At 60.1% G+C, this 56885-nt stretch carries 55 protein-coding genes (2 of these 55 cut by a window edge); 19 read left to right on the top strand and 36 right to left on the bottom strand.

The genetic code is table 11. The annotated features are described in order from the left end of the window. Positions 1–97: the final stretch of a PLP-dependent aminotransferase family protein gene (locus OQ460_RS24610; protein WP_410019849.1), read on the top strand. 1454 nt of this gene lie to the left of the window's left edge; 97 of the gene's 1551 nt are visible here — the last part of the coding sequence; its start codon lies off the left edge, out of view; the stop codon is at positions 95–97. A gap of 46 nt (positions 98–143) precedes the next feature. Here the strand turns inward: OQ460_RS24610 and OQ460_RS24605 are convergent, their stop codons facing one another. The 28 genes from OQ460_RS24605 to aspA all read right to left on the bottom strand — a co-directional run bounded on the left by OQ460_RS24605 (position 144) and on the right by aspA (position 31420). Further along, a complete protein-coding gene (locus OQ460_RS24605; protein ID WP_410019848.1) occupies positions 144–1280 on the bottom strand; it encodes a hypothetical protein in 1137 nt (378 codons plus the stop codon). A gap of 68 nt (positions 1281–1348) precedes the next feature. Next, positions 1349–2524 carry an integrase core domain-containing protein gene (locus OQ460_RS24600; protein WP_410017906.1) on the bottom strand — a complete coding sequence of 392 codons (1176 nt, stop codon included), beginning with the start codon at positions 2522–2524 and terminating at the stop codon, positions 1349–1351. A 45-nt stretch (positions 2525–2569) separates the two neighbouring features. After that, positions 2570–5989, bottom strand: coding sequence for a dermonecrotic toxin domain-containing protein (locus tag OQ460_RS24595; protein WP_410019847.1), 3420 nt, complete (start codon positions 5987–5989; stop codon positions 2570–2572). Positions 5990–6128: 139 nt separating this feature from the next. Continuing rightward, positions 6129–7220, bottom strand: a complete 1092-nt coding sequence (locus tag OQ460_RS24590) for a polyamine ABC transporter substrate-binding protein (RefSeq protein WP_410019846.1) — start codon at positions 7218–7220, stop codon at positions 6129–6131. Beyond that, positions 7217–8254, bottom strand: coding sequence for a histone deacetylase family protein (locus OQ460_RS24585; protein WP_410019845.1), 1038 nt, complete (start codon positions 8252–8254; stop codon positions 7217–7219). The genes OQ460_RS24590 and OQ460_RS24585 overlap by 4 nt, the downstream gene beginning before the upstream one ends. Positions 8255–8421: 167 nt before the next feature. Further along, positions 8422–9414: an AraC family transcriptional regulator gene (locus OQ460_RS24580; protein ID WP_410019844.1), complete on the bottom strand. Its 993-nt coding sequence runs from the start codon at positions 9412–9414 to the stop codon at positions 8422–8424. Between the two features lie 50 nt (positions 9415–9464). Further along, a complete protein-coding gene (locus OQ460_RS24575; protein ID WP_410019843.1) occupies positions 9465–10451 on the bottom strand; it encodes an asparaginase in 987 nt (328 codons plus the stop codon). Between the two features lie 73 nt (positions 10452–10524). After that, the gene (locus OQ460_RS24570; RefSeq protein ID WP_410019842.1) at positions 10525–11976 is read right to left on the bottom strand and encodes an alanine/glycine:cation symporter family protein; all 1452 of its coding nucleotides are present in this window, start codon (positions 11974–11976) and stop codon (positions 10525–10527) included. A gap of 283 nt (positions 11977–12259) precedes the next feature. Continuing rightward, positions 12260–13489: a hypothetical protein gene (locus OQ460_RS24565; protein WP_410019841.1), complete on the bottom strand. Its 1230-nt coding sequence runs from the start codon at positions 13487–13489 to the stop codon at positions 12260–12262. A 400-nt stretch (positions 13490–13889) separates the two neighbouring features. Next, positions 13890–14843 carry a PDR/VanB family oxidoreductase gene (locus tag OQ460_RS24560; protein WP_410019840.1) on the bottom strand — a complete coding sequence of 318 codons (954 nt, stop codon included), beginning with the start codon at positions 14841–14843 and terminating at the stop codon, positions 13890–13892. Beyond that, complete coding sequence (locus tag OQ460_RS24555) at positions 14836–15267, bottom strand: RidA family protein (RefSeq protein ID WP_410019839.1); 432 nt, start codon at positions 15265–15267, stop codon at positions 14836–14838. The genes OQ460_RS24560 and OQ460_RS24555 overlap by 8 nt, the downstream gene beginning before the upstream one ends. Beyond that, entirely contained in the window at positions 15264–16298 is a 1035-nt protein-coding gene (locus OQ460_RS24550; RefSeq protein ID WP_410019838.1) for a Rieske 2Fe-2S domain-containing protein, read from the bottom strand. Before OQ460_RS24550 ends, OQ460_RS24555 begins: the two co-directional genes overlap by 4 nt. Before the next feature lie 21 nt (positions 16299–16319). Continuing rightward, positions 16320–16547, bottom strand: coding sequence for a recombinase-like helix-turn-helix domain-containing protein (locus OQ460_RS24545; protein ID WP_084378295.1), 228 nt, complete (start codon positions 16545–16547; stop codon positions 16320–16322). Between the two features lies 1 nt (position 16548). Beyond that, positions 16549–16866, bottom strand: a complete 318-nt coding sequence (locus OQ460_RS24540; RefSeq protein ID WP_410019837.1) for a hypothetical protein — start codon at positions 16864–16866, stop codon at positions 16549–16551. 2 nt (positions 16867–16868) lie between these two features. Beyond that, a complete protein-coding gene (locus OQ460_RS24535; protein WP_410019836.1) occupies positions 16869–18011 on the bottom strand; it encodes an FAD-dependent monooxygenase in 1143 nt (380 codons plus the stop codon). 13 nt (positions 18012–18024) lie between these two features. Next, on the bottom strand, positions 18025–18990 hold the full coding sequence (locus OQ460_RS24530; RefSeq protein WP_410019835.1) for a VOC family protein: 966 nt from the start codon (positions 18988–18990) through the stop codon (positions 18025–18027). Further along, positions 18987–20483, bottom strand: a complete 1497-nt coding sequence (locus tag OQ460_RS24525) for an aldehyde dehydrogenase (protein ID WP_410019834.1) — start codon at positions 20481–20483, stop codon at positions 18987–18989. Before OQ460_RS24525 ends, OQ460_RS24530 begins: the two co-directional genes overlap by 4 nt. 107 nt (positions 20484–20590) lie before the next feature. Further along, complete coding sequence (locus tag OQ460_RS24520; RefSeq protein WP_410019833.1) at positions 20591–21394, bottom strand: aspartate dehydrogenase; 804 nt, start codon at positions 21392–21394, stop codon at positions 20591–20593. Between the two features lie 10 nt (positions 21395–21404). After that, a complete protein-coding gene (locus OQ460_RS24515; RefSeq protein ID WP_410019832.1) occupies positions 21405–23087 on the bottom strand; it encodes a thiamine pyrophosphate-binding protein in 1683 nt (560 codons plus the stop codon). Then, positions 23080–23877 (bottom strand): SDR family oxidoreductase, encoded by a 798-nt coding sequence (locus OQ460_RS24510; protein WP_410019831.1) that lies wholly within the window; start codon positions 23875–23877, stop codon positions 23080–23082. Before OQ460_RS24510 ends, OQ460_RS24515 begins: the two co-directional genes overlap by 8 nt. A 1-nt stretch (position 23878) precedes the next feature. Then, positions 23879–24712, bottom strand: coding sequence for an IclR family transcriptional regulator (locus tag OQ460_RS24505; protein WP_410019830.1), 834 nt, complete (start codon positions 24710–24712; stop codon positions 23879–23881). Beyond that, on the bottom strand, positions 24709–25587 hold the full coding sequence (locus tag OQ460_RS24500; RefSeq protein WP_410019829.1) for an alpha/beta fold hydrolase: 879 nt from the start codon (positions 25585–25587) through the stop codon (positions 24709–24711). Before OQ460_RS24500 ends, OQ460_RS24505 begins: the two co-directional genes overlap by 4 nt. Before the next feature lie 4 nt (positions 25588–25591). After that, a complete protein-coding gene (locus OQ460_RS24495) occupies positions 25592–26131 on the bottom strand; it encodes a cupin domain-containing protein (protein ID WP_410019828.1) in 540 nt (179 codons plus the stop codon). A 13-nt stretch (positions 26132–26144) separates the two neighbouring features. Next, entirely contained in the window at positions 26145–26912 is a 768-nt protein-coding gene (locus tag OQ460_RS24490; RefSeq protein ID WP_410019827.1) for an SDR family oxidoreductase, read from the bottom strand. Beyond that, positions 26909–27685 carry an ABC transporter permease gene (locus OQ460_RS24485; protein ID WP_410019826.1) on the bottom strand — a complete coding sequence of 259 codons (777 nt, stop codon included), beginning with the start codon at positions 27683–27685 and terminating at the stop codon, positions 26909–26911. Before OQ460_RS24485 ends, OQ460_RS24490 begins: the two co-directional genes overlap by 4 nt. Positions 27686–27713: 28 nt before the next feature. Next, positions 27714–28706, bottom strand: a complete 993-nt coding sequence (locus tag OQ460_RS24480) for an ABC transporter substrate-binding protein (protein ID WP_410019825.1) — start codon at positions 28704–28706, stop codon at positions 27714–27716. A gap of 39 nt (positions 28707–28745) precedes the next feature. Next, entirely contained in the window at positions 28746–29582 is an 837-nt protein-coding gene (locus OQ460_RS24475; protein WP_410022098.1) for an ABC transporter ATP-binding protein, read from the bottom strand. A gap of 413 nt (positions 29583–29995) precedes the next feature. Then, positions 29996–31420, bottom strand: a complete 1425-nt coding sequence (gene aspA / locus OQ460_RS24470) for an aspartate ammonia-lyase (protein ID WP_028618519.1) — start codon at positions 31418–31420, stop codon at positions 29996–29998. A 181-nt stretch (positions 31421–31601) separates the two neighbouring features. Here aspA and OQ460_RS24465 point away from each other — a divergent pair, with 181 nt between their 5' ends. From OQ460_RS24465 to OQ460_RS24445, 5 genes are all read left to right on the top strand, one after another. Further along, positions 31602–32510 carry a LysR substrate-binding domain-containing protein gene (locus OQ460_RS24465; RefSeq protein ID WP_410019824.1) on the top strand — a complete coding sequence of 303 codons (909 nt, stop codon included), beginning with the start codon at positions 31602–31604 and terminating at the stop codon, positions 32508–32510. Between the two features lie 331 nt (positions 32511–32841). Beyond that, complete coding sequence (purE, locus tag OQ460_RS24460; RefSeq protein ID WP_084378277.1) at positions 32842–33333, top strand: 5-(carboxyamino)imidazole ribonucleotide mutase; 492 nt, start codon at positions 32842–32844, stop codon at positions 33331–33333. Between the two features lie 12 nt (positions 33334–33345). Beyond that, on the top strand, positions 33346–34431 hold the full coding sequence (locus OQ460_RS24455; RefSeq protein WP_410019823.1) for a 5-(carboxyamino)imidazole ribonucleotide synthase: 1086 nt from the start codon (positions 33346–33348) through the stop codon (positions 34429–34431). Between the two features lie 106 nt (positions 34432–34537). Next, positions 34538–34783: a GlsB/YeaQ/YmgE family stress response membrane protein gene (locus tag OQ460_RS24450; protein ID WP_410019822.1), complete on the top strand. Its 246-nt coding sequence runs from the start codon at positions 34538–34540 to the stop codon at positions 34781–34783. Between the two features lie 76 nt (positions 34784–34859). Beyond that, positions 34860–35396 carry a DUF3299 domain-containing protein gene (locus tag OQ460_RS24445; protein ID WP_410019821.1) on the top strand — a complete coding sequence of 179 codons (537 nt, stop codon included), beginning with the start codon at positions 34860–34862 and terminating at the stop codon, positions 35394–35396. A gap of 116 nt (positions 35397–35512) precedes the next feature. On the opposite strand, the gene OQ460_RS24440 is transcribed toward OQ460_RS24445, so the two are convergent. Next, the gene (locus tag OQ460_RS24440) at positions 35513–36400 is read right to left on the bottom strand and encodes a D-hexose-6-phosphate mutarotase (protein ID WP_410019820.1); all 888 of its coding nucleotides are present in this window, start codon (positions 36398–36400) and stop codon (positions 35513–35515) included. 56 nt (positions 36401–36456) lie between these two features. Beyond that, positions 36457–36861 (bottom strand): acyl-CoA thioesterase, encoded by a 405-nt coding sequence (locus tag OQ460_RS24435; RefSeq protein WP_003176975.1) that lies wholly within the window; start codon positions 36859–36861, stop codon positions 36457–36459. A 581-nt stretch (positions 36862–37442) separates the two neighbouring features. Here OQ460_RS24435 and OQ460_RS24430 point away from each other — a divergent pair. From OQ460_RS24430 to OQ460_RS24395, 8 genes are all read left to right on the top strand, one after another. Continuing rightward, positions 37443–38723 carry an MFS transporter gene (locus OQ460_RS24430; RefSeq protein WP_410022097.1) on the top strand — a complete coding sequence of 427 codons (1281 nt, stop codon included), beginning with the start codon at positions 37443–37445 and terminating at the stop codon, positions 38721–38723. Between the two features lie 248 nt (positions 38724–38971). Continuing rightward, a complete protein-coding gene (locus OQ460_RS24425; RefSeq protein ID WP_410019819.1) occupies positions 38972–39958 on the top strand; it encodes a phosphate ABC transporter substrate-binding protein PstS in 987 nt (328 codons plus the stop codon). Between the two features lie 481 nt (positions 39959–40439). Further along, a complete protein-coding gene (locus OQ460_RS24420) occupies positions 40440–42473 on the top strand; it encodes an ABC transporter permease subunit (RefSeq protein WP_410022096.1) in 2034 nt (677 codons plus the stop codon). 15 nt (positions 42474–42488) lie between these two features. Further along, positions 42489–44159, top strand: coding sequence for a phosphate ABC transporter permease PstA (gene pstA, locus OQ460_RS24415; protein WP_410019818.1), 1671 nt, complete (start codon positions 42489–42491; stop codon positions 44157–44159). Between the two features lie 98 nt (positions 44160–44257). Beyond that, positions 44258–45091 carry a phosphate ABC transporter ATP-binding protein PstB gene (gene pstB, locus OQ460_RS24410; RefSeq protein ID WP_410019817.1) on the top strand — a complete coding sequence of 278 codons (834 nt, stop codon included), beginning with the start codon at positions 44258–44260 and terminating at the stop codon, positions 45089–45091. Positions 45092–45204: 113 nt separating this feature from the next. Further along, positions 45205–45966, top strand: coding sequence for a phosphate signaling complex protein PhoU (gene phoU / locus OQ460_RS24405; protein WP_410019816.1), 762 nt, complete (start codon positions 45205–45207; stop codon positions 45964–45966). Between the two features lie 167 nt (positions 45967–46133). Beyond that, positions 46134–47033 (top strand): response regulator, encoded by a 900-nt coding sequence (locus OQ460_RS24400; RefSeq protein ID WP_410019815.1) that lies wholly within the window; start codon positions 46134–46136, stop codon positions 47031–47033. A 137-nt stretch (positions 47034–47170) separates the two neighbouring features. Beyond that, positions 47171–47851, top strand: a complete 681-nt coding sequence (locus OQ460_RS24395) for a peptidoglycan DD-metalloendopeptidase family protein (protein WP_410019814.1) — start codon at positions 47171–47173, stop codon at positions 47849–47851. Between the two features lie 4 nt (positions 47852–47855). Here the strand turns inward: OQ460_RS24395 and OQ460_RS24390 are convergent, their stop codons facing one another. From OQ460_RS24390 to phoB, 3 genes are all read right to left on the bottom strand, one after another. Further along, a complete protein-coding gene (locus OQ460_RS24390) occupies positions 47856–49196 on the bottom strand; it encodes a hemolysin family protein (RefSeq protein ID WP_410019813.1) in 1341 nt (446 codons plus the stop codon). Positions 49197–49319: 123 nt separating this feature from the next. Further along, positions 49320–50606, bottom strand: coding sequence for a phosphate regulon sensor histidine kinase PhoR (gene phoR, locus OQ460_RS24385; RefSeq protein ID WP_410022095.1), 1287 nt, complete (start codon positions 50604–50606; stop codon positions 49320–49322). A gap of 141 nt (positions 50607–50747) precedes the next feature. After that, on the bottom strand, positions 50748–51437 hold the full coding sequence (phoB, locus tag OQ460_RS24380) for a phosphate regulon transcriptional regulator PhoB (protein ID WP_003231714.1): 690 nt from the start codon (positions 51435–51437) through the stop codon (positions 50748–50750). Between the two features lie 152 nt (positions 51438–51589). Between phoB and OQ460_RS24375 the strand changes: the two genes are divergently transcribed. Further along, positions 51590–51967 carry a hypothetical protein gene (locus tag OQ460_RS24375; RefSeq protein WP_410019812.1) on the top strand — a complete coding sequence of 126 codons (378 nt, stop codon included), beginning with the start codon at positions 51590–51592 and terminating at the stop codon, positions 51965–51967. Between the two features lie 75 nt (positions 51968–52042). Here OQ460_RS24375 and ubiA read toward each other — a convergent pair whose 3' ends face one another. Next, a complete protein-coding gene (gene ubiA, locus OQ460_RS24370) occupies positions 52043–52933 on the bottom strand; it encodes a 4-hydroxybenzoate octaprenyltransferase (protein WP_410019811.1) in 891 nt (296 codons plus the stop codon). Then, entirely contained in the window at positions 52933–53496 is a 564-nt protein-coding gene (locus OQ460_RS24365; RefSeq protein WP_410019810.1) for a chorismate--pyruvate lyase family protein, read from the bottom strand. Before OQ460_RS24365 ends, ubiA begins: the two co-directional genes overlap by 1 nt. 196 nt (positions 53497–53692) lie before the next feature. On the opposite strand from OQ460_RS24365, the gene OQ460_RS24360 reads away from it, so the two are divergent. The 4 genes from OQ460_RS24360 to OQ460_RS24345 all read left to right on the top strand — a co-directional run bounded on the left by OQ460_RS24360 (position 53693) and on the right by OQ460_RS24345 (position 56792). Then, complete coding sequence (locus tag OQ460_RS24360) at positions 53693–53860, top strand: rubredoxin (RefSeq protein ID WP_032856748.1); 168 nt, start codon at positions 53693–53695, stop codon at positions 53858–53860. Positions 53861–53909: 49 nt separating this feature from the next. After that, positions 53910–55058 carry an NAD(P)/FAD-dependent oxidoreductase gene (locus tag OQ460_RS24355; protein WP_410019809.1) on the top strand — a complete coding sequence of 383 codons (1149 nt, stop codon included), beginning with the start codon at positions 53910–53912 and terminating at the stop codon, positions 55056–55058. Positions 55059–55249: 191 nt separating this feature from the next. Then, on the top strand, positions 55250–55525 hold the full coding sequence (locus OQ460_RS24350; protein WP_003213368.1) for an HU family DNA-binding protein: 276 nt from the start codon (positions 55250–55252) through the stop codon (positions 55523–55525). Positions 55526–56411: 886 nt separating this feature from the next. Continuing rightward, on the top strand, positions 56412–56792 hold the full coding sequence (locus OQ460_RS24345) for a helicase (RefSeq protein WP_410019808.1): 381 nt from the start codon (positions 56412–56414) through the stop codon (positions 56790–56792). A 12-nt stretch (positions 56793–56804) separates the two neighbouring features. Here OQ460_RS24345 and OQ460_RS24340 read toward each other — a convergent pair whose 3' ends face one another. After that, positions 56805–56885, bottom strand: partial view of an HDOD domain-containing protein gene (locus OQ460_RS24340; RefSeq protein ID WP_410019807.1) — the 3' end only. It continues 1320 nt past the right edge of the window; only the last 81 of its 1401 coding nucleotides appear in the window; its start codon lies off the right edge, out of view — the gene reads right to left on this strand; its stop codon occupies positions 56805–56807.

Raw genomic sequence — 56885 nt, 5'->3', positions numbered from 1 at the left:
TCAGCGTGCTGGCCTGGTGCTGGGGTTTGCCGCAGTGCCCGAGGTGACTATTGCCCAGGCTTTGGCACGATTGCGCATGGCCTGGCTCGCTGAATAACTTCCCTATGCAAAGTGTGGCGAATCTTGAGTACAGGCGGCAGGATTCAGCGCGCGGACGGTTCCAGTTTCAAAAATTCTGCTTGCAGTACGGGATCGCTGAGTATGCGCAGGTAATTATCCCAGGGGGAGCGGCTGGACAATGCTTGAGCAATTTCGGGTGAAAGCTGCCGCAGGCGTTGATCGGCGATTTTAAGGTGCGCTGCGGTAAATCGTGAGGCCGGGGTGTTGAGGGCCGGATAGTGAAAGTGCGCTACCCACAGGGGTTGATCCAGGTTGGCCGTGTCGAGGATCTGGTATTCCTGAAAATAATCCTTGTACTGCCGGGTTTTGATTCTGCCGGCGTTATTGCGCACCACGCGCACATGGGCATGGTCGAGCAACCATTGGAAGTCGGACTGGCGGGGCTTGCGAGTCTTGAGCATTTTCGCTCGGGTCGCGATGCCTTCGCGGCGCATTCTGGTGGCTCCTTCGCGCAAGTCGAATGGCAGTCGCGATACAGGTAGCATCTCCCCGGTGTTTTTGAGCGCCTTGACGTTCATCTTTTTGATGATGTCGGCGGCTTGCTCCAGTCGTACGGCTTTTTGATCGAAAATATCCTGCATATCCGCCGGGAGCCGTTTGGGCCGGAGGGCATCTTTTTGCGTGCGCTGGATAAAGTCGTCGATGTCCAGATCCAAATCCAACGCGTCGATGACTGCTTGTGTGTAGTCCTTGGTTTGTATCGCAGGGCGGGGGGCTTTGGGCTGGATAATCGGCAAGGGTTCCGGTTTGGGGGCGTCGGTAGATTTGCCGGGTAAGTCGCGGGGGCGGGTTTTACTGATAGTGGCCTTGGGACGTGGTCGGGAGGGGCCGGCAGTCGGCGGCTTTTGAGTGGCGGTTTGGCTTTGGTTGATGCGAGGAAGCAGGCTATCGAGTTTTTCCTGCGCCAACTGTTGAAACTCGCCCACCAGGGTTTTCAGGCGCTGCAGGGGGACGGGCTCCACCAGTTCCGGATAGTCCACAGGCAGCTCGTCGATACGCTGGCTGACGCTGATGTACTCATCGACGATATTGAGCAGGCGCTCGCTACGCTCCTCAGGCTGCGCGTGTTCTGTGGCATTGCGCATCATTTCCGCAATTTCTTTGCCGGCCAGTGCGGCACGTTTCACCACCATGCTGACGGCCCACCGTGCGTCTTCCATGTTCGAGGCCGCTTGTTCGCGCAGGCACAGTTGTACGGAACAACCACATGGGTTACAAAAAAGTGCATTCACATAGGTGACACTTTGATTGAAACATAGCCGTTTTTTGCGTCCCGGGCATTGACGTGACCGAGGATCACCGGACCGAAGATAACATTCCATACCCCGTCTTTGATCATCTCCATTCCAATGGTTTGATGCCTGAGCAGGTTCCCCACATATATCCGCAGACCATCTCGATTAATGATTCCGCTACCATCGGCCAGGTAACACTCAACATGGCTCGCATACCCCATTTCCGGTAGTTTCTCCGGGTAAGCTCGGGTTGATGGGGTATAGCAGGACGCCGGGGTTTTCTGGCCGAGTGCCTCGTGTCCCCGTTCGTGATTGTAGTGCTGCATAAATCGATCAAAGTGTTTTTGCTGAGCCTCCCAGGCAATGGCCGGCGGTTTGGGAAACGTACTCTTCAATGTCCGGTGCATACGCTCATGACGTCCATTTTGATCTGGTCGACCGGGCTCAATTCGCTCAGGAATAATCCCAAGGCGTAGCCACCAGATCGATAACTGCGACAACCCCGCACGCCCCGTGCTCGCAAACGGCACGCCATTATCGGTTCGGATGCGCTCAGGCATCCCATACTCCCGAAAGACGCGCTCGAAGGTTTGCTGGGTCTCCTTGAGATTGGTGTTAGCCATGCTCTCGCAGGCAAGCAAGAAGCGACTGGCATGGTCCATGATCGTCAGCGGATAACACCAGACACCCGCTCCGGTGAGAAATTGGCCTTTGTAATCTGCGCTGAAGAGTTGATTAGGCGATTCTGCCCTACGCAAAGGCTTGGGATAGACAGCGACACGCTGGCGCAACGGTCGAGACGTGATCAGGTCCGCTGCCTTAAGGATGTTGTAGATGGTCGTTTTAGAAGGCGGATCCTGTCCGGGAAAGCGTTTCATCAGATCGTTCTGAATCTTTTTAGGACCCGGAACCGTTTCGCCAGTAGAGCGAAACTCAATGATTGCCTGCCTCACAACCAGCGGCACCACATAGGTCTGGTTGTGCCGGCGCCGACTACGCTCATCGAGCCCACTGGGCCCCTCTAGCTGATAGCGTTCGACCCACTTATAGCCAGTCTTTCGGCTGATCTGATAGTCCTGACACAGCTGGCTAAAGCTGTGCTCTTCAGACAGATACGCCGCGATGAACATCACTTTGAGGTCCATAGGTTTCAGCTCTTTCCAGGGCATGGTCAGATCCTCGCGAAATCGACCATGCCAGTTAATAACTGTTACCTATGTGCTTGAACTGATTTGTAACCCATGTGGGTGAGTCATACCCAGTTCGTAAATTGTCGAGATTTCATTGGTTTTGAAATCCCACTGGGTAAAAGGGGGCGCCAACGCTTTTAATCGCTCGGCCGCTATGATGCCTGTGGCTCCCACACTGGGCAGAAGCTCCAGCGACGAGTTCAGAAGCTTCAGCTTGGCCGTCATCGCGATGCCTCGTTGCGTCATTTGCGTAATGTTATCCACCAATGCTTGTTGAGGGCTCAGGTCGTCGCTTAGGCTTTGCTGAACCTCCTCCATGGCCTTTACGTAACGACGCTGTTCCAGTGCAAGCCACAGGCTGATGCGCTTGTGGCATTCGGTGCTCAGCCTGAATAACTCCTGCGTATAGCCCGCTGTTCCGCCTGTCTCTCGCCACGTCTGCAGTTTGGCGAGTGCATCTTGATAATGCGCAATAAGTTCATTGGTTTTGTCCAGGTAGTTCTGCCGTGACGGTGACTCGGTTTCAGGCGTGAATTTTTTGCGCAGGCTGTCTAGTTCATTTTTTTTGGTGGTTTCTTTTTCTTTCAGTGTTTTTAACTGTTGCTCCAATTCCTCCCGGCGTTTTGTCTTGGCCAGCCGGGTGGCTCTGAGCTGGACTTTCAAGCTTTTGCCGCTGCCCAGCAAACGCAGGCTCGTATTGATGCGCCAAGGCCCTTGGTGATCATGGACAAGGCATGGGCCGGTGCGCGAGGTTTGTTGCGGGTTGATAATCAGGATGGTTTCATCGGCATTTTCAGTCACTTCGAACCAGCGTTGGTCGACGTTGGCGAAGTTTTTTTCATGCAGTTGATAGAGCGGTGGGACGCCCGCAAAAGTGGTGATCGTGATGTCTGGATCTTTCAGGTCTGGAGCTTCCACCTTGAGGCTATCGAGGAAGGTGTTCAGTTGTTCGGGAGTTCGTCGTGGTATCGAGCCGTCGACGGCAATTGTCGCGAACTCGCTGTGTGGCAACCGGCCTTCTTTGGCGGTGATGGTGGGTTGAACCGTCAGCACTGGCTTGGTCACTGGCGCCACCGGCCTCGCCTGGCGGGGGCTCTCGGGGCCGACGCCGGTTTGGCGCCGCTGGTTGGCCTGATGGATCAAGATGATGGACAGCGCCATCAGTACATCGCCCAGACGGGTCCACTCAACCAGGCTGTTGCCTTGCTGGCGGGCATCCAACGCTTGTTGAATGTCATTGATGATTTGCCAGGCCCACACCGCCGCGCCAGCATACCCGTTCAGGAAGCCGGACACGGCGTTGAACACGGCCCAACCACTGTCTTTGAGCAACGCCCAGCGCCTTTCGGCGTTGGATTGTGATTGCCGGTCTGCCAGTTCGACCATGGCTTTGGCATTGGCGTCAAAGAATGCCGCAAATACGTCACCGGTAAGCTCTGTGGTCGAAAGCCCTACCGTCCCGGTCCACTCCAGCAGGCTCAGGGGTTCGGACACTGATTGCAGGGTCAACCAGGGAGAGGGCAGCCCGACGGGAAACATGTATTGCGAGTAGTTGAAGCTCAACGCTCGATTGGGCAGCCAGGCAAGGACCGAGTCGCGCAACTCTCCCGGTTGATGCAGGGCATATACCAGATTTTGCAACGATGGGAACTGCAGCAGCGGTTTGTCCATCAGCGGCCGATAAAGCAGGTAGGGGGCATCCTGCGGGCCGCGTGGACCGATGATGAACATATTGAGGACTTCATCATTGGTGCCACCGACTCGGTTGTGGGGGTACAAAGACAATGGGCGCACAACAATCGGCGGTCGACGGTGGAAAGTAGGAGCTACCAGTTCATTGATATAGCCGTAGCCCTGCTCGTCGACATTGCCTTGTTGCCGTACTTTGCATTCCAGCGCCAGCAACGGCAGCAATGACCGCAGTTGGCGTTGATACATCTGCTTTTGCCGGGGGGCTTCATTCGGGTCATCGATCAATTTGCTTTTGATCAATTGCGGATAAACCTTACCAATGTCCACCTGTTGCGCGAGGGTGCTCAGGTACTTGGGGGTCAGCCATTCGGGCACGGTTTGGCCTTGCTTGAAACTGATGCTCGCCAGGTAGGGCGGCGAATTGTTCAGGGCATATTCGCCAAGGGTCTGGATATGACGCCCCAAGGGGTTGGGCAGCACAAACACACCCACCGTGAAGCTTTCGGTGCTGGTTATCTGCAGGGTGTCGAGTGGCAGCTTATCGGCACCCTTCACGGTTTTGTCGGCGATGATCGCCTCGCGCATTTTTTGTTGGGCAAAGGTCTGGATGGAAGGGATTTCAAACAGATCGTTCGGCTTCTGGTCGCGCAACTGGCTCAGGTCGATTAAGTGTTGGCTGTAGGCGTTCAGGTCCTGCGAAGAGGCGTTGCGCAGCCAGTCGGGTATTGCCCCTTGAAGCTGGTCCAAGCGGGCCTGGTCCGTTTTGCTGGGCTGGTCCGTGAGCGGGGTGTCGAGGCTGAAAGGCGCTGGCGTCTCCTTGACAAGGTCGAGTGCCTCGATGCTCTGGGCTTGGCTATCGATCAGAGCCCAGATCATATGGTCGAAAAAGTTGCCTTCGGGTTCAACCAGGCGCCAGGTCAGTTTGTTTGAAGCCGTGGTCGGGCTTAGTCGAGTGAGTATCGCGTCTCCCAAGGCCTGTACCGTATCGAAGGCTTCATATCCGTACTCGACGGTATACATCAACAGGATGTCGCGAGCTTCATAGCGCCCGCTCAGCACCGCCGCGCCAATCGACAAGAGGTGCTCGTGGCTATCGCCGTTTGAGGCATCGACATCGATCAGGCATACCTGAATATCAGCCGTTTCGGGTCGGTTGACGATACGCGCGGCTTTATCGGGATAGGCCGAGACAGCCCGGGCAAGGGCGCAGTGATCAGCGTCCCAGCCCGCGACCGTCTCGACATTGAGAGCCTCTTTCATTTCATCGGAGAGTACCTGCCAACGCGGGAGCTGATTCTCGGTTTCATTCCAGAAAGCCAATTGCCGTTCTTTGAATGCGACTAAGAAAACCGCCGCAAGGTCATTGAGCAAATGGGCAATTTTCTCAATGTCGACCTCCAGATGCGTCGGGGTTGGAGACAGCGGCTCGTAGGTCAGAAAGTGTTCACCTTCTACATAGTTGGCCAGGGTTTTCTCAAAGCTGTGGTGCAGAAGGGTGTTGGTCAACGACTCGTATGCCATTTCCCGGCAAGACAAGTCGTCATCGATAAGTTCCCAAAGAGGAGTCACGACCAGCGTGGTATCGGGATTGATATGCAGCTTGGGATACAGCGTCTTCAGCTCTTTGGTCAGTATGTCTGCGGCGACCTCTTGGATGCTCGGCCCCTGGCTGCTTAAACGTTTGATACGTGCATTTTGTTGTAGCGCAGGGTTGAGTGAGTCTGTGTCGGGTTGCGAGGGGCGGATGCTCATGATCTTCCTATTGTTGTTCGGCGCCGTGGGTGGCGCCGTTGCAATACAAAAGATATGAGAGGGGCAATGCTGCGGGTGGTTATTAGATAGCGCGGGGCCCTGTGTGAGGTTGCATGCGCCCGCGCGGGGCGACGGTGGATCAGGTCCCGGACTTGATTCTGGTCCAGGCCCGGGTGCGGGCACGCTCGGCCTTGGCGTCCAAGGGTTTCAAGGTATACAGCGTGGCCATCGCCGCCTCGGTGGGATACAGGTTGGGGTTGTTGCGGATGGCTGGATCGACCTGCGCGGTAGCATCTTTGTTCGGGTTGGGATAACCGACGAAATCACTGACCGGCGCGATAACACTCGGTTGCAGCAGGTAGTTGATGAACGTGTAGGCGGCCTGTGGGTTTTTTGCCCCCTTGGGAATGGCGAGCATGTCGAACCAGATCGGCGCGCCCTCCTTGGGCAGGCGCATGTCCACGGTCACGCCGTTCCCGGCTTCCCTGGCGCGATTGGCGGCTTGGGAGAAGCTGCCGGAATAACCGACAGCCACGCAGATGTCACCGTTGGCGATATCGGCCATGTACTTGGAGGAGTGGAAGTACGTGATATTCGGACGAATCTCAAGCATCAATGCCTGCGCCTTGACGTAGTCCTGGGGGGTGCTGCTGTTCGGGTCCAGGCCCAGGTGTTGCAGGGCCAGTGGCAGGATTTCCGACGGTGAGTCCAGCAAGGCGACCCCGCATTGCTTGAGCTTGCTGATGTTCTCTGGCTTGAAGATCAGGTCCCAGCTGTCCACCGGCGCATCGGCGCCCAGCGCGGCCTTGACCTTGTCCGGGTTGAAGCCGATGAGAATCGTGCCGTACATGTACGGCACGGCGAATTTATTGCCCGGGTCGTTGGCTTCGATCAGCTTCATCAGCTTGGGGTCCAGATGGTTCCAGTTCGGCAACTGGTTGCGGTCCAGGGGCTGGAACACGCCGGCCTCGATCTGCTTGGCCAGGAACACATTCGACGGCACTACCACGTCATAGCCGGAGTTGCCCGTCAGCAGCTTGGCTTCCAGGGCTTCGTTGGTGTCGAAAATGTCATAGACCAGTTTGATCGCGGGGTTCTGCGCCTTGAAGTCATCCAGCGCCTTGGGCGTGATGTAGTCGAACCAGTTGTAGACCCGCAGCGTGCTCTCTTGCGCGTGTGCGGTGCCTGTCACGAGCGCGGCGCACAGGGCCAGTGATTTGAGCTTGTTCATTGGCCTGACTCCTGTTCAAAACCTTCGAGTACGTTGACGGCGTTGATGCCGATTTCTTCCACCGCGTAACCGCCCTCCATGACGAACAGCGTGGGCTTGCCCAACTGTGCGATGCGTCGGCCCATCGCCAGGTAATCCAGGCTTTCGAGCTTGAACTGCGAGATCGGATCATCCTTGAACGTATCCACTCCCAGAGACACCACGATGATGTCGGCGTTGTAGCGTTCGATCTCGTTGCAGGCGTCTTCCAGCGCTGCGCTCCAACGGCTCCAGTCGGCACCGGCCGCCAGTGGGTAATTGAAGTTGAAACCTTCTCCCGCGCCTTCGCCACGCTCATCGGCATACCCCAGGAAGAATGGAAACTCCGCCTCCGGATGCCCATGAATCGAGGTAAACAGCACGTCGCTGCGCTCATAGAAGATCGACTGCGTGCCGTTGCCGTGGTGGTAGTCGACGTCCAGGATCGCGACCTTTTTGTGGCCCTGGTCGAGAAAAGCCTGGGCGGCGATGGCGGCGTTGTTGAGGTAGCAGTAACCGCCCATCAAGTCGCTGGCGGCGTGATGCCCCGGCGGTCGGCACAACGCGAAGGCACTTTTTGCGCCCTGTTGGATCGCCTTTTGTGCAGTCAGCGCGACCTGGGCGGCGCTGTAGGCGGCTTGCCAGGTTCCGGCGGTAATGGGTGCGCCGCCGTCGAAACTGTAATAACCCAATTGACCATGCAGGCTGGTGGGCAACACCTGGCGCAGTGTCCGGGCCGGCCAGGTGTAGGGCAGCAGGTCGCCGTCCTGATTGAAGGCGGTCCAGCGTTGCCAGGCACCTTTGAAAAACTCCAGGTAATCGCGGCTGTGGATACGTTGCAGCGGGGCCAGGCCAAAGTCTTGCGGCGCCTGTACCGGGCCCAGTTCGCGGGCTTGCACGCGCTGCAGCACATGGTCGGCGCGCGAAGGCATTTCGAAGCAGGGCATCAGTTGCCCGTCCATCAGTTCGCAACGGCCATGATGCAGGTGGTGATCGTGCGAGTAGATCGTCAGCATTTGTTGTTCTCCGCAGGCTGTATCGGTTATGTGCAGTCTTGCGGTGGACGCACATTATGAGAACGGCAGGAGCGGCCAAAAGGGGATAAATGCGGCCAAATTATTTGTCCCTAATTCGCCCCATTCGGGAGCGGGCTGGCTTGTGACAGCTTCAGCGCGGTGCAGGCTCAAGCACGAAAGGCGCTCGGCGCGACACCGCTCCAGCGTACAAAGGCGTGGCGGAAACTGGCGGTTTCGCTGAAGCCCAGTTGCTCGGCGATACGGTGGATCGGCAGCTGATCCTCCCCCAGCATCTGCTTGGCGCGTTCAAAGCGCAGCTCGTCGAGCAGTTCCTGATAGCTGCAACCCAGGTCATGCAGGTGTCGGCGCAAGGTGCGGGCCGAACAGTTCATCTGCAAGGCCAGGCCTTCAATGCCAGGGGCGGCGCTGAGTTGGGCCGCCAGCAACTGGCGGATTCTGCCCAGCCAGGCCTGACGCCCGGTGAACTCCAGGTTCTGTTTGCGGCAGCGTTCGGCCATGGTCTGGTGGGTAATGGCGTCGGCCAGGGGCAGTGGCTGGTCCAGCCAGCTTTTATCGAAGGCGAAAGCATTGCTGCAGGCCGCAAAATGCAATGGACAGGCGAAGCGCTGCGCATAGCGTGCTCGATAATCCGGCGCCGGGTGTTCAAAGCGCGCGCCCAGCAGCGGCATGGGCTGGCCGAGCAGGTCGTCGCAGATGACTTTCAGCGAGACCAGGCACAGTTCGACGTTGAAGGTCTCCATCGTCGGTATTTCCCGGTAGTCGCTGGCGGTGAACCAGATGTGATTGCCGTCTTCACGCAGGCTCAATTCAAAAAGTGTTCCCAGCAGCGCCGGATAGCGCAACGCCAGGCGCAAAGCGTCACCAAAGGTGGCACTGGTGAGCAGGGCATAGCCGAGCATGCCGTAGGACGAAACATGCATCTGATGACCCAGGTCCAGGCCGATATCCCGGCGCAGGGCCACGGCATTGGCGCAGACGCGCATTTCCTGATTGGTGGTGATCCGCGTGTCGGGTCGGTTCAAGTCCGCTGCGCAGATACCGCTGCCGGCGAGCAGTTCTTCAGGCGACGGGCCTTCGCCCTTGAAGGTTTCGAGCACCAGGGACACGGCGTTGAGGGTGGTGAGATGGGAGTGCAGCATGGAATCTTCCAGCCAGGGGATGGCTGGAAGAACAGCAAGTTACATGCCGCTCAGCGCAGCTCGCCGCAGAGGTCCAGCTCTACCAGGCGGCGGACTTCGCGGGTTTCGAGCCCGGCACCCAGCAATGCATTGAGCTTGCCGAAAGCCGCCTCGCGGGTCATGCCGCCCCCGGACAACACGCCCACGCCGCGTAAACGGCTGCCGGCTTCGTAGATATCCAGTTCTACGCCACCTTCATGGCATTGGGTGATGGCGACCACCACTATGTCCTGATCCCGGGCTCGTTCAAGGCTGGCGAGAAACCCGCGGTTGTCGCTCGGCCCGGTGCCACTGCCAAAGCACTCCAGCACCAGTGCCTGGATACCGCTGTCGAGCAGGGCATCCAGTTGCGCCGCACCAATGCCCGGCACCAGTGGCAACACGCCAACATTGGCCTGCGCCTTGGCGTGACGAAAGCCCAGCGCCTGGGGGATCGAGTCAGCCTTGGTGGCGCCGCCGTTACGTTGCAACGCGGCAAATGGATGCCGGCCGAAGCTGCGGATTTTTGCGCAACGGGTCGGGGCCATCAATGCACCGTGGAAGTACAAATGCACGCCCGCTGCCAGGCCTTCGCCCAGCGCTACCAGCGCACCGCTGACGTTTTCCCAGGCATCGCTGTCGGGCACGCCTGCAGGCAACATGGAGCCGGTGAACACCACCGGCGCCGCCAGCCCCAACAGTTGGAAACTCATCGCCGCCGCGCTGTAGGCCAGGGTGTCGGTGCCGTGCAGGATCAACACACCATCGCAGCCTTCATCCACCGCTTCGACCACCGCAGCACGCAAGCGCTGCCAATACGCCGGGGTCATGTTGGCGCTGTCGATCAGCGGCGCCATTTCCCGAAAGCGCCATGCGGGTACGTTGAGTTGTGGCTGGGTGGCGAGATACTCGCTCATCCGGGCTTCGAAACCCGAGGCCGGGGCCAGGCCGTTGGCGCTGGCCTGCATGCCGATGGTGCCACCGGTGTAGAGCACCATGATGTTATGTGCTGAGGACATCGAACATTCTCCTGAATGAAAAACACCGCGTGGCCCAGAGCATGCCCAAGGCCACACGGTGTGTCATCTGCTCTTAGCGTTGCGCTTGAGCGATCGATTCAGCAGTGGCCTTGGCGGCAGGCTCAGGCGCTGCCGGGTTGGCTGGCCAGGCCTTGCGGTCCAAGTCCAGATCCGGGAACTGGTTGGAATCGAACACCGGCGTCTTGATCCCGGCGGCACGCTGCCCATCGTAGTCACGCAGCAGGCGCATGGCGATCTTGAACAGGAACACCAGGGCGAACAGGTTGACGAACGCCAGCATGGTCATGGTGATGTCGGCGAAGGCGAATACGGTGCCCAGGTTCTCGATCGAGCCCCAGAAAATCAGCACCAGCACCAGCGCGCGGTAGCCAATCAGGACCTTGCGGTTGTTGCCGACCAAAAAGCGCAGGTTGCTCTCGCCCAGGTAGTAGTTGTACATGATCGAGGTGAATACGAACAAAGCCAGGGCCGCCGAGATGAACATCCGGCCCCAGTCGCCGACGACTGCTGCCAGGGAGTTCTGGGTCAGGGCAATGCCGTCGCCTTCGAAGCCTGGGGTGTAGAAGCCCGACAGCAAAATCAGCAAGGCGGTGCAGGTACAGATGATGAAGGTGTCGAGGAACACGCTGAATGCCTGGACCACACCCTGGGCGACCGGGTGTTCGACCGAGGCCACGGCTGCGACATTAGGTGCGCTGCCCAGGCCCGCTTCGTTGGCGAATACGCCGCGCTTCACGCCCATGATGATGGCGCTGCCCACCAGGCCGCCGAAGGCTTGGTCGAGGCCGAAGGCGCTCTTGACGATGGTCATCAGCATGCCCGGCACCTGGTCGAATTGCAGCACGATCACGTAGACCGTCACGGCGATATAGACCAGGGTCTTGACTGGCACCAGCAGGTCGGCAATCGAAGCGATCCGCTTGATCCCGCCGATAAACACCAGGCCCAGCAGCACCGCCAGCGTCAGGCCGGTGTAGGTGGTGTCGAAGCCGAAGGCGTTATTGAGCGAGTGCGTCACGGCGTGGGCTTGCAGGCCGTTGAAGGCAAAGCCGAAGGTCACCAGCAACAGGAACGCCATCACCATGCCCAGCCAACGCTTGTGCAGGCCGTGCTGGATGTAATAGGCCGGGCCGCCACGGTAAGTGCCGTCCGCATCCGTGCGCTTATAGAGTTGGCCGAGGGAGCACTCGATAAAACTCGAGGACATGCCTACCAATGCCGTCACCCACATCCAGAACACAGCGCCCGGTCCACCGAGCGTCACTGCAATGCCGACGCCGGCAATGTTACCGGCACCGACGCGCCCGGCGAGGCTGAGCATCAGCGCCTGGAACGAGCTGAGTTGACCGGCACTGCTTTTCAGGCTGTCGCGAAATACCGCGAACATGTGAAAGAAGTGACGGAACTGAACGAAACGCGAGCGGATCGTGAAGTAACCACCGAGCCCGACAATGAGCACGATCAGTACTTTTCCTGAGAGGAAGTCGTTAATGACTTCAAGCATGGAGTATTCCTCGCTGTTTTTTGTAAAGACAGAAGCCGGACCGCACGACACATTGAGTTACACCACGTCGCGCAGACAGCACGATAGGTGGGGCTCAGGGTCGTCCCGGTTCCAATTCGCGGGTTGTTATTAGTTCGGAGTTCGCATGAGTGAGGTCTCGTTACCGACGACCGCGCATGTGAAGAGGGGCGGCACTATACCTATGTGTGCGCCAGCCGTCTGCAACCGGCGCACTTGCCCGAGGAATGGTAGGTGGGGAAAGCACGGTTCTACGGGGTAAACCTTAGAAGTAATAACCGATATTGACGTTGGTACGGTAATACCACTCGTTACTGCCCACCGAGCTGGTATTGGTGAACCCACTACCGTTCTCCGCACCGCCGTAGGGGTTGGCGTTGCGGGCCCAGGTCAGGTCGACCCAGGCCATGACCGGCATGGCCAGGAACTGCGCACCGACGGTATACATCTGCGAGTCGTCCCAGCCGCTCTTGTCTTTCATCATCCGGCTGTAGTCGCTGTACAACTTGATTTTCTTCAACTGCCCGAGCCTGGGCGTGTAGATGTCGTAGCCGACGTTCAGCGAAGCGAGGCTGGCCTTGGAGGCGATCAGGTACGCAGGCGTCAGGCCGTTGCCGCCCATCAGCACCGAGTCCTGGCTGACACCGGCCGGGTTTTGCGGGTCGTATTCGTAGCGGATGGCTTGGGTGGTGACGGTCCACAGGCCTTTGCTGATGACGGCATGCACGCCTGCGGCCCAGTAATCGCCATCGTCCTTGGTGGTGGCGTTGTACAACTGGGCAGTGGCCAGCGAGGCGCCGATCTCGGTTTTCCAGCCGTCGTTGTTGAAGGTGCGCGCTACCCGAGCGTTGAATTGGTTGCGTTTCTCGTTGTCCTGGCGCGACTGGGTGAAGGCGATCGCATTGTCATCCAGGTCGGCGTAGCGCCCGACTTCCGGTGAGTAGCGGATGTCGCTGGGCAACATGCGCGGGAAGTAACCCAGTTGCACGTCCCAGTCCTGATCCTTGTAACTGTATTTGAGACCGGTACCGGCGCTGACGGCATAACCCATGAAAAACGGCAGGTGGTAACTCCAACCGAATTGTGGATAAGGCTCCAGGCCGAAAGGCTTGAACGGCGCCCCCAACTGCAGGTTGGAATTGGCGTTGAGTCGATAACCGACGAAGCCACGGTCGATGGCACGTTTACCGTCGTCCTGGAACCAGTAGCCGATATCGCTGTAAAGGCTCTTGTAAGTGGCCTGCACATCCAGGCGGAATGTGTCGAAGAGGAAGCGACCATTGTTTTCGGTAGTGTCCCAATGTTCGTCGCGATAGTTGGTACGTAATGCGCCGCCGATATCCAGGCTGCTGTCACCGTCATCACTGCGCCAGGATATATGGGGGAAAGGTTTATTGGCCGCGTTGGCGCGCACCGGTTCAGACGGAATCGGTTCGACGGCGAAACTGGTGAAACTGGCAAACATCAATCCTGCACATACGATACGACGCGTCATGTTGACCTCACCTTCTGCTACTCGGCTTTATCGGATGATCGGCAACACTCGTCCGCTTGCCTTATGAGGCAACTTGGCGGAAGCAGGTGATGCCGGTTTAAGTGTTGGCTCTTATTGTTTTGTCGGCGAAACGCCGTTTGATCTGTGGATACACAAGGTGTAGAGCAGGAACTATGCCAGGCATGATATTTGTCGAAACTTTATATAAAAACTATTAAAAACAATTGTTTATATGGGAAACAACGCGGCTTGTATAACCCATGAAACACATAGGAAAGTTGGTAACAAAGTTGCCCGTGACCGGTGCGTCTTTATTGCACGTTGCCAATTAAATGGGCACGTCGGTGTTTTATGGATGAACTGTAGGAGTGAGCAAACCCGCTCCTACAGGTGCTGGGGCTTAAAGGTCGAGCACCAAACGCCGGCTCTTGCAGCCGGAGACGCACACCATCATGGATTTGTTGGCAGCGCGCTCGGCTTTGGTCAACACGCCGTCGCGGTGATCGATCTCACCTTCCACCACCGGTGTCTCGCAGGAGCCACAAACGCCTTCACGGCAACTGTGCTCGATGTCGCAACCGGCTTCGAGCAGCACATCCAGCAGGCTCAGGCCGGGCTCTACCGAAAGGGTCTTGCCGGTTTTTTTCAGCTCCACGCGGTAGCTGCTTTGCGCGTCTGCGCTGGGCGGCAGTTCGGCAGCGGCAAAACGTTCGATATGGGCATGGGGATATCCCAGGCGTTCACAGGTGGCCTCGAAGGCATCGAGCATTGGCGTCGGGCCGCAGCAATAGAAATGCGTATCCAGCGGTTGCCCCGCAAGGTAACTGGCGAGGTCTGGCGGCACGCCTTTTTCGTCGTTGAAGTGATAGACCACTCGAGCGTCGAGCCCGCTCAGCTCTTCCACCAGCGCCGCCTCCTGGCGTGAGCGAGCGCAGTAGATCAATTCGGCGGATTTTCCCTGTGCCAGCAACTGCCGGAACATGCAATAGATCGGCGTGATACCGATGCCGCCCGCCACCAGCACGCTGTGGCTGGCGCTGACGTCCAGGGCAAAGTTGTTGCGTGGCGCCGAGATCGACAAGGGCATGCCGACCCGCAGTTGGCTGTGTACATATTCCGAGCCGCCGCGGCTGTTGCGGTCGCGCAGGATGCCGACCACATACCGCCCTTGGTCACTCGGCGAGTTGAGCAACGAGTAACTGCGTACCAGGCCGTTGGCCAAATGCAGGTCGATGTGCGAGCCGGCGTCGAACCGCGTGAATACGGTATCGCCCAACGGTCTGAGTTCGACGCTGATAATGCCTTCGGCTTCGTAGCGCAGGGTGTGGACACGGGCGTTGAGGAGCTTAGACATCGTTCACCTCTGTGACAGTACGCAGGTCGACATCGAGCCGGGCACCGGCTTCGATTTCGACCCGTAGTTGGGGACATACCAGCGCGCTGACCGCCACCAGGGTGGAGGTCGGAAACAGCGCCTGCCCGGCGAAAAAATCACGCCGGGCGCGGCTCACGTGTTCCTTGTCCGCGATGTCGGTGAGGTACACCGTCAGCCGGAAGATATTGCCGACATGGCCGCCGGCAGCCTCCACCAATGCCTGGATCTTGCCCAGTACCACCAGGGTCTGGGCGTAGCAGTCCAATGTCGCATCGCGTGAAGCCGGATGCGCGGTCATGCCCGACATCACCACCTCCCGGCCGATCAACAGGGCGTTCGACCAAGTGGCAGCGCCAGGCTCGAGCACGGCCGGGCAATCAACCCGCTGAACGGCGGGGCTCATGGCAGTTGCTTCGCTTCGATCAGTTCGAGCTGGGCCTTGGCGGCGTTTTTCAGGTAGCGCCGCAGCCGCACCACACCCAAGTCGTGCTGGTAAAGATTTTCCCGCTGGTTGGCGTCCGGCTCCATGAATTCCAGCAACACCCGATCCTGCTCCAGCACCGCCCAGTGCCGCGCTTCCAGGCGGTTCTTGTAGAGGAAACGCCAGGTGTCGCGCTGCCAGCCGGTCAGCGGGCGGCAACGCCAGTGGAACACCGCCGCCAGCGCGCGGCTGCTCGGGGTGTAGCTGCCGATGATGGTGAAGTTGCCACCGGGGCCACCGGTTTTCGGATAAGGGATTTCCAGGCGCAGCCAATGGCAACCGTTGTCCATGAACTCGGTCCAGTCGAAATTCACCCCGCGCTGGCCTTCTTTCTCGAAGAAGAAACCATTGTCGGTGTCACGGGTGACGAACTTGGCGGTGGCTTCGCCTTCGCTCATCGAGTGCGACATCTTGTGCAGGTAGGTGCCGTGCATGGGGTCCATGACATTGTCGAGCACGTAGCGGTAATCGCCTTTCCACTCGGTGTAGCAGACGAAACTGCTCCACTCGGGCGACGTCAGTTGCTCGGGCAATACTAGCTCTGGCGGGGTCTGCAGGTGCGGATCGGTGGCGTTGAACACAAAGATCGCGCCAGCGGCCTCGCGGGTGTGGAACATGCGCGTGGGGCGGCTGCCTTCAAGCTTGCAGCCGGGGCTGCCCGGCACCTTGGTTACCGTGCCGTCGCAGCGCACTTCGATGCCGTGATAAGGGCATTGCAGGCGATCACCCAGCACCGGGCCCTGGGACAACGGCGCGCCACGGTGGGGGCAATGGTCTTCGAGGGCGTGAACGCGGCCGTCGTTGTCGCGCCACAGAGCGATCTTGAAGCCCAGGCGGCGCACCGATACCGGCTTTTCGCATAGCAGGTCCGACGGCAATATCGGGAACCAGAGGTCTTTGAGGCCATTGGCCAGATGGTTTTCAACAGGGTCGACGGTCAGTTGCATGGTCATGTTTTTATTCCTTCTGCCGGGTCATTCGCCCAGCCGGGCCATCAGGGTTTCATAGGCATCTGCAGTCCACTCGCCGCTGGTCAGCGGGCAGGGCGGGCCGGCCAGGTTGAGGTGCGCGAGCAGCGCGGGCAACTCGGTCACGCCGTTGCCGAAAGCGCGTTCGATGGAGTCGCCCAACAACTCCTCGAACTGCGTGTTGGGGCGTTTGCGCGCCTGATGGGGCTCCAGGAATCGTTCGGTAGTGCTCATCTCATTGACCTCCATTGCGTACCCGTTCGCGGATCGTTTCGCGCACCGGGACAAAGTCGTATGTAGGGAAAACCTCAGTGCTGAACACGCCCCAGGCCGAGCGTTCGAGCTCGACGTTGAGGCTCGGCAGCAGACTGGGCGGCAAACGCAGGGTGACGATCTGGCCCAGGCCCATGGCCACGGTCCACGACACCAACTCGACGCCTTGCGGTGGGAAACGCTCCCACCAGTCCTGCTGCTTCATGTGGCGCTGAATGTCTTCCAGGTTCTTCGATTGGTCGTGCTTGAGCAGCACGCTCACCAGCAATGTCTCGCGCATGCTCAGGCTGCGCTCTCGGTGGGCACCGCCCAGGCGTCATAGCCGTAGACCCAATCGGCGTTACCGCCGTCCTTGAGCCACTGGTTGCCCCGCGAGCCGATCTGGATCTGGCTGGTACGTGCCAGCCGCGCCTGCTGGTAAGCCTGCAACGCATCGGCGACCTGTACCGGGCTGTCGAGGTCTTGCAGGTAGCGGCCGAGCACCACCGCGTCTTCGATGGCCTGGCCCGCACCCTGGGCCATGAACGGCATCATCGGGTGGCAGGCATCGCCCAACAGGGTGATGGCGCCCTTGGACCAGAACGGCAGTGGGTCGCGCTCATACAAGGCGGTCTTGAGCACATCGCTGCAAGCCTCCAGCAACGCACGGGCGTCCGGGTGGAACGCCTGGTAATGGCTGCGCAGTTCATCGGCATCCCCGGCGCTGGTCCAGGACTCTTCGTGCCAGCTGTCCTGAGCCGTGGTGGCGAAGATGAAAATGTCCTTACCCTGATTCAGCGGGAACGTGACGATTTGGCTTTGCGGGTTGGGGCCCCACCATTTGGTGAATGCCTGGATGTTCGGCACCTGCGCCACACGCTCGGCCGGCACCACGGCACGGTATGCCACCACCCCGGTAAAGCGCGGGTGCTCTTCGCCAAACAGCGCATTACGCACCACCGAGTGGATGCCGTCGGCACCGATCAGCACGTCACAGCGGTGCTGGCCGCCATCCTTGAAATGCAACGTGATGCCGTCATCGGTTTGCTCGACCCGTTCGGCGCGCTTGGCGAACTGTACCTGCGTGAGCGGGAACACCTCGGCCAGTGCCGCCAACAGGTCGGCGCGGTGAATGGTCAGTTGCGGTGCGCCGTATTTGTGTTCGGCGGCATCGGACATCTCCAGGCGCGAGGTTTCCTCGCCGCTGTCCCACATCCGACTGATGCGGTGGGTCGGTCGTGCAGCGCGAATGCGTACCGCCGCGCCGATACCCAGGCCGTCCAGGGCGCGCACTGCATTGGGCGTGAGGTTGATGTCGGCACCGACCCGCAAAAAGGCTTTCGACTGTTCGAACACGGTGACCTGGTGACCGGCACGGTGCAGCGCGATGGCGGCGGTGAGGCCGCCGATACCGGCACCGGCAATGGCAATGTTCAGGGAAGACATGGGCGATTCCTGCTCAGGGTTTCGGTTTGTCGGTGAGGAATTTGCCTTGCGGCGCCTCGACGTGTTGCTGGCGCCGGGTGTGGCCATCGATGCCCCCGGCAATCGCCCACTCGGCGAACACCGTAGGCCCAGGCTCGAAGCTGCGCGGTTGCCATTCGCCGGTCAGTTGGTCTTCGTCGGCGTAGTACTCCACCAGCGCGCCGGCCGGGTTTTTGAAGTACCAGAAAAACGCTGATGAAACCGGATGGCGTCCCGGACCGATCTCGGTCGGCCAGCCGCTGCGGGACACGTGCATGCCACCACCGAACACTTCGTGGACGTCGCGCACGGTGAAGGCCACATGGTTCAGGCCAGCCCGTGGTGCCGGCAGCTGCAGCATGAACAGATCGTGATGGCCGCCTTCTTCGGCGGTGCGCAAAAAGGCCCCGCGATCCGGGTAGCGGTCCGAGGCCTGGAAGCCGAAACGCTCGTGGTAGAACGCTTCGCAGGCATTCACATCCTTGACGAAAAACACCACATGCCCGACTTCAATCGGCGTGGCGCGCTCATAGATCGGCGCCGCCTTGTTGATCCGGCCCTTGGTCTGCCAGGTGTTGTGGCCGCTGCATTCGATATCGAGTTCGCGCTTGCGGGTGACTTGCAGGCGGATCGCCAGGCCATTGGGATCGGTGCAGCCGATGCGCCCGTCGCACTCGACAAAACCCGGATCGCGGGCAATACGTTCGCTGTACAGCGCCAGGTCCGTCGCGTTGGCCACGCCCCACACTACTTCGCGCACGGTGGACCCGGCCTCGATGGCGGGCGGCAGGCCCGGCTTGTTCAGGTCTGCAAGCACCACGCGGCAGCCGTTGAGGGTTTCAAAAATCACTTCATCGGGCTGGGTGCTGACTTGCTTGAGGCCCCAATCGCTGAAAAACCGCACACAAGTGTCGAGGTCCTCGACGCCATAGGTGACTTCATCAATACCTAAAACGCTCATTGTGCTACCTCTTGCGGCACACCGGCCCAGGCCAGTGGCTGTTGGTTCATGCCCCAGTAGAGGCTTTTCTGTTCCATGTATTGCAGGATCCCCAGGCGACCTTTTTCGCGGCCCAGGCCGCTGTCGCGCCAGCCGCCAAAGGGCGTGGAAATCGAGAACTGCTTGTAGGTGTTGATCCACACGGTGCCGGCTTGCAAGCGTCGGCCCAGGGCCCAGGCGCGCTTGTAGTCGCGGGTCCAGATACCGGCGGCGAGGGCGTACAGGCTGTCATTGGCCTGTTCCAGCAGTTGGGCTTCGTCATCGAACGGCATGGCCACCAGCACCGGGCCGAAGATTTCTTCCTGGCACACCTGTTGGTGGTTGTTCAGGCCTTCGAGAATGGTTGGCGGGTAGAAGTAGCCTTGATCGTAGAGGCCACCGCTGGGCCGCTGCCCGCCGACGCGCAGGCGGCCGCCTTCGGCAAGGCCGAGGGCGACGTACCGCTCTACGGATTCACGGTGGGCAGCGCTGATCAGCGGGCCCATTTGCGTGTTTTCGTCAGCCGGGTCACCGACCCGCAGATTGGCGGCGGCGGCGACTAAACGCTGCATGAACGGCTCGTATAACGCGCGCGCCACGAATAGCCGCGAGCCAGCGATGCAGGCCTCGCCCGAGGAGCTGAAAATACCGTACAGCACGCCGGCCACGGCATGATCGAGATCGGCATCCTCCAACACGATGGTCGGCGACTTGCCGCCCAGTTCCAGGGACACCGGCATCATTTTGTCGGCGGCAATATGCGCGATGTGCTTGCCGGTGCTGGTGCCGCCAGTGAACGACACGCGCTTGACCAGCGGATGCCGAGTCAGTGCATCCCCCAGCAACGAACCTTTGCCAGGCAGCACGCTGATCAAGCCCTTAGGCAGGCCGGCTTCTTCACACAAATGCGCCAGGCGCAGGGCCAGCAGCGGGGTGATTTCCGCCGGCTTGATCACCACTGCATTCCCCGCTGCCAGGGCCGGTGCGACCTTTTGCGCTTCGCTGGCAATCGGCGAGTTCCACGGGGTGATTGCGGCGACCACGCCCATCGGCTCGTACACACTCATGCTGACGAAATCACCGCGCGACGGCGTGATGGTTTCTTCCAGCGTCTCGCAGGCCGCGGCGAAGAACTGAAACGTACCGGCGGCGCTGGCCACCAGGGCGCGGGTTTCACTGATGGGCTTGCCGTTGTCCTGGCGTTGCAGCTGCGCCAGTTCTTCGCTGTGCTGGCGGATCAGCTCGGCAATGCGATACAGCACGCTGGCTCGTTCGTGAGGTTTGCGCTGTGCCCAACCGCTGTGCAGGAATGCCTGGTGCGCGCCCTGGATGGCGTCTTCGACGTCTTGCAGGTCGGCGGCATTCAGCCAGGCGACGGCTTCGCCGGTGGCCGGGTAGCGGCTGGCGTAGCGCGCGCCACGCCCCAGGCGCCACTCGCCGGCGATGCAGATAGGTAAAGTCTGTTCGAGGGTCATAGATAGACTCCAGTTGGAAGCGGTAAGCGGCAAGCTGCAAGAGGAAGCAGGCGCGACACGGTGCGCCTCTACTTGCCGCTTGCCGCTCGAAACTTGCAGCTGCTCATTCATATCGAAATCGCGTGGGCGTGGTTGCCCAAGGCACGGACCACGCTGTACACGGTCAGCGCCGAGGTCTTGGGGTTGGCCAGCAGCGGCTTGCCGCGCAGGCTCAACTCGAAACCGCCAAAGGCACCACGGGCTTCAAAGTGATGAACGTTTTCGTCGCTGTGGGGGTCGGCGATCAGCGTGACGTGGGTGCGATCCAGGCCAATTCCGGCCAGTGACAGGGTGGCGGCGACGTTGGCGTTCTTGGGGTACAGCCGCGCCGCTTCGCGGGCGCTGCCCTGGAAGATCACCGTGGCTTCGCTGATGGTGTCCAGGTTGCAGGCCTGCTCGCCGGGCGTGTTCTTCCAGGCGCGGGCCGGCTTGCGCCCGGTGTAGTTGACCGAGTCGAGCCCGCCGACCTTGGCCGCAGACAACGCATCGATGCCGCCAATCGCGCCGGGCAGCAACTCGATACGCGTGTGGCCGCGCTCGGCAGCCGCTTCCAGGCGTTCCACCAGACCGACCTCGGACAAGGCACCGACCGATACGATCAGGCAGGCGATACCGCGCTCCAGCGCCGGCAGCACGTGCTCTTCAATCGCCCGGTGGCCGGCGCATTCCACCAGCAAGTCAGGGCGCGCATCGGCAGGCAACGCAGTGAGCACCTGCGGTGGCTGCTTGAAACTGGCCAGGCGCTGGCGCACCAGGGCTTCGGAGCCTTCGGACGCGATGACGTAGTCCACGCAAAGCTGCGGGTCGTTCTCCAGCAGTTCGAGCACGCCGACGCCAATGGCGCCACAGCCGATCATCGTGATATGCAACATGCGGTGATCCTCAGGCGGAAGCCTTCTGGGCTTTGGTTTCGCTGTTGGGCGGGCCGGCAAACTGGGTGGCGAAGTTACCGACGCTGAGCATGTCGACTTCCAGCAGGAACGGGCCGGGCTGGCTCAGGGCGCTGTCGACCACACGACCGAAGTCCTTGAGGTCGGTGACCAGGCCATGACGCAATCCCAGGGAGTCGGCGAGTTTGGTGTAGTCCGGGGTGTGCAGGTCGACGTAGCAATGGCGGCTGCCGTAGACCGCGTCCTGGATATTGCGGATCACCCCGTAGCGCTGGTCGTTCATCAACAGGATCACCAGGTTGGCGCGCTCCTGGACCAAGGTCGCCAGTTCACCAAGGTTAAGGATGAAGCCACCATCGCCGGCCAGGGCAAACACCTTGCGCTCGGGTGCGGTTTCGGCAGCGGCCACGGCAGCGCCGATGCCCATGGCCAAGCCCTGGCCGATACCGCCACCGAGGGCATGCACCCCGGCGCGTGGGTGGTAGAGGTTGAGCAGGCGGTTGCCCCAGATGCTGTTGGACAGGGTTACATCGCGCACCCAGGAAAAGTTGCGGCCAGTGCTGGCTTGCAGTTGCTCGACCATCGCCGAGTATGGTCCCAGGTCGGCCACCAGTTGGCGGCGCGATTGCACGCGGACCGCCTTGAGTTCGGCGAGAAAGTTCGGATCGGTGTGCAGGCGTCCTTCAAGGCGATCGGCCAGGCCTTCCAGCGCCAGTGCCGCATCGCCGCAGATAAACAGTTCGCTGGCATAACTGCGGCCTTCGATGGCCGGGTTGGCGTCGATACGCAGAGTGTTGCGCGGCAGTTTCAGGGCGTACTTGAAGGTCTCGTTGCTGCGCAGGCGCGAACCTGCGATCAGCAGTGCATCGCAGGTTTGCAGAAACTGCTCGACCTGCTTGTTCTGCGAAAAAGCACCCAGGCAACGCTCGTCATCTTCGTTGACCACGCCACGGCCCTGGGTGGAGGTGATCACCCCTATGCCCATCGCCAGCAGGCGCTTGACCTGCACGCCGGCATGCCGCGCACCGCCGCCGAGCCACAACATCGGGCGTTTGGCACTGGCCAGGCGCTCGGCCACCAGGTCGAGGGCATCCGGTGCGGGCACGGCGACCGGGATCGGCAGTGGCGACAGGTCGGTCGGCATCGGGATAAAGGTCGACTGGATGTCGATCGGGATCTCGACGCTCACCGGGCCGGTCGGCGCGGTCAGGGCGGTCTGCACGGCCAGCTTCAAGGTGCTGATGGCGGTCTCGACGCTGCGCACGCGAAAGGCGGCCTTGGACACCGCCTTGAGCATGTTCAACTGGTCGCGGGCTTCGTGGATATAAGCCAGTTCCTGATCCAGGTACGGCGTTTCGATCTGCCCGGTGATGTGCAGCAGCGGCGTGCCGGCGGTCTGCGCTTCCACCAGGGCGCCAGCGGCATTGCCGGCGGCGGTGCCGGTGGACGTCAGGCATACGCCCAGGCCACCGGTGGTGCGGGCATAGGCGTCGGCCATGTTCGCCGCGCCGGCTTCGCCACGGGCCATGACAAAGCGGATATTGCCACGCACCGCAAAGGCATCGAGGATCGGCATGTTGTGGATCGAGATCACGCCGAACGCCGCCTTGACGTCGCATTGTTCGAGAAAGGCGGTGATGGCAGCGCCGACAGTCACAGTGTTTTCATTACGCATGGCGGGACAGGCCTCCGGATACATCGATATGGCTGCCTGTGGTGTAAGCCGACAGAGGCGAGGCCAGAAACAGGATCGCGCGGGCTGCTTCAATCGGCAGGCCCAGGCGCCCCAAGGGAATGTGTTTGCGTTGTGCCAGTTGGGCGGTCCATTGCGCCCAATCGAGGTGGCGCTCTTCGCGCGCCTCGAAACGACGGCGCCATTGCCCCGACTCCACCAGACCAATCAGGATGCCGTTGACGCGGATGCCCTGGGGGGCGAATTCGGTGGCCATCGAGCGCACCAGGTTCATCACCCCGGCGCGAGCCGCCGAGGTAGCGACCATGTGCGGTTCCGGCTGGCTGGCCAACAGCGAGTTGACGCAGACGATGGCGGCGTCGGCCTGGCTTTCCAGCTGGCGCTTGAAGGCGTGGATCGGGTTGATCACCGAAAAGAACTTCAGGTTCAGCTCTTCGGTCCAGGCGCTGTCGGTGGTATCGGCAAACGTCGAGACCCGGCCTTGCCCGGCGTTATTGATCAAGATGCCTGCCGGCCCGAGCGCGGCCAGGCTGGCGGCGGCAAAGGTATTTACTGATTCGGCATCGAGTACGTTACAGGCGTGGGCCAGCAGCTGCGCCTGGGGGAAGCGTTGGCGCAAGCTGGCTTCGGCGCTGCGCAGGCGCTCTGGGTCGCGGCCGCAGAACGCCACGCCAGCACCGCTTTCCAGCAACAGCTCGACGCAGGCCAGGCCGATTCCCGATGAGCCTCCGGTGACGATTGCAACATGACCTTGCAAGGGAAAAAGGCTCATCTCAATCTCTCATCAAGGCGGTCACGCGCGGCTGCCCACCGTGGGCGCCGCCGTTGTAATTGAGCAGGCGTGACAGTTCGTCGGCGCTGCGGCGTACCTGGGTCAGCAGCTCTTCGAAGTTCACATGGCCGATTTGCAGGGTGGGGATGGTGACGCCCAGGGCCGCGACGATGCCGCCGCTTTGGTCGCGTACGGGGGCGGCCACCGTGGAAATCGCCGACTCGAAGAAGCCTTCGCCGCTGACAAAACCGCGCTGACGGTCAGCCTGCACCAGGTCGAACAGCTCCAGCACCGTCTTGGGCGTGCAGGGCGAGTGCTGTTCCAGATGCTCTTCGGGGTACAGCTCGCGCAGTTCGGCCAGCGACAGGTCCTCGAGGAGAATGCGCCCCAGCACGGTGGCGTGCGCCGGCAGACGCGTACCGACGTTGACCGCATTGGAAAACACCGAAGGCGGCGAAACCTTGGCCACGTAGACGATCGAGCGCCCGTCGCGCACCACCAGGTTGCTCGGGTAGTTGAGGCGGTCACACAAGCGCGCCAGCAACGGCTGGCCCAGTTCGGTCAGCTCCAGCGACGCGAGGTATTCGAAGCCCAGGCGCAACACCGACATGCCAAGGCGGTATTCGTTGCCGCTGCGGGTGACGAAGCCCATGGTTTCCAGGGTGGTCAGCAGGCGGAAGATGGTCGAGCGCGGCAGCGCCAGGCGGCGTGCCAGTTCCGGTGCGGTCAGGGTGCGGTTGCGCCGGCTGAACTCGCAGAGCAGCAGCAACCCGCGTTCAAGGCCCGGCACGATGTATTTGTCCTGGGCATCCTTCAACAGATCGGAATCGTTCATAGGGGTGTACCTGTCAGGGATTGTTGGATGGCGAAGGCCAGGCGGCCGGCAACCACCTGTGGTTGTTCGATGGGGCTGGCATGACCGGCGTCGGCAATCAGGTTGAAGCTGGCGCCCAATGCCTTGGCTACGCCCAGGCAGGTTTCGGCGCTGGTGATGCTGTCGGCCTCGCCGCAATGCACGTCGCAGGGCATCTCGGGTCGGCCATGGCGCAGCAAGTTGTCGCCGCACAACAACTCAATGGCCTGGCGATAACCGTCGGGGTTCAGGCGCGCCATGTTCCAGCGCACCCAGGCCAGGGCCTGGGACGTGGCACAAGGCGACAGCATGTGGGCGCTGCGTTGTTCGGCCAGGCCGGCGATACCCAGGCGTTGCAGATTCGCCAGGCGTTGCTGGCGTACCTGCTGGCCCTGCGCGGCGTGTTGCGGTGCGCCATAGCCGCGCGCAGGGCTGATCAACACCAGGCGGCTCACTCGATTGGCCTGTGAACTGCGCGCCAGCGCCAAGGCTGTCAGCGCGCCGAGGGAGTGGCCCACCAATACGCATTGCTCGACACCCAAGGCATCCAGCATCTGCGCCAGACGGGCCGCGTACTGTTCGGCTTTGGGCACGTCCGATTCCAGCGGGCTGGAGTCACCGTAGCCGGGCGCATCCCAGGCGATGACCCGGGCATGGGAGGCCAAATGCCGGGCCACTTGCAGCCAGGACGCCGCCCCGGAGCCGATGCCGTGCAGCATGACCACAGTTGGCCCTGCGCCACATTCGCGCAGCGCCTGCCGGCCACCGGCCGCAAGTACCAGGCGCTGGGGAAAGTCACGCTCCAGTTGGGCTTGCAGGTCGGCCGTCGGCACGGCTTGAGAGAGTCCTGGCAACATGGGCTTATCCGCGCTTGATCGAAGCCAGAGGGTGCTCTGGCGGATAGGTCGGGGTGATCGGCTTTTTCGCGCCGAGCATCACGCACATCAGCGCGTCTTCGTCGCCGATGTTGATTTCTTCGCGGTACACACCTGGCGGCACGGAAATCACGTCGCGGTCGGTCAGGATCGTCTCGAAGCGCTCGCCGTCTTTTTCCAGCACGACCTTGAGCTTGCCGCGCAGCACGAAGAACACTTCCTCGACGTCGATATGCAGGTGCGGTGGGCCTTCGTGGCCGGCCGGGATCACCATGGTGGAGAAGGTGAAGTGCTCGGATGGGATGGTGTTCATGTCCGTGCTCACGCCGGTGCCGCCGGTGCCGATGTAGCGCATTTGCGCCCGCCGGAACTTGGGGTCGTAGTCGGCCTGGAACTTCAACGCATCCCAGTCGTACTTGCGTGTCTCGTAGCGGGCGATGCGTGTGCTCATCCAGCTTTCCAGGCTCGCGCCTGCAGGGCGGTCCCAGCTTTTTGGGGTGTCGTTTTGGGCAGATAGATCAGTCATGACAGTCTCCAGATCAAGGCATGACAAACCCGCCGTTGACCGGCAGGGTTTGTCCAGTGATGAAGCGGGCAAGGTCGGACAGCGCGAACAGCACAGCGCCGCTGACGTCTTCGGGCAGTTGCGGGCGCTGGATGGCCCGTTGATCGTTGTACAAGCGGTGGCGGGCCTCGGGCACGTAGGCCGTGGCCTCCACCAACACCAGGCCGGGGGCGATGGCGTTGACCGTGATGTTGTCGGCGCCCAGCTCGCGGGCCAGGCTGCGGGTCATGGCGATGATCGCGCCCTTGCTGGCGACATAGGCCAGCAGGTTCGGCGCGCCCCACAGCGGGGTATCCGAAGCAAGGTTGACGATGGCGCCGTGACCGCTGGCGCGCAGGGCAGGCAGGCAGGCGGTGGTCATCAGCCAGGTACCGCGCACGTTGACCTGCATCACCTGGTCCCAGGTGTCGATGCTCAGTTCTTCGCAGCCCTTGCCACCGGAGTTGGTGATGGAGGCGTTGTTCACCAGGCCATCGAGACCGCCCAACAGGCCGAGTGTCGAACCGATACACGCCTGGATCGAGCCGGGTTGTGCCAGGTCCACTGTCACGGCCTGCACATCCAGGCCCTGGGCTTGCAGTTCGCAGGCCGCCTGTTGCACGCGCTCGGCCAATACATCGGCAATCACCACGCGCGCACCGGCACGGCCGATAGCCTGGGCGAACGCGTAGCCAAGGCCACGGGCACCGCCGGTGACCAGCACGCGGCGGCCTTCGAGCAAAAGGTTCTGGCGGCTCATCATTGCGTGCTCAACATGGCTTTGGGCATGTAGTGCAGCACGCGCTTTTCTGCCCAGACCACTGCGCCATAAGCGATTACCCCGATCAGGGTAAGCATCACGATGGCGACGAACACGCCGGCCGTGTTGCCCTGGCCTTCTGCGTCCACCAACAGGAAGCCCAGGCCCTGGTTACCGCCGACCAGTTCGCCGACGGTGACGCCGATGACCGCCAGGGTCGAAGCAATGCGCAGGCCGGAAAACAGCGCGGCCATGGCCGAGGGAAACTCCACCAGGCGGAAAATCTGCCAGCGGCTGGCGTTCATGGTGCGCACCAGGTTGATCATGTCTGGATCGACCGTGCGGATCGCCGAGAGCACGTTGATCATCACCGGGAAAAACACGATCAGGATCGCGATCAGGATCTTCGGGTAGATGGTGTAGCCCAGCCACATCACGAACAGCGGCGCGAAGGCGACCTTGGGCGCGATCTGCAAGGCCAGAATGTAGGGCGACAACATCGCCTCGGCCGCAGGCGACAGACCCAGGGACACGCCGATCACCACGCCCAGCAGCGCACCGAGGGCGAAGCCGACGACGATTTCCAGCGCGGTGATCAAGGTGTGTTGCAGCAGGCCGCCGGTCTGCCACATCACCAGGCTTTCCTGGGCGACGCGGCTGAGTTTGGGCATGACGAATTCGGGCATGCCGAGCAGTCCCGGGCCCCATTGCCAGAGCACCAGGAACAGGACCAGCAGCGCAACGCTGCCGAGCATCGAGTTATTCAAGCTTTTCATCGGGTGCGTACCTTGTTATCCGGGTTGCTCATTGCGCGGCGACCGGGCTGTCGACGAATTGGTTGGTGAAGAGGTCTGCCAGCGGGGTCTCCTGCGTGACGATGCCTTCGCTGATGTAGAACTGGCGAACCTTGTCCAGGCGCTCCGGATCGATGTGCCCGAGTACGCTCTGGTTGGCGTAAACGTGCTCGACGTAGAGCTTGAACACTTTCTCCAGCGAGTCTTCCTTGCCGGCGTAGGCCGGGACTGCCTGGGCAAAGGTCACGGCAGCGGCGCGCGGGTCCTGGATGATGTCGCGCATCCCTTGCAGGGTCGCCTGGACCACGCCGCGCACGATCTCGGGTTGGTTCTTGATGGCGTCATCCGAGGCGAGGATTGCCTGGGCCATGCTTTCGAAAATCTGCGCCTGGGGGATCAGCTTGATCTGCACCCCGGCTTCTTCGGCGTTGACCACCCAATCCGGTACGCCGGCCATGGCCTGGGCCTTGTCGGCGGAGAACAGTTGCCAGACGCCGGCCGGGCCTGCGGCCTGGATGTTCACGTCGTTCTTGCCCAGCCCGGATTTGCGCAGCGAGGCGAGCAGGGCGTAGTAGGTGGTGTCGGAGTACGACATCACCGTCATGGTCTTGCCCTTGAGGTCGGCGATGGTGTCGATGTTTGCCCGGGCGTTGGTGGCGATCATTGTCACGCCGCCCGCGCCCAGCACCGCCACGGCCCGCACCGGGATGCCATTGGCCCGCACCACAATCGGCGTGTCGCCGATGGCGCCACCGAGCAGCGCATTACCGGCGCCGATCTGCTTGGCCACGTCCACGCCGCCCTTGGCGGCGATAAAGGTCAGGTTCAGGTCCTGGGCCGCGTAGTAACCCTTTTGCTTGGCAATGATCCATGGCGCAAACGCGGGCGAGTTGGGCGGCGCTGGCAGCAGGTAGGTGACATCGGTCGGTTTCGCCTGCACGGCAAAGGCCAGGCCGAGACCAAGGCTGAAAACGCTGAGACGTTGAAACAGAGACTTGAGCATGGGAACTCCTGAATCGGTTGAGGGCCGCACGAGCGGTGATCAATGCAGTTCGGTGTCGGCGCCGACTTGCAGCAACTCCATCAGGCGCCCCACCAGCGGGCCGATTTCCGGCAGCTTGCGGCGCTCCAGCGGGTTGTCGCGAAACGGCAGGTCGATGCTGATTTCTTCGATGATGGTGCCGGGCCGTGCGCTCATGACCAGTAAGCGGTCGGACATGGCGATGCCTTCGATCAGGTCATGGGTGATGAACAGCGCGGTCTTCTTTTCGTCGAACAGCATCCGTGCCATGTCTTGTTGCAGGATCATCTTGGTCTGGGCATCGAGGGCTGAAAACGGCTCGTCGAGAAACAGCACCTGGGGATCGATCGCCAGGGTGCGCGCCAGGGCGGCGCGTTGGCGCATGCCACCGGACAACTGAAACGGATAGTGATCGGCGAAACCGTTGAGGTGGCAGCGATCAAGTAAGTCGAGGGCCACCTTCTGCCGGGTGGCGGCGGGCACGCCCTGGATCTCCAGCCCCAACTCGACGTTGCGGCGAATGCTGCGCCAAGGCATCAGCAAGTCTTTCTGCAACATGAACGCGACCTGTGGCACTGGGCCTGTAACCGGTTCGCCACCAACAAAGACCTCGCCCTCGCTTGGACGGTACAGGCCCGAACCCATATTCAGAATGGTGCTCTTGCCGCAACCCGAAGGGCCGATGATCGAGACCACTTCACCCCGGCGAATCTTGAAATTCACCTCGCGGATGGCAAACGGCGCGTCCGTTTTGCCTTTGGCCGGGAAACATTTACCGACTTTGCGAAATTCGATTTCTGTCGGTTCCAGGTCTTCCTTGAGAGCGGGCGTATTCCACTGGGGTGTCACGGCGTACATCTCTTTCACAGCCATTGGGAGGGTTCTCTGGTCTGTTTTATAGGTGATACGCCGTTTAGTGCATGAACAATGCCAGTGAGTTATTTCCTACAATGGTTTGATGATTGCTCTTGAATATCAGTGTGTTAGGCGAATAATTTGAATCGTGCTGCGTTTCATATATGAAACATCGATTCTTATATGGCACGAAATTGCACACCGCTGGAGAAAGTTGCGAGAAGTTGGTGCTTTTCAGGTAACGCGAGGAAGTTAGGAAGGGCTTATTTGTTTTATATATAAAACGCAGGAGCGCTGGGGCGGGTGGTCCGGTCGTAGAAAATCAGGCAAAAAAAAGGGCTTGAAGATCAAATCTCCAAGCCCTCAAAAGGTGAGAGGTGTCTAGTCCCTCAACCTGGTGAGCGGTACAACAACGCTTAGGCCTTCAAAGGCACCAGGCGTGGGGCAATCATGTTTTCCGGGCGCAGGATGTCGTCGAGCATGGCGTCGTCGAGCAAGCCTTCTTCACGCACCAGTTCCAGCACGCCGCGCCCGCTTTCAAGAGCGATACGCGCAATGCGGGTGGCGTTTTCATAGCCGATGTACGGGTTCAGCGCGGTGACCAGGCCGATGGAGTGTTCCACCAGTTCGCGGCAGCGTGCTTCGTTGGCGGTGATGCCGACGATGCAGTGTTCGCGCAGCATGTCCATGGCACGTTGCAGCAGGCGGATCGAGTCGAAGATCTTGAAGGCGATCAGCGGTTCCATCACGTTCAGTTGCAGTTGGCCGCCTTCGGCTGCCATGGTCAGGGCCAGGTCGTTGCCGATGACCTGGAATGCCACTTGGTTGACCGCTTCCGGAATGACCGGGTTGACCTTGCCGGGCATGATCGAACTGCCTGGCTGGCGTGCCGGCAGGTTGATTTCGTTGATCCCGGTGCGTGGGCCGCTGGACAGCAGGCGCAAGTCGTTGCAGATCTTCGACAGTTTCACCGCGGTACGCTTGAGCATGCCGGAGAACAGCACGAAGGCGCCCATGTCGGAGGTGGCTTCGATCAAGTCTGCGGCGGGCACCAGCGGCTGGCCGCTGATGGTTGCCAGGCGCTGGACGGCCAGGGCCTGGTAACGCGGGTCGGCGTTGATGCCGGTACCGATGGCGGTGCCGCCCAGGTTCACTTCGGTCAACAGTTCGGGTGCCAGGGTCTTCAGGCGCGCCAGGTCTTCACTCAAGGTAGTGGCGAAGGCGCGGAATTCCTGGCCGAGGGTCATCGGCACAGCGTCTTGCAGTTGGGTACGGCCCATTTTCAGCACATGGCCGAACTCGACACCTTTGGCGGCGAATGCCTGGATCAGGCTGTCGAGGCTGGCCAGCAGCGCGTCATGGCCCAGCAGCAGACCCAGGCGGATCGCGGTCGGGTAGGCGTCGTTGGTCGACTGCGCCATGTTCACGTCGTTGTTGGGGTGCAGGTACTGGTATTCGCCCTTGTTGTGGCCCATGGCCTCCAACGCGATGTTGGCGATGACTTCGTTGGCATTCATGTTGGTTGAAGTGCCAGCGCCGCCTTGAATCATGTCCACCACGAACTCTTCGTGGAAGTCGCCGCGGATCAGGCGGGCGCAGGCTTCGCTGATGGCAGCGTGCTTGGCTTCGCTGAGCTGGCCCAACTCGCGGTTGGCGTCAGCGGCGGCTTGCTTGACCATTGCCAGACCGACCACCAATTTCGGGTAATGCGAAATCGGAACGCCGGAGAGACGGAAGTTATTCACGGCTCGCAGGGTCTGGATGCCGTAATACGCTTGGGCAGGTACTTCGAGTACGCCAAGCAGGTCTTTTTCTGTGCGGAATGATGCAGCGGAGGACATGACGGAAATCATCTCGATATGGACCCGGGCTAGGCCGGAACGCTGTGAATGCTAGGCTTGTGGAAGTTTTTGGGCCAATGCTATTAAGCACTGGCCTATGCACAAACGGCATAATGTTGATGTGACCCGGTTATCATGGCGGGCGTGTGTGCCAAAATGGTGCATACCCTGGGAGAATCTGATGAACCTCGAAAGTAAATGGCTGGAAGACTTTAGCGCCCTGGCGGCGACGCGCAGCTTCTCCCAGGCAGCAGAGCGGCGCTTCGTCACCCAACCGGCGTTCAGCCGCAGGATCCGCAGCCTGGAGGCCGCATTGGGACTGACGCTGGTCAACCGCTCGCGCACACCCGTCGAACTGACGGCGGCGGGGCAGTTGTTCCTGGTGACGGCACGCACCGTGGTCGAACAGTTGGGTGAAGTCTTGCGCCACTTGCACCATCTGGAAGGTGGGCAGGGCGAAGTCATGCAGGTGGCCGCCGCGCACTCGCTGGCGTTGGGGTTTTTCCCGCGCTGGATTGCTCAATTGCGCAATGAGGGCCTGAACATCGCGACCCGTTTGGTGGCGACCAACGTTGGCGATGCAGTGCATGCCCTGCGTGAAGGTGGATGTGACTTGATGCTGGCGTTCTACGACCCGGACGCGGCGATGCAGATGGATGCCGAAATCTTCCCCTCGCTGCACCTGGGCAATACCGAGATGCTTCCGGTGTGTGCCGCCGATGCCAATGGCAAGCCGTTGTTTGACCTTGAAGGCGAGGGCAGCGTGCCGTTGCTGGCCTACAGCGCCGGAGCATTCCTGGGGCGTTCGGTGAACCTGCTGCTGCGTCAGCGGGCCCTGCGCTTTACCACGGTGTACGAAACCGCCATGGCCGACAGCCTCAAAAGCATGGCCCTGGAAGGGTTGGGGATCGCTTGGGTGCCACAGTTGAGCGTGCGCGCCGAACTGGCTCGCGGCGAACTGGTGGTCTGCGGCGGGCCGCAATGGCATGTGCCGCTGGAGATTCGTTTGTACCGCTGCGCGCTGGTGCGCAAGGCGAACGTGCGGTTGTTGTGGCGCAAGCTGGAAGGTGGGGCGGCACAGAGCACTTGAGTAGGCTGCAGATCAAAATGTGGGAGCGGGCTTGCCTGCGATAGCAGTGTGTCAGTTGGTGCATGCGTGACTGATCCACCGCTATCGCGAGCAAGCCCGCACACAGTATTTCGTGATGTTTTCGCTGACTCTGAGGTCAATAAAACCGCCGGTTTGCCCGGAAAGACGGATGGTCGTCCAAGGGGCTGTTTATCTGGATTATTACGGTATACTGCGCGGCCTTCGGCCGGTCCAACCGGCCTTAATTCGTACAACAAGCCACGCCGGATTTCCCGCGTGGCTTGTTGTTTTTTGACGCGCCTGCGGGCGCCCAGAGAGAAGAGGCACGACGATGAGTGCATTGGTTGGCGTGATCATGGGCTCCAAGTCCGATTGGTCCACCCTTAGCCACACCGCCGATATGCTGGAAAAACTCGGCATTCCGTACGAAGTGAAGGTGGTTTCGGCCCACCGCACCCCGGACTTGCTGTTCCAGTATGCCGATGAAGCAGAGTCCCGTGGCATCGAGGTGATCATTGCCGGTGCCGGTGGCGCGGCTCACCTGCCGGGCATGTGTGCGGCCAAGACCCACCTGCCGGTACTCGGCGTTCCGGTGCAGTCGTCGATGCTCTCGGGTGTGGATTCGCTGTTGTCCATCGTGCAGATGCCCGCCGGTATTCCGGTCGCGACCCTGGCAATCGGCAAGGCTGGCGCAATCAATGCCGCGCTGCTATCCGCCAGTATCCTGGGCGCCAAGCACCCGCAGTTCCACACGGCCCTGAAAAAATTCCGCGACGAGCAGACTGACAGTGTCCTGGACAATCCAGACCCACGCATTGCCTGAGGTTGTTGATTGATGAAAATCGGTGTAATCGGTGGCGGCCAACTGGGCCGTATGCTCGCCTTGGCGGGCACCCCGCTGGGGATGAACTTCGCTTTCCTGGATCCTGCGCCAGATGCTTGTGCCGCTGCGCTGGGTGAACACCTGCGCGCGGACTACAGCGACCCGGATCACTTGCGCCAATTGGCCGACGAGGTCGATCTGGTGACTTTTGAGTTCGAAAGCGTCCCGGCTGAAACCGTGGCTTTCCTGTCGCAATTCGTGCCGGTCTATCCGAGTGCCGAAGCCCTGCGCATTGCTCGTGACCGCTGGTTCGAGAAAAGCATGTTCAAGGACCTGGGTATCCCGACCCCGGATTTCGCCGATATCCAGTCCCAGGCGGACCTGGACGCGGCGGTCGCCAGCATCGGTTTGCCTGCGGTATTGAAGACCCGCACCCTGGGCTATGACGGCAAGGGCCAGAAGGTCTTGCGCACCGCCGCCGATGTGGTCGGAACCTTCGCCGAACTGGGCAGTGTTGCGTGCCTGTTGGAAGGGTTCGTGCCGTTCACCGGTGAAGTCTCGCTGATCGCCGTGCGTGCCCGGGATGGCGAAACCCGCTTCTACCCGTTGGTGCATAACACTCACGACAGCGGCATCCTCAAGCTGTCCGTGGCCAGCACCGATCACCCGTTGCAAGCCCTGGCCGAAGACTATTCCAGCCGCGTGTTGAAGCAGTTGGATTACGTCGGCGTGATGGCATTCGAGTTCTTCGAAGTCGACGGTGGCCTCAAGGCCAACGAAATCGCACCACGGGTACACAACTCCGGGCACTGGACCACCGAAGGTGCCGAATGCAGCCAGTTCGAAAACCACCTGCGGGCGGTAGCGGGCTTGCCGTTGGGCTCCACAGCCAAGGTTGGCGAGAGCGCGATGCTGAACTTCATCGGCGTTGTTCCGCCTGTGGAGCAGGTCATGGCTATCGATGATTGCCATCTGCATCACTACGGCAAGGCCTTCAAGGTGGGGCGCAAGGTGGGTCATGCCAACCTGCGTTGCAAGGACCGCGCGGCACTCGACGCGCAGATCCTCAAGGTCCAAACGCTGATTGCCGCGCAATAAGCTCCAGGTCGGCGGGAACCATTGGTCGCCGTCATCCTCTGATGGCAGGATGCCAAAGTCTGGCTAGGCTTTGGCATAGCTCACTTTTCATTCAGAGGGAAATGCCATGGGTATCATTGGAACCATCTTCATCGGTTTGATCGTCGGCCTGCTGGCGCGTTTCCTGAAACCGGGTGACGACAGCATGGGTTGGATCATGACCATCCTGCTGGGTATCGCAGGCTCCCTGGCGGCGACCTACGGTGGTCAGGCGCTGGGTATTTACCAGGCCGGCCAAGGCGCAGGCTTCCTCGGTGCGCTGGTGGGTGCCGTCATACTGCTGGTGATCTACGGCTTGATCAAAAAGAAGTGATTTATCGTCTGGTCTTCTGCGCCACGCAGGCGCAGGGGGCTAGAATATCGGCACTGTTTATTTGCCGAGTCCATTCATGCGCCGTTTTTTGCTGACCGTCCTGTTGCTGGGTTCAAGCCTGGCCCACGCCTCCGAGCTTGCGGAAACCGACTGGCTGGAACTGATGCCCAAGTCGGACCAGAAAGCTCTCGAACAAATGCCCGAAATCGAGCACAACTCCCCGGAAGCCCTGGGCACCTTTACCGATAAAGGTGGCTTGAAGCAAAGCCAAGGCCTGCCGGCGGTGATGTATTCGACCAAGACCGTGGCCGCGATGAACGGCAAGCATATTCGTCTTGGCGGTTATCCCGTGCCGTTGGAAACCGACGCCAAGGGTCGCAGCACGCTGTTTTTCCTGGTGCCGTATCCGGGCGCCTGCATCCATGTGCCGCCACCACCGCCCAACCAGTTGGTGCTGGTGCGTTATCCCGAAGGCTTGAAGCTGGACGACATCTACACGCCGCTGTGGGTGACGGGTACGCTGAAAGTGGAAAAGGTCAACAACGACCTGGCGGACGCGGCCTATGCACTGGACGCGGGGAAGGTGCGGGTGGTGCAGGAATCCGATCTCTAACTCCCGACACAAAACCACTGTGGGAGCGGGCTTGCTCGCGATTGTGGTGTATCAGACACGCATAAGGTGACTGACACGCCGTCATCGCGAGCAAGCCCCCACATTTTTGATTGGGTTTACAGGGCGATATTGGCGATGCTCACGCCCATGGTGTGGCTTTCACCCGGCGCCAGCGTCACTGCATCATCCAGCACATTGGCCGTCTCGATGCACAGCATGCCCTGCCAGCCATCGTCGGCCATGTCATCGAAGGCCTTGGCGCGTTCGGTCCAGGGGTTCCAGATCACGGTCGATTGCGAACCTTCGCTGGTGAGCTGGATGCGGCGCTGCCAGTCTTCGTCGACAATGTTCAACTGTGCCGGGGTGTCGAGGTAGATGCGGTCGGTCTCGCCGGTAAAGTGCAGAAGGCCGGATTGTCGCTTGGTCACCCAACCGTCGGCGGTATCGATGTAGTCCAGTTCATCCAGGCCTTCTACCTGCACGTTGCGCACATCGCTGACGGCGAAGTAGCTGTGCAGGGCCTGGCTGATGGTCGCGGTGTCGGTGCCACGGTTGTGGCTGGTCAGGCGGATATGTAATTGATCGTCGAGCAGCAGGCTCATCTTCAGATCGACCTGATGGGGCCAGCCAGGGAAACCGCCAGCAGGCGCCGGCAGTACTAACTCCACCCGGTTGTCTTCGACGCTGGCCAATGTCCAGATGGCCGTGCGTGCGAACCCATGGGCGCCTGCCGGCTGGTCACTCTGGCGCATTGCCTTGACGCTTTGCGGGTTGCGGTCAAACACGCCAAACCACGGCCAGCACACCGGTATGCCGGTACGGATGCCTTTGCCAGCCTTGAAGACCGCCTTGTTGTTGGGCCAGATCACCGGCTTTGCGCCGGCAGGCTGGTAACTGAACACGTGGGCGCCCTGTTGGGCCACCAGCACTTCGGCGCCGTTGTGGCGGATGCGCCAGCAGTCCAGCTCATCCTGTTTCAGGGTTTCAACGTGGGGCGTAGGCATACAAGTACTCTCAATGACAGGCAATGGGGCAATGGACCGCCAAACCGCCGCGAGGTTTAACGTGCCCGCGACGGAACCGAACGCGTGCGGCCGCTGCCATCGATGGCGACGAACACAAACACTGCCTCGGTGACCTTGCGCCATTCGCTGGACAGCGGGTCATCGCTCCACACTTCGACCATCATCTGGATCGAGCTGCGGCCAATCTCCAGGGCCTGGGTATAAAAGGACAACTGCGCGCCGACCGCCACTGGCACCAGGAAGGCCATGCGATCAATCGCGACAGTCGCCACGCGCCCGCCTGCGACCTTGCTGGCCATCGCCGTGCCGGCGAGGTCCATCTGCGCGACCAGCCAGCCGCCGAAGATATCGCCAAAACCGTTGGTTTCACGCGGGAGTGCGGTGATTTGCAGGGCGAGATCGCCTTGCGGGATAGGATCTTCTTGTTCGAGTTCGATCATACCGGGGGTGCCTCTGACCCGTGACTCTTGGAATATGCAATCGGTGAATAGCCGTCTTGGAAAAACGATTCAGCCCCGAACATACTACGTTCGTCACGTTTTTCGAAAGGCGCCTTAAGGGAAACTCTGCGAAATCGGCTGACAGTGGCCAACAACGTTTTCGCACAGCAACCTCTGATAGCAGATGCAGGGTTGGCAGTATATCTATCGGTAGACCCTACGACGACCTTCCGGTTCTGATTTTGTCTGTCTATCTGCATATGGGTCCGGGTGGTTGCTGCAGTTGTGTGGTGGTCCCTTGGGAAATGGCCAAAACAGTCATTGAAGTTGAGGGGTTTGACCATTGTGCCTTTTAAACCCGGCCCCCCAGTATTTGCAGGCGTTTTCGGTCCCTATAATAATTCGGCGAGGGAACAGGCGAGGCCCGCAAGATGTTGTGTCTGCGGGTGGGCGCTGACCGCATTCCGAGTGAGACTGTGCTTTTTCGAGCAATTTGCTATCGTGCCGAACCTGCCAGACCACAACCAGCGTTGTTGCGGATTCCTGATCTGACTAATAAGAGAAGCCTTGCCATGACCACAGTGCCCTCAAGCATTGCGCCGCCCGCACGACCGCTGAACCGCAACGACTACAAAACCCTGTCGCTGTCCGCCTTGGGCGGGGCGCTGGAGTTCTACGACTTCATTATCTTTGTATTTTTTGCCACGGTGGTCGGGAAGCTGTTCTTCCCCGCCGACATGCCTGAATGGCTGCGCTTGATGCAGACCTTCGGCATCTTCGCCGCAGGTTATCTGGCGCGCCCCCTGGGCGGGATCATCATGGCTCACTTCGGCGACCTGCTGGGGCGCAAAAAGATGTTCACCTTGAGCATCTTCATGATGGCGGTACCGACCCTGATCATGGGCCTGCTGCCGACCTATGCGCAGATTGGCCTGTGGGCACCGATCCTGTTACTGCTGATGCGCGTTATCCAGGGCGCGGCGATCGGGGGCGAGGTGCCTGGCGCCTGGGTATTTGTCTCTGAACACGTGCCGCCACGGCATATCGGCTACGCCTGCGGCACCCTGACCAGTGGCCTGACCGGCGGGATCCTGCTGGGTTCGCTGGTGGCCACGGCAATCAACACGATCTACACCCCGGAACAGGTGTCGGATTACGCCTGGCGGATCCCGTTCCTGATGGGGGGCATATTTGGCCTGTTTTCGGTGTACTTGCGCCGGTGGCTGCATGAAACGCCGATCTTCGCCGAAATGCAGCAACGCAAGACACTGGCGGCCGAGTTGCCTTTGCGCACGGTATTGCGTGACCACCGCGGCGCCATTGTGCTGTCGATGTTGCTGACCTGGTTGCTGTCTGCCGGCATCGTCGTGGTGATCCTGATGACCCCGACCGTGTTGCAAACGGTCTATCACTTCAGTCCCACTGTTTCATTGCAAGCCAACAGCCTGGCGATCGTCACCCTGAGCCTGGGTTGCATTGCTTCCGGCGCCCTGGCAGACCGCTTCGGTGCAGGACGTGTGCTGGTGACGGGTTGCCTGCTGCTGCTGGCAACTTCATGGACGCTCTACCACAGCCTCGCCAGCCATCCCGAGTGGTTGTTCCCGCTGTACACCCTGACTGGCTTGTTCGTCGGTGTCGTGGGGGTGGTGCCCTACGTGATGGTCAAAGCGTTCCCGCCGGTGGTGCGTTTCAGCGGCTTGTCGTTTTCCTATAACGTTGCCTACGCTGTGTTCGGTGGCCTGACGCCGCTGGTGGTGTCGCTGCTGATGAAGGAAAGCGCAATGGGCCCGGCGTACTACGTGGCCGTGATCTGCATCATGGGCATGTTGGTGGGTGGGTATCTGTGGAAGCGTGGTCGCTGAAAACCGGCGCCAGAGGGTGATCGCTCCTGCGCTTGGTAGCGCAGGAGCGATCGGCTTTTCAGATCCGCAATAATTACAACGTATTTCTGGTCCGCTGCCGCACCAGCCCGCCGGACAACTCCCTTCTGTGATTGCTTCTCTCCCATGCTGGCCTTTCATCTAATTGTCATATTACGGACATAGAGTGTTCACACGGCCTACCGATACTTGGCCCCGATCCAACTATCCCTATTTGCTAGGAGTAAGGCATGAAACTGAAGCGTTTGATGGCGGCCATGACTTTTGTCGCTGCTGGCGTTGCTACTGCTAACGCAGTGGCCGCTGGTGTTGACCCGGCAATTCCGGCCTATGTGAAGACCACGGGCGTGTCGGGCAACTTGTCCAGCGTTGGTTCCGATACCCTGGCGAACTTGATGACCCTGTGGGCCGAGAACTACAAAAAAGAATACCCGAACGTAAACATCCAGATTCAAGCCGCCGGTTCCTCCACCGCGCCGCCTGCACTCACCGAAGGCACCGCCAACCTGGGCCCGATGAGCCGCAAAATGAAGGACAACGAGCTGCAAGCCTTCGAGCAGAAGTATGGCTACAAGCCAACTGCTATCCCGGTTGCCGTGGACGCCCTGGCTGTTTTCGTCCACAAGGACAACCCGATCAAGCACATGACCATGGCTCAGGTCGATGCTGTGTTCTCCTCGACTCGCCTGTGCGGCGCCAAGGCTGATATCAAGACTTGGGGTGACCTGGGCGTGACCGGCGACCTGGCCAACAAGCCGGTCCAATTGTTCGGTCGTAACTCGGTATCCGGCACTTATGGCTACTTCAAGGAAGAAGCCCTGTGCAAAGGTGACTTCAAGCCAAACGTCAACGAACAGCCAGGCTCGGCTTCGGTCGTGCAGTCCATCAGCTCTTCGCTGAACGGCATTGGCTACTCGGGTATCGGCTACAAGACCGCCAGCGTGAAAACCGTGGCCCTGGCCAAGAAAGAGGGTGGCGAGTACGTCGAAGACACCGAAGAAAACACCCTGAACGGCAAATACCCGCTGTCGCGTTTCCTCTACGTGTACATCAACAAAGCTCCGAACAAGCCTCTGGCCCCGCTGGAAGCCGAATTCGTGAAGCTGGTCCTGTCCAAACAAGGCCAGGATGTTGTAGTCAAAGACGGCTACATCCCGCTGCCAGCCAAAGTTGCCGCCAAGGCACTGGCTGACCTGGGTCTGAAAGAAGGCAACTAAGCCTGCACTACCTGGTGTAGATGCGGGTCCTGTGGGAGCGGGCTTGCTCGCGATAGAAACGACGCGGTGCATCTGTTGCACCGCAGCCGGCATCGCGAGCAAACCGCTCCCACAACAAGCCTGCCTACACCCTAATTTTTCGATCCGCTGCCCGGCCCTGCTGCGCGGCGGATTTCTTGCGTCACTGCACTGTCATCTTTCTGTCATACAGGATCGCTAGGGTGTGCGCATGAATGATCTGGCCAATTCCACCATGACGACGACTTCTCCCCCCAAGCGCATTGACTTCAATACGCCTGAGCTGCAACGCAAGCGCCGCATCCGCGCGCTCAAGGATCGCCTGACCCGTTGGTACGTTCTGGTCGGCGGTCTCGCTGTGCTGGGCGCTATCACCCTGATTTTCTTCTTCCTGGCCTACGTGGTTGCGCCGCTGTTCCAGGGCGCCAGCCTGACCAAGGATGAGGCTTTGGCTCCCGCCTGGATGCAGGATGCCGGCAAACCGCTGTTGATCTCCCTGGAAGAACAGAACCAGGTCGCCATGCGGGTTTCCGACAAGGGCCAGGCATTGTTCTTCGCTGTCGACACCGGTGCTGAACTCAAGCGCGTCGACCTGGCGATCCCGGATGGTGCCAGCGTGGTTTCCATCGGCAAGGACCAGCCGGGCAGCCCGTTGGTAGTCCTCGGCCTGTCCAATGGCCAGTCGCTGGTGTTCCGTCACACCTATAAAGTGACGTACCCGGACGGCAAGAAGACCATCTCGCCGGAGATCGAATACCCTTACGGCGAAGCGCCAATAGTGCTCGACGAAGCCGGCCGGCCGCTGGAGCACGTTGCCCTCAATGCGACCGACACCTCGTTGATCGTTGCAGGCTCCTCGGGCTCGCACTTGAACGTGCTTTCGGTGAGCCGCGAAGAAAACATGATGACCGGTGAAGTCGTCAGCGAGCAGAAGCGCATCGAACTGCCGCAAATGACCGAACCGGTGAAAGCGATTTTCGTCGATCCGCGCCAGCAATGGTTGTATGTGATCAACGGTCGCGCCTTGGCGGACGTGTTCAGCTTGCGCGATAACAGCCTTAATGGTCGTTACAAACTGTTGGAAGACGCCGACGTCGAAGTCACGGCCAGTACTCAACTGGTCGGTGGTATTTCGCTGATCGTCGGTAACTCCAAAGGTGGCCTGGCCCAGTGGTTCATGGCTCGTGACCCGGATGGCGAACAGCACTTCAAGCAGATCCGCACCTTCCAGATGGGCACCACGCCTATTGTTGAAATCACTGCTGAAGAGCGCCGCAAGGGTTTTACCGCCCTCGATGCGTCCGGCAAGTTCGGTGTGTTCCACAGCACCGCGCACCGCACCTTGCTGGTGGACCCGGTCGTTGAAGGGCAGGGCGTTTTCGGCCTGTCGCCACGGGCCAACCGTGTGATCGTCGAGGCCGGCGGCAAGCTGCAACCGTTGCAGTTGGACAACCCGCACCCGGAAGTATCCTGGAGCGCGCTGTGGAGCAAGGTCTGGTACGAGAACTACGACGAGCCTAAATACGTGTGGCAATCGACCGCCGCCAACAGCGACTTCGAACCCAAGATGAGCCTTGCGCCACTGACCTTCGGTACGCTCAAGGCCGCGTTCTACGCCATGCTGCTGGCCGCTCCGCTGGCGATTGCAGCTGCTATCTATACCGCCTACTTCATGGCCCCGAGCCTGCGCCGCAAGGTCAAGCCGGTGATCGAGCTGATGGAAGCGATGCCGACGGTGATCCTCGGCTTCTTCGCCGGTCTGTTCCTGGCGCCGTATGTCGAAGGGCATTTGCCGGGGATTTTCAGCCTGTTGATGCTGCTGCCAATAGGCATCCTGCTGGCCGGCTTCATCTTCAGTCGCCTGCCTGAATCGATCCGCCTGCGGGTACCGGATGGTTGGGAAAGCGCGATGTTGATCCCGGTGATCCTGTTTGTGGGCTGGCTCTCGCTGTACATGAGCCCGTACCTGGAAACCTGGTTCTTCGGCGGCGACATGCGCATGTGGATCTCCCACGACCTGGGGATTACCTATGACCAGCGCAACGCCTTGGTAGTGGGCCTGGCCATGGGCTTTGCGGTGATCCCGAACATCTACTCCATTGCCGAAGACGCCGTGTTCAGCGTGCCCCGTGGTCTGACCCTGGGTTCGCTGGCGTTGGGTGCCACGCCATGGCAGACCATGACGCGCGTGGTGCTGCTGACCGCCAGCCCGGGTATTTTCTCGGCGCTGATGATCGGCATGGGCCGTGCAGTGGGCGAAACCATGATCGTGCTGATGGCTACCGGCAACACCCCGGTCATGGAAATGAACCTGTTCGAAGGCCTGCGCACGCTGGCTGCCAACGTTGCGGTGGAAATGCCCGAATCGGAGGTTGGCGGTAGCCACTACCGCGTGCTGTTCCTCTCGGCGCTGGTGCTGCTGCTGTTCACCTTTGTCATGAACACCCTCGCGGAACTGATTCGTCAGCGTCTGCGCAAGAAATACTCGTCGCTTTAAGAAAGGTAGAAGTCTGTGAAACAGAACTCCCTGAATGGATGGTTCAAGAGCGGCGCCCCCGGCGTCTGGATCAGCGGTGGCGCGGTGTCCATCGCGGTCATCATGACCATTGGTTTGCTGGCTGTGATCGCTGTACGTGGCCTGGGCCATTTCTGGCCGGCCGACCTGATCCAGGCCAACTACAACGTGCCGGGCCAGGCCAACCACATCGTCATCGGCGAAGTGGTGCAAAAAGAACAAGTGCCTCGCGAGCGCCTGAAAAGCGCCGGTTTGCCAGTGCCGGACGAAGGTCCGGAATTCATGACCCGCGAGCTGATAAAGGTCGGCAACCGGGACTTGAATGGCAACGATTTCACCTGGATCGTCGGCGAGTGGTTGATCAACCAGACCAAGCCGGCCGAGTTGATGGCCATCGAGCGTCGTGAATGGGGCAACTTCTACGGCACCCTGGTCAACGTCAAGCAAGATGGCAAGGTGATCGCCGAAGGCGAGGCTGCCTGGCCACAGTTGCAGGCGCGGGTTGAGCGGGTCAACAAACTGGCCGCGGAACTCAAGACCCTTGAGAAGTCTGACATCGGAGCGATCAACGCCGGTCTGGAGCGCATCCGCCTGCACGGTCGCAAACTGGAGCTCAGTGGTAAGCTCGACGCTGCCGCCCAGGCTGACATGGACGCTGACCGCGCTGAGCTGGATGCTCGTTACAAGGGGGTCGAAGCGCGCCTGACTGACCTGCATGCTCAGTTCAACCGCGACAGCCTCACCGCCCGTGATGCCAACGGCAAAGAAATTGAAATCAGTATCGGCCATGTGGTCCACGCGTTTCAGCCCAACGCCATGGGCGTGATGACCAAGATCGGCTTCTACATCAGCAAGGTCTGGGAGTTCTTGAGCGACGACCCACGGGAAGCCAATACCGAAGGCGGGATTTTCCCGGCGATCTTCGGCACGGTGATGATGACCCTGATCATGGCGATGATCGTGACCCCGTTCGGCGTGCTGGCGGCGGTTTACCTGCGTGAATATGCCAAGCAAAACACCCTGACGCGGATCATCCGCATCGCGGTGAACAACCTGGCGGGCGTACCGGCGATTGTCTACGGTGTATTTGGCCTGGGCTTCTTCGTCTACGTGCTGGGTGGTTCGGTAGACCGCCTGTTCTTCCCCGAAGCGCTGCCGGCCCCGACTTTCGGTACACCGGGCTTGCTGTGGGCATCGTTGACCCTGGCGCTGCTGGCGGTGCCGGTGGTGATCGTGGCCACTGAAGAAGGCCTGGCGAGGATTCCTCGCACCGTACGCGAAGGCTCCCTGGCGTTGGGCGCGACCAAGGCGGAAACGCTGTGGAAAATCGTCCTGCCAATGGCCAGTCCGGCGATGATGACCGGCATGATTCTCGCTGTGGCCCGAGCCGCTGGCGAAGTGGCGCCGCTGATGTTGGTGGGTGTGGTGAAGCTCGCGCCGTCGTTGCCGCTGGATGGCAACTATCCGTACCTGCACCTTGACCAGAAAATCATGCACTTGGGTTTCCATATCTACGACGTCGGGTTCCAGAGCCCCAACGTTGAAGCAGCACGCCCACTGGTGTACGCGACCGCGTTCCTGCTGGTACTGGTGATCGCCACGCTGAACCTGTCAGCGGTATGGATTCGTAACCATCTGCGCGAAAAATACAAGGCGCTGGATAGCTAAAGCTAAGCCACAAGCGGCAAGCTTAAAGCTACAAGCCGCTTTTGCTCAAATCTTGCAGCGTGCAGCTAACAGCTGGCAGCTACGAACGGAGTGAGACCATGCAACAAGAAAACCATTCCCACGGCATTAACATGTCAGCCCTGGGTCGCAACAAGCAGAGCCTGAGCCTGGCCCAGGAAACCGTCGCCATTGAAGTCCCGGGCCTGAGCCTGTACTACGGCGACAAGCAGGCACTGTTCGATGTCAGCATGAACATCCCCAAGCAGCGCGTGACCGCCTTCATCGGCCCGTCCGGCTGCGGCAAGTCCACGCTGCTGCGCACCTTCAACCGCATGAACGATCTGGTGGATGGCTGCCGCGTGGAAGGTGCGATCAACCTTTACGGCACCAACATCTACCGCAAGGGCGAGGATGTGGCCGAGCTGCGTCGCCGGGTCGGCATGGTATTTCAGAAGCCCAATCCGTTTCCCAAGACCATTTATGAAAACGTGGTGTATGGCCTGCGTATCCAGGGCATCAACAAGAAGCGCATCCTTGATGAAGCCGTAGAGTGGGCGCTCAAGGGCGCGGCGCTGTGGGATGAGGTCAAGGACCGTCTGCACGAATCGGCCCTGGGCCTGTCCGGTGGCCAGCAGCAACGTCTGGTCATCGCGCGGACGATCGCCGTGGAACCGGAAGTCCTGTTGCTCGACGAACCTTGCTCGGCACTCGACCCGATATCGACCCTGAAAGTCGAAGAGTTGATCTATGAACTCAAGTCCAAGTTCACCATCGTCATCGTGACCCACAACATGCAACAGGCGGCTCGGGTATCGGACTACACCGCGTTCATGTACATGGGCAAACTGGTGGAGTTCGGCGATACCGACACGCTGTTCACCAACCCGGCGAAGAAACAGACCGAGGACTACATTACCGGCCGTTACGGCTAGTGGTCGCTGCTGCAAGCCGCAAGTTCCAGGCGGCAGGTGAAGCAATTTGATCAACGACACACATCAGCTTGCAGCTTGTAGCTTGCGGCTTACAGCTTTTGCGGAGCAAACGCATGATTAGCAAAGAAGGCCTTACCCACCACATTTCCGCGCAATTCAACGCCGAGCTCGAGGAAGTGCGCAGCCACCTCCTGGCCATGGGCGGGCTGGTAGAAAAGCAAGTCAACGACGCGGTCACTGCGCTGATCGAGGCCGACTCGGGTCTGGCCCAGCAAGTGCGCGAAATTGATGACCAGATCAACCAGATGGAACGTAACATCGACGAGGAATGCCTGCGCATTCTGGCCCGTCGTCAGCCAGCGGCGTCCGACCTGCGTTTGATCATCAGCATCTCCAAGTCGGTGATCGACCTGGAGCGGATCGGTGACGAAGCCACCAAGATCGCCCGTCGTGCCATTCAACTGAGTGAAGAGGGTGAAGCGCCGCGCGGTTATGTCGAAGTGCGCCACATCGGTGACCAGGTGCGCAATATGGTCCGCGATGCCCTGGATGCCTTTGCCCGCTTCGACGCCGAGCTGGCGTTGTCGGTGGCGCAGTACGACAAGATCATCGACCGCGAATACAAGACCGCCTTGCGCGAACTGGCGACCTACATGATGGAAGACCCGCGTTCTATCTCGCGGGTGTTGAACATCATCTGGGTGCTGCGTTCCCTGGAGCGTATTGGCGACCACGCGCGCAATATCTCGGAGCTGGTGATTTATCTGGTGCGTGGCACCGACGTGCGGCACATGGGCCTCAAGCGCATGAAAGCCGAAGTTGAAGGCACGGTAGACCTGATTCCTAATGTTCCGGGCGAATCTGACGATAAGTAAGATTGCCCGAGAAACAAACGCCCGGCCTCTGGTCGGGCGTTTTCGTTTGTGGCGTATGAATTCTGCGCTGCGGATGTGCGTGAAGTCCCGGCGTGGCGGTTGAGTTTTAGCAAAATGCCATCAGTGAAGCGTTATGCTTGCCGGGGGTTTTATAGGATGAACGGTCGATGAGTAAAGTCAGTGTGTTGGTGGTGGATGACGCCTCGTTTATTCGCGACCTGGTGAAGAAGTGCCTGCGCAACTACTTTCCCGGTATCAAGATCGAAGATGCGGTGAACGGTAGAAAGGCTCAGGCCATCCTGATGCGCGAGACTTTTGACGTGGTGTTGTGCGACTGGGAAATGCCCGAGATGTCTGGTTTGGAACTCTTGACGTGGTGCCGTGAACAGCCGCATCTCAAGGCCATGCCCTTTGTCATGGTTACCAGCCGTGGCGACAAGGAAAACGTGGTTCAGGCTATCCAGGCTGGTGTTTCCGGTTACGTCAGCAAGCCCTTCACCAACGAGCAGTTGCTGAACAAGGTCAAGCATGCCCTGAACAAAATCGGCCGCCTCGACGCTTTGCTCGCCAGTGCTCCGACCAAGATGCACGCGGCCTTCGCCAATGACTCCCTCAGCGCCTTGACCGGCGGCAAACCCGAAGCGGTCAAGCCGGTTCCCGTGGCTGCGCCCAGCAAGGGTTTGCTCAATAGCCCACCCGTACAGGCAACAGCCGCGCCGTCTGCGGCGAGCGGTCGCGGCCAAGGGCAGTTGCGTCTGGCCAGTGGCACCCAGCAATGCGTGATCAAGGCCTTGAGCCTCAAGGAAGCGCTGCTGGTGGTACGCCGCAGCGAGGTGTTGCCCCAAGTGCTGGAAAGCGCCGTACTGGACCTTGAGCAAGGCGAGAATGCCGAAACGGCTCGTCTCAACGGCTACCTGCATGCCATCGTCGCCTACGAACCACGGCCCGACAGCGACTGGTTGCAACTGACCTTCCGCTTTATCGACCAGGATGCGCAGAAGCTCGATTACCTTTCGCGGCTGATCGCCCGTGGCACGGCACAGAAGCATTTTGTGCCGGGGGCGTGACTTTCCCCAGGTGACTGTTAATCGACCGGGGCATGAAGATAGATAGCCGCTTCTCGCCGCGACCTGCCGGATCCTACGCATCATTGTCATGATCCCCTGCTAGCCTGCCGCTCAGTCGTTCCCGGCAGGTTTACCTCATGCTTGCACGCTCAATGTTGTTTTGCGCACTGTTCATGGTCACCTCGTCGACCCTGGCCATGACGCTCTACAAATCCACCGATGGCAACGGTGTGGTGTTCTTCAGCGACCGGCCAACCCCTGGGGCCCAGGCGTTTGTATTTCAGGAGCGAAGGGTGCCGCCGCTGAAGCGCCAGGTGCGGGAAATCCCCAAGCCCGGCGAAACGCGGCAAAAACAGACCTATCGTTATCCCTTGCCATGGCGCGGCGGCCCCTTTCGGTTGACCCAGGGCCCAGGCGGTACTTTCAGCCACTCCGATGTAAAAAGCCGCTATGCCATGGACATTGCCATGCCCGAAGGCACGCCAATCATTGCAGCGCGGGGTGGAGTGGTAATGAAAGTCCAGAACAACCAATCCGGGCGCGGCGGTGACCCGTCGGGCAACTTCGTGCGGGTGTTGCACGATGATGGGACCATGAGTGTTTACCTGCACCTCAAGCAAGGTTCGGTCGGCGTCCGGGAAGGGCAGCAGGTGGCGGTTGGCAGTCCGCTGGCGTTATCGGGCAATACGGGCAAAAGCAGCGGGCCGCACCTGCATTTTGTGGTGCAGCGCGATACGGGGGCGGGGTGGGTATCGATTCCGTATGAATTCACGCACCCAGTGCAGGCGTTGCCCAACTTTGCGTTGGGCGCGCCGTGAAGCGTCAGTCGAGCATCAACACCTTGGCCAGGACGATCTTCGGACCTTTCATCTTCTTGATGATGATTCGCAGGCCTTCCACTTCCATGACCTCTTCCTCTTCCGGCACCCGTTTGAGGGTGTCGTAGATCAGCCCGGCGAGGGTTTCGGCTTCGATGTGATCCAGGTCGATACCCAGCAGTCGCTCGATCTTGAACAGTGGTGTGTCGCCGCGTACCAGCAACTTGCCCGGCTGATAAGCGAGGATGCCACGCTCGGCCTTGCGGTGTTCGTCCTGGATATCGCCTACCAGCACTTCAAGAACGTCCTCCATGGTGAGGTAGCCAATGATATTGCCGTCGGCTTCCTCCACCAGGGCGAAGTGCGCGCCGCCCTTGCGAAACTGCTCCAGCAGTTGCGACAGCGGCATGTGCCTGGAGACGCGCTCCAGCGGGCGGGTCAGTTCGGCCAGGTTGAACGACTCGGGAATGTGATCCAGGGCCGCCAGTTCCAGCAACAGGTCCTTGATGTGCAGCAAGCCGACAAACTCGCCGCGCACGGCGTCATATACGGGGTAGCGGCTGAATTTATGGCGGCGGAACAGCGCGAGGATTTCCTTGAGCGGCGCGTTGAAATCCAGCGTCACCAGGTCTTCCCGGGAGTTGGCCCAGTCGACCACTTCCAGCTCGCCCATTTCCACGGCTGATGCCAATACGCGCATGCCCTGGTCGCTCGGGTCCTGGCCACGGCTGGAGTGCAGGATCAGCTTGAGTTCTTCACGACTGTAATGATGCTCGTGATGTGGGCCGGGTTCGCCCTGGCCGGCGATGCGCAGGATCGCATTGGCGCTGGCGTTGAGCAGGTAGATCGCCGGGTACATGGCCCAGTAGAACAGGTACAAGGGCACGGCGGTCCACAGCGACAGCAGCTCGGGCTTGCGAATCGCCCAGGACTTGGGCGCCAGTTCACCGACCACAATGTGCAGGTAGGAAATCACGAAGAACGCCGCAAAGAACGACACGCCCTTGATCACTTCGGGTGATTCGACGCCCATGGCGCCCAGCAACGGCTCCAGGATATGCGCGAAGGCCGGTTCGCCGACCCAGCCCAGGCCCAGGGAGGCGAGGGTGATACCCAACTGGCAGGCCGACAGGTAAGCATCGAGCTGGCTGTGTACGGTGCGCAGGATCTGCCCACGCCAGCCGTTGGTGTGGGCAATGGCCTCGACCCGGGTGGAGCGCAGTTTGACCATGGCAAATTCTGCCGCAACGAAGAAACCGTTGAGCAGTACCAGGACCAGTGCAAATAAAATCATGCCGAAATCGGCGAAGAGTGTCGCGAGGGTGATACCAGGGGAAGGGTCCATGATGGGGTTTTGCGGGTTCCGTGTGTTCAAAAAGGGTGGCAGGTGTGCCCGACCAGCAGGCGCAAGTCAGGCAATGTAGCGGCTGAAAGGGCGCTTGACTAGTAGCGGCTGCCGGGCGGGGAGCTACTCGTCTTGAGTGACTGCCCGCGAATGACTCACCTGCGTCGGTGCGAAATGACAAGTAAAGGTGCTGCCCTGTCCCGGCACACTGCTGATATCCAGGCGCGCGCGATGTCGCAGCAGCACATGCTTGACGATCGCCAGGCCCAGACCGGTGCCGCCGGTGTTGGAGTTGCGGCTGGAGTCTACCCGGTAAAAGCGTTCGGTCAGGCGCGGCAAGTGTTTGGCGTCGATGCCGATCCCGGAATCCTGCACGCTCAGGTGTGCGCCCTGATGATCGGCCCACCAGCGGATGCGGATTGTGCCTTGGTCCTGGGTGTACTTCACGGCGTTGAACACCAGATTGGAAAAAGCGCTGCGCAACTCACCCTCGCTGCCTTTGAGCAGCACGGTCGGGTCGGCTTCCAGGGTGATTTGCTGGCCGCGCTCGCCGGACAGGGCCTGGGCGTCGTTCTTGATGGTCTGCAACAGGCTCTGTACGGCCACCGGATGGTTATCCGAGGGATAGTCGGTCGCCTCCAGCTTGGCCAGCAGCAGCAGGTCATTGAGCAGGGTCTGCATGCGCGAGCCTTGCTGCTGCATCTGCTGCAAGGCACGGTTCCAGCGCGGGTTGACCTCCTCGACGTTATCCAGCAGCGTTTCCAGGTAGCCACAGATCACGGTCAGCGGCGTGCGCAGTTCATGGGACACGTTGGCGACGAAGTCTTTGCGCATCTGTTCCAACTGATGGATGCGGGTCACGTCGCGCACCAGCATCAGGTGTTCATTGTTGCCGTAGCGCGTCAGGTACAACTGGATGCGCACCCGGTCGTTGGTCGGTGAGGGAATCTCCAGCGCTTCTTCGAAGTTGTCCTGCTCGAAGTATTCCTTGAAGCGTGGATGGCGCACCAGGTTGGTGACCGGCTGGCCACTGTCTTGCGGGGTCTTGAGCCCGAGCAAGGTTTCGGCAGCGCGGTTCCACCATTCCAGATTGCCGTCGCTGTCGAGCATGATCACGGCGTCTTTCAACGCGGCGGTGGACTCTTGGACACGATCGATCACCGCCTGCAGGCGCCCGCGCACTCGTTGGTCGCGGCGTTGCAGGTGGTAGATGCTGTCGAACACCTCACCCCACAGGCCGTAGCCGTCAGGTGGTGCTTCATCGGGTTTGTGTTGGCGCAGCCATTCGTGCAGACGCAGCAGTTGCTTGAGGGTCCAGCCCAGGTAGAACCCCAGGCCCAGGGCCAGGCTCCAGCCGTAGTAACCGCTGATCAGGCCCACCAGCAGGCAACCGCTGACCAACAGGAGCATGTGGCGAATCAGGGTGCCGTGCCAGTTTTGGTTCACTAATGCGTCCTTCGGAGCGGTTGCAAGTTTCAAGCTGCAAGCTTCAAGTCAGAGCGAAGCGGTGTCCATCTTGCCGCTTGTATCTTGTGGCTCGCCGCTGCTTCATCAGCCTTTGGTTGAAAAGCGATACCCGGTGCCGCGTACGGTTTGTACCAGGTTCTCGTAGGCATCCCCCAGGGCTTTGCGCAGGCGGCGGATATGTACGTCGACGGTGCGTTCCTCGACGTACACATTGCCGCCCCATACCTGATCCAGCAATTGCCCACGCGTGTAGGCGCGTTCCTGGTGGGTCATGAAGAATTGCAGCAGGCGATATTCAGTGGGGCCCATCTCGGCTGGCGTGCCGTCGATGGTCACGCGGTGGCTGATGGGGTCGAGGATCAGGCCGCCGACTTCGATAGGCGCTTCGCCATCGGTGGGGCCGGCGCGGCGCAGCACGGCCTTGAGGCGCGCGACCAGTTCCCGCGGGGAAAACGGCTTGGTGATGTAGTCGTCGGCGCCGACTTCAAGGCCTTGGATCTTGTTGTCTTCTTCGCCCTTGGCGGTGAGCATGATGATCGGGATGTCCCCGGTCAGTTCGTCACGCTTGAGGCGACGAGCCAGCTCGATGCCTGAAGTACCGGGCAGCATCCAGTCCAGCAGGATCAGATCGGGCTTGCGGTCGACGATAATGGCATGGGCCTGCTGGGAGTTCTCCGCTTCCAGGCAGTCATAGCCGGCCATTTCCAACGCAACGGCGATCATTTCGCGAATGGGCGCTTCGTCGTCAACGATCAGAATGCTCCTGCCAACCATGCTAAGTCCTCTTGTCATTTAACTGTCTTGCGCCGCATTAGATAACGGAATTATTGCAGTCGTGTGACAGTATTTTAGTGGCTTACGCAATTGGCGCAGCCTTGGACTACGCTTTGAGTCCCAATCCTCACAACCAAATAAGGAAGACTGCGATGAATCACGGTACTTTTTCCTGGAAAGCCTTGCTGGTCATGGCGGTGTTGGCGATGCCGACCCTGGCGTTTGCGGCGGAACCGGCAATGACCCAAGACGGGATACTGGTGGACCATAGCGGGATGACTCTCTACACTTTCGACAAGGATGCAGAAGGGAAATCGGCGTGCAAGGATCAATGCGCAACCAACTGGCCGCCGCTCAAAGCCGAGTCCACGGATACCTCAACGGGCAAGTGGACCGTCATCACCCGTGACGACCAGACGAGCCAATGGGCGTATGACGGCAAGCCGGTATACACCTACAAAGACGACAAGAAGGCCGGCGACAAGGCTGGAGATGGCAAGGGTGGCGCGTGGCACATCATCAAGCCTTGATTCGTAGCAGATGTCGGGCCTCGCCGAGGCTCGGCAGCTGCTATGCAGGATCACGCTCAGATATGGATATTTACCTCACCGAAACGCGTAATCCGCCACAATCCCGACAAAAATCGCCAGTCCCGCCCAATGGTTGTGCAGGAATGCCTTGAAGCACTTCATCCGGTCCTTGTCCCGGGTGTACCAGAATTCCCAGGCGAAACATCCGGCTGCTGCCAGCAGTCCGAGGTGAAACCAACCGCCCAAATCAAAGCGCGACCCCGCCAGCAGCAGGCAGGCCAATGCCAACCCCTGCAAGGTCAGGATAATTATCCGGTCGGCATCGCCGAACAGGATCGCGGTGGATTTCACCCCGATTTTCAGATCGTCGTCGCGGTCTGTCATTGCGTAATACGTGTCGTAACCCACGGTCCACAACAGGTTTGCGATGTACAGCAACCACGCAGCGGCGGGCAGGCTGCCGGTCTCGGCGGTAAAGGCCATCGGCATGCCCCAGGAGAACGCTGCACCCAGCACTACTTGAGGGTAGTAGGTGTAGCGCTTCATGAACGGGTAGCTGGCAGCCAGTGCCAGGCCACCCAATGACAGCCAGATCGTCGTCGCATTGGTCATCAACACCAGCAGGAAACTGACGAGCATCAGCACGGCGAAAAACACCAGCGCCTCCTTGGAGCTGATCTTGCCGCTGACCAGCGGTCGCTGCTCCGTGCGCTTCACATGGCCGTCGACCTTGCGGTCGGCCCAGTCATTGATCACGCAGCCGCCCGCGCGGGTCAGCACCACGCCAAGCACGAAGATCAGGATGTTGCCCAGCGAAGGCGAGCCCTCGCCAGCAATCCACAGTGCCCACAGGGTGGGCCACAGCAGCAGGTAGATGCCGATTGGCTTGTCCATGCGCGTCAGTTGGATAAAGTCCCAGGCTCTAGGGTTCACGCGATTCATGGACTTGAGCAGGCGCTGGTACATCAGCAATTCTCCGGATGTTCGTTCACGGCGCGCCACAGGCTTGGCAGGAAGACTTCCGCCACCAACACGCTCAATGGCCCGCGATCAAAGCGTGAGCGACGAGCCCATAAACCGTCGACCTGATCTGCTTCGGGTAGCCACGCGTGTGGATAACGGCACACTTCGATGGCTTGGCGGGTAAATGCCTGGTCACAAAACAACAGCTCACCCAATGAGCGGCTGCCCAATGCATCCATCTGTAAGCCGTCGCCCTGCAATGCACTGCGGGCTGCCACGCTTCGCGCAAACACCCAGGGCTCTCCATGACCGCGCAGATATACCTCGCGTACCCAGCCCATGCTCCCGGGCGGCAGTTCGAGGGCAGCGCATTCATCGTCGCGCAACGGATGCCAGCCTTCGAACAACGGAGTGACGCTGAAGCCATCGTCGGACAAGCGCGTCAGGCGTCGAGTCAGCGAGTCTTCATCGAACAACCAGCCGAGGGTCGACGGGGCGGGTGAAGGGTTCAGAAGGCTCTGGGTCAGCCATCGGCAAGCATCGGGAACGGCAATTGAGTGCGGCACAGAGAGTCATTATTGGCAGTCAATGAGGTCGCGAGCTTACCATGGCAACCTGGATTTTTGCCGGTGTAGGCGGTAACCGTGGGTCGAACGTGCTTGCATCTGGACGCCCCGATCAGTACAAAACGCCCTGAGCCGGACGGCAACGCTGGATCTATCGACTGTCGGCCAGTAAGCCTGGACCCTGAGGAAGCAAGTGATGAAGAAGTGGCAATGTGTAGTCTGCGGCCTGATCTACAACGAAGCGGACGGTTGGCCGGATGACGGGATCGCTCCTGGCACCCTGTGGCAGGACGTGCCGGAAGACTGGCTGTGCCCGGACTGCGGCGTCGGCAAGATGGATTTCGAAATGATCGAAATCGGCTGACACTTTGAGCTCCAAGCAAATACAAGAAACGTACTACAAGGAGAAAGGAATGAGCGCACCTGTCGTGATTGTCGGCACCGGACTGGCCGGCTACAACCTGGCGCGGGAGTTTCGCAAGCTCGATAGCGAAACGCCGCTGTTGCTGATCACCGCAGATGACGGACGTTCCTACTCCAAGCCCATGCTCTCCACCGGTTTTGGCAAGAACAAGGATGCCGATGGCCTGAGCATGGCGACCCCTGGCGCCATGGCCGAACAGCTCAACGCTCAAGTGCGTACCCACACGCGTATCAGTGGCATCGATCCGGGCCACAAGCGACTGTGGATCGGCGAGGAAGCGGTAGCCTATCGCGACCTGATTCTGGCCTGGGGCGCAGAAACCGTCCGTGTCCCGGTACAGGGTGATGCTGCTGACCTGATTTTCCCGATCAACGACCTGGAAGACTACGCACGCTTTCGCGCCGCCGCTGCCGGAAAGCGTCGGGTATTGCTGCTGGGCGCTGGCCTGATCGGCTGCGAATTTGCCAACGACCTGATCCTTGGCGGCTATGAAGTCGACTTGGTGGCGCCGTGTGAGCAAGTCATGCCGACCCTGCTGCACCCGGCAGCCGCCGCAGCGGTCCAGGCCGGACTGGAAAGCCTCGGCGCGCGCTTCCACCTGGGGCCGGTGCTCAACCGTCTGCAACGTACTGTTGACGGCCTTGAGGCTCACCTGTCTGACGGCGAAGTGATCCCGTGCGACCTGGTGGTCTCGGCCATCGGCTTGCGCCCTCGCGTGGACCTGGCTGCTGCAGCCGGCTTGCAGATCAACCGTGGGATCGTGGTCGACCGTCATCTCAAGACCTCCCATGCCAATATCTACGCCCTGGGTGATTGTGCCGAGGTCGATGGCCTGAACCTGCTGTACGTGATGCCGCTGATGAGTTGCGCCCGCGCCCTGGCCCAGACCCTGGCGGGCAACGCTACGGCGGTCAATTACGGGCCGATGCCGGTGACTGTAAAAACGCCGGTATGCCCGTTGGTGGTCTCGTCACCGCCGCGGGGTAGCGAGGGTGTGTGGAGCGTCGAAGGACAGGGCGCTGACGTCAAGGCCTTGTGCCGCGATACCAGTGGGCGCCTGCTGGGTTATGCGCTGACCGGCACAGCGGTCATGGAAAAACTGGCCTTGAACAAAGAGCTTCCGCCACTGCTGGCGTAAATGCCGGTCGTTCTGTCGGATTAAGCACTCTCTTGAGCATAGAAAGGTCGCCACGAGACTGGCGCAGGCACCGATGGCATGCCATCCTCACTCCCGTCTGCCGCAGAGTAGAGCCTGCGGCGCCTTGGGCGCTGCTTCAGTAGAGAGCAGCACGGACATAACAACAAAAAACCGTCAAAGAGGCTTCACTTATGCGTAAACCAGAACTCGCAGCCGCCATCGCTGAAAAAGCGGACCTGACCAAAGAGCAGGCCAATCGCGTCCTCAATGCTGTTCTCGAAGAAATCACTGGCGCCCTGCATCGCAAGGACAGCGTCACCCTGGTGGGCTTCGGCACCTTCCTGCAGCGCCATCGCGGCGCCCGCACCGGCAAAAACCCGCAGACCGGCGAGCCGGTGAAAATCAAGGCGAGCAATACCGTGGCGTTCAAACCAGGTAAGTCCTTGAAAGACAGCGTTAATCCTTAAGTAAAACTTCAAGCTCCATGCATACCGCGCACGCGAATAGAAAAATGGACACGCCGACAGGGTCGGGTGTCCATTTTTTGTTCAGCGCAGCGTAAAGCGACATTCAGTTGGACCATTGACGTTTATTTTACCGGAGGATCAAGCTCCGTCATGTCGAATGTGCCGCAAGTTAAAGAGATTTTACTCGTTTCAAAGTGCAGTTTACCGCTGAACGTTTGCGCTTCCTCATCAAAGGTGAACTCAATCTCGCCTGAGTCTCCGCTATATGACTCACCGTACAGAAACATAGCGTAGCATGAACCGGGAAGTTCAGAGTTATTTATAGGCAAGCGAATTTTTTTACCGAGCAAATCGCTTTTATGGATATAGAACCAGATACTTGAAAAATTGTGGTCTAGCTCTGCGATAGTTTCTAGATATTCTCCATTGAATCTCATTCTTAGATTTATAGTCGACTCGAACTCCGTAGGGTCCGGAAATGGCTTCAGGCTAATACTGATTTTCAGCTTGCCGTAGGTAGCCGTTTTATCCCTGCGGACAATGTCAGCAGGTTAGCTTTTCCCATGATAAATTCCTCTTTGATCGGTGCTGAGTTAATCGAGGGTGTTCCGCTAAGAGCGGTTTTCATAGGGAATTTAAATCCATGTTTATCTCATAAACAACTGTCATAATTAACAGTTTTAAATAGTTTTTTGGAATTAGATTCGACTGCGACAGCAAGAATAAGATGTGCGAGTTTTCGGTGAGATCTTGGATTTTAAATATGACTCAGTAGTCACTAGTTCCAAACTGCCATGAGCAGTATTGCTACGATCAAGCTATGTTGGTGTTCTGGAGCGGAATCGCTAAACTGCGCCAGCTTTCCTTCTTACGAGGTTGTGGGTTTATGAAATTTCGTCTTCTCTTGTGGGTGCTTGGCCTGATGATGGGCAAAGCCAGCCGCTCCAATCCGGCTTTCCAGCAACAACTGGGTGACAAGGACCTGGCGTTTCAACTGCAAACCCTCGACGGCAAGGTTGCCCGTCACTTCATCGTCAAGGATCAGCGCATCACCAGCCGCTCGGGTATTCACCCGCAGCCTGCGTTTGCCATTGCTTTTAAAGATGCCGCCTATGGCTTTGCCACGATGCAGGCGAAGAACAAACAACTGGCGTTCATGACGGGCATTCAGGACAAGTCGATCCAGATCAAGGGCAATCCGGCCCTGGTAATCTGGTTCCAGGGCCTGACCAAGTATCTGAAGCCGAAGAAAAAGCCGAAAGCGTAGAAGCGATTCGGCTTATGGCTGGTTGAACTGGGAAGCCAGCTCACGCAATAACACTTCCGCCTCCAGTACCTTGTTCACCACGTCCTCGGCCTT

The sequence above is a fragment of the Pseudomonas imrae genome (assembly GCF_046352735.2).
GTDB classification, from domain to species: domain Bacteria; phylum Pseudomonadota; class Gammaproteobacteria; order Pseudomonadales; family Pseudomonadaceae; genus Aquipseudomonas; species Aquipseudomonas imrae.
The sequence above is the reverse complement of the archived record's forward strand: the minus strand, read 5'-3'. Positions and strand labels throughout refer to the sequence as shown.

Bases quoted from the DNA above. Each gene is read 5' to 3' on its own strand.
- OQ460_RS24530 (WP_410019835.1), bottom strand. From the start codon at position 18,990: ATGAGCGTTTTAGGTATTGATGAAGTCACCTATGGCGTCGAGGACCTC.
- OQ460_RS24550 (WP_410019838.1), bottom strand. From the start codon at position 16,298: ATGACCATGCAACTGACCGTCGACCCTGTTGAAAACCATCTGGCCAAT.
- OQ460_RS24500 (WP_410019829.1), bottom strand. From the start codon at position 25,587: ATGTTGCCAGGACTCTCTCAAGCCGTGCCGACGGCCGACCTGCAAGCC.
- OQ460_RS24495 (WP_410019828.1), bottom strand. From the start codon at position 26,131: ATGACTGATCTATCTGCCCAAAACGACACCCCAAAAAGCTGGGACCGC.
- OQ460_RS24345 (WP_410019808.1), top strand. From the start codon at position 56,412: ATGAAATTTCGTCTTCTCTTGTGGGTGCTTGGCCTGATGATGGGCAAA.
- pstB (WP_410019817.1), top strand. From the start codon at position 44,258: ATGCAACAAGAAAACCATTCCCACGGCATTAACATGTCAGCCCTGGGT.
- phoB (WP_003231714.1), bottom strand. From the start codon at position 51,437: ATGGTTGGCAGGAGCATTCTGATCGTTGACGACGAAGCGCCCATTCGC.
- OQ460_RS24545 (WP_084378295.1), bottom strand. From the start codon at position 16,547: ATGAGCACTACCGAACGATTCCTGGAGCCCCATCAGGCGCGCAAACGC.
- OQ460_RS24350 (WP_003213368.1), top strand. From the start codon at position 55,250: ATGCGTAAACCAGAACTCGCAGCCGCCATCGCTGAAAAAGCGGACCTG.
- OQ460_RS24450 (WP_410019822.1), top strand. From the start codon at position 34,538: ATGGGTATCATTGGAACCATCTTCATCGGTTTGATCGTCGGCCTGCTG.
- ubiA (WP_410019811.1), bottom strand. From the start codon at position 52,933: ATGTACCAGCGCCTGCTCAAGTCCATGAATCGCGTGAACCCTAGAGCC.
- OQ460_RS24400 (WP_410019815.1), top strand. From the start codon at position 46,134: ATGAGTAAAGTCAGTGTGTTGGTGGTGGATGACGCCTCGTTTATTCGC.
- OQ460_RS24440 (WP_410019820.1), bottom strand. From the start codon at position 36,400: ATGCCTACGCCCCACGTTGAAACCCTGAAACAGGATGAGCTGGACTGC.
- OQ460_RS24605 (WP_410019848.1), bottom strand. From the start codon at position 1,280: ATGGAAGACGCACGGTGGGCCGTCAGCATGGTGGTGAAACGTGCCGCA.
- OQ460_RS24525 (WP_410019834.1), bottom strand. From the start codon at position 20,483: ATGACCCTCGAACAGACTTTACCTATCTGCATCGCCGGCGAGTGGCGC.
- purE (WP_084378277.1), top strand. From the start codon at position 32,842: ATGAGTGCATTGGTTGGCGTGATCATGGGCTCCAAGTCCGATTGGTCC.
- OQ460_RS24420 (WP_410022096.1), top strand. From the start codon at position 40,440: ATGCAGGATGCCGGCAAACCGCTGTTGATCTCCCTGGAAGAACAGAAC.
- OQ460_RS24555 (WP_410019839.1), bottom strand. From the start codon at position 15,267: ATGAGCCCCGCCGTTCAGCGGGTTGATTGCCCGGCCGTGCTCGAGCCT.
- aspA (WP_028618519.1), bottom strand. From the start codon at position 31,420: ATGTCCTCCGCTGCATCATTCCGCACAGAAAAAGACCTGCTTGGCGTA.
- OQ460_RS24565 (WP_410019841.1), bottom strand. From the start codon at position 13,489: ATGACGCGTCGTATCGTATGTGCAGGATTGATGTTTGCCAGTTTCACC.
- OQ460_RS24485 (WP_410019826.1), bottom strand. From the start codon at position 27,685: ATGAAAAGCTTGAATAACTCGATGCTCGGCAGCGTTGCGCTGCTGGTC.
- OQ460_RS24510 (WP_410019831.1), bottom strand. From the start codon at position 23,877: ATGAGCCTTTTTCCCTTGCAAGGTCATGTTGCAATCGTCACCGGAGGC.
- OQ460_RS24505 (WP_410019830.1), bottom strand. From the start codon at position 24,712: ATGAACGATTCCGATCTGTTGAAGGATGCCCAGGACAAATACATCGTG.
- OQ460_RS24360 (WP_032856748.1), top strand. From the start codon at position 53,693: ATGAAGAAGTGGCAATGTGTAGTCTGCGGCCTGATCTACAACGAAGCG.
- phoU (WP_410019816.1), top strand. From the start codon at position 45,205: ATGATTAGCAAAGAAGGCCTTACCCACCACATTTCCGCGCAATTCAAC.
- OQ460_RS24465 (WP_410019824.1), top strand. From the start codon at position 31,602: ATGAACCTCGAAAGTAAATGGCTGGAAGACTTTAGCGCCCTGGCGGCG.
- OQ460_RS24570 (WP_410019842.1), bottom strand. From the start codon at position 11,976: ATGCTTGAAGTCATTAACGACTTCCTCTCAGGAAAAGTACTGATCGTG.
- OQ460_RS24600 (WP_410017906.1), bottom strand. From the start codon at position 2,524: ATGCCCTGGAAAGAGCTGAAACCTATGGACCTCAAAGTGATGTTCATC.
- OQ460_RS24390 (WP_410019813.1), bottom strand. From the start codon at position 49,196: ATGGACCCTTCCCCTGGTATCACCCTCGCGACACTCTTCGCCGATTTC.
- phoR (WP_410022095.1), bottom strand. From the start codon at position 50,606: ATGCTCCTGTTGGTCAGCGGTTGCCTGCTGGTGGGCCTGATCAGCGGT.
- OQ460_RS24515 (WP_410019832.1), bottom strand. From the start codon at position 23,087: ATGCGTAATGAAAACACTGTGACTGTCGGCGCTGCCATCACCGCCTTT.
- OQ460_RS24575 (WP_410019843.1), bottom strand. From the start codon at position 10,451: ATGTCCTCAGCACATAACATCATGGTGCTCTACACCGGTGGCACCATC.
- OQ460_RS24435 (WP_003176975.1), bottom strand. From the start codon at position 36,861: ATGATCGAACTCGAACAAGAAGATCCTATCCCGCAAGGCGATCTCGCC.
- OQ460_RS24375 (WP_410019812.1), top strand. From the start codon at position 51,590: ATGAATCACGGTACTTTTTCCTGGAAAGCCTTGCTGGTCATGGCGGTG.
- OQ460_RS24560 (WP_410019840.1), bottom strand. From the start codon at position 14,843: ATGTCTAAGCTCCTCAACGCCCGTGTCCACACCCTGCGCTACGAAGCC.
- OQ460_RS24475 (WP_410022098.1), bottom strand. From the start codon at position 29,582: ATGTACGCCGTGACACCCCAGTGGAATACGCCCGCTCTCAAGGAAGAC.
- OQ460_RS24445 (WP_410019821.1), top strand. From the start codon at position 34,860: ATGCGCCGTTTTTTGCTGACCGTCCTGTTGCTGGGTTCAAGCCTGGCC.
- OQ460_RS24585 (WP_410019845.1), bottom strand. From the start codon at position 8,254: ATGCTGACGATCTACTCGCACGATCACCACCTGCATCATGGCCGTTGC.
- OQ460_RS24455 (WP_410019823.1), top strand. From the start codon at position 33,346: ATGAAAATCGGTGTAATCGGTGGCGGCCAACTGGGCCGTATGCTCGCC.
- OQ460_RS24580 (WP_410019844.1), bottom strand. From the start codon at position 9,414: ATGCTGCACTCCCATCTCACCACCCTCAACGCCGTGTCCCTGGTGCTC.
- OQ460_RS24480 (WP_410019825.1), bottom strand. From the start codon at position 28,706: ATGCTCAAGTCTCTGTTTCAACGTCTCAGCGTTTTCAGCCTTGGTCTC.
- OQ460_RS24355 (WP_410019809.1), top strand. From the start codon at position 53,910: ATGAGCGCACCTGTCGTGATTGTCGGCACCGGACTGGCCGGCTACAAC.
- OQ460_RS24490 (WP_410019827.1), bottom strand. From the start codon at position 26,912: ATGATGAGCCGCCAGAACCTTTTGCTCGAAGGCCGCCGCGTGCTGGTC.
- OQ460_RS24425 (WP_410019819.1), top strand. From the start codon at position 38,972: ATGAAACTGAAGCGTTTGATGGCGGCCATGACTTTTGTCGCTGCTGGC.
- OQ460_RS24540 (WP_410019837.1), bottom strand. From the start codon at position 16,866: ATGCGCGAGACATTGCTGGTGAGCGTGCTGCTCAAGCACGACCAATCG.
- OQ460_RS24535 (WP_410019836.1), bottom strand. From the start codon at position 18,011: ATGTCTTCCCTGAACATTGCCATTGCCGGTGCCGGTATCGGCGGCCTC.
- OQ460_RS24395 (WP_410019814.1), top strand. From the start codon at position 47,171: ATGCTTGCACGCTCAATGTTGTTTTGCGCACTGTTCATGGTCACCTCG.
- OQ460_RS24590 (WP_410019846.1), bottom strand. From the start codon at position 7,220: ATGAACAAGCTCAAATCACTGGCCCTGTGCGCCGCGCTCGTGACAGGC.
- OQ460_RS24520 (WP_410019833.1), bottom strand. From the start codon at position 21,394: ATGTTGCATATCACGATGATCGGCTGTGGCGCCATTGGCGTCGGCGTG.
- OQ460_RS24595 (WP_410019847.1), bottom strand. From the start codon at position 5,989: ATGAGCATCCGCCCCTCGCAACCCGACACAGACTCACTCAACCCTGCG.